At 39.1% G+C, this 57671-nt stretch carries 53 protein-coding genes and 3 pseudogenes (2 of these 56 running past the window's edge); 12 read left to right on the forward strand and 44 right to left on the reverse strand.

Annotation, left to right across the window (positions count from 1 at the left end; translation table 11 throughout):
* The 6 genes in view from ACQ4QH_RS05230 to ACQ4QH_RS05255 are tightly spaced (at most 29 nt apart) and all read right to left on the reverse strand, a layout consistent with a single transcriptional unit that may run on beyond the window.
* On the reverse strand, positions 1 to 326 hold the 5' portion of the coding sequence (locus ACQ4QH_RS05230) for a thioredoxin family protein (protein WP_043941714.1). It extends 82 nt beyond the left edge of the window; the window shows 326 of its 408 coding nt (coding positions 1-326); the start codon lies at positions 324 to 326; its stop codon lies off the left edge, out of view.
* A 9-nt stretch (positions 327 to 335) separates the two neighbouring features.
* Complete coding sequence (locus tag ACQ4QH_RS05235; protein ID WP_439818053.1) at positions 336 to 1565, reverse strand: phage tail tip lysozyme; 1230 nt, start codon at positions 1563 to 1565, stop codon at positions 336 to 338.
* Positions 1566 to 1568: 3 nt separating this feature from the next.
* Positions 1569 to 1787 (reverse strand): hypothetical protein, encoded by a 219-nt coding sequence (locus ACQ4QH_RS05240; RefSeq protein WP_043941716.1) that lies wholly within the window; start codon positions 1785 to 1787, stop codon positions 1569 to 1571.
* Positions 1788 to 3740: a type IV secretion system protein VirB4 gene (locus ACQ4QH_RS05245; RefSeq protein ID WP_439818054.1), complete on the reverse strand. Its 1953-nt coding sequence runs from the start codon at positions 3738 to 3740 to the stop codon at positions 1788 to 1790.
* A 29-nt stretch (positions 3741 to 3769) separates the two neighbouring features.
* A complete protein-coding gene (locus ACQ4QH_RS05250; RefSeq protein ID WP_043941718.1) occupies positions 3770 to 4414 on the reverse strand; it encodes a hypothetical protein in 645 nt (214 codons plus the stop codon).
* On the reverse strand, positions 4415 to 4753 hold the full coding sequence (locus ACQ4QH_RS05255) for a hypothetical protein (protein WP_131473548.1): 339 nt from the start codon (positions 4751 to 4753) through the stop codon (positions 4415 to 4417).
* A 334-nt stretch (positions 4754 to 5087) separates the two neighbouring features.
* On the opposite strand from ACQ4QH_RS05255, the pseudogene ACQ4QH_RS05260 reads away from it, so the two are divergent.
* Both ACQ4QH_RS05260 and ACQ4QH_RS05265 read left to right on the forward strand, forming a co-directional pair.
* A pseudogene (locus tag ACQ4QH_RS05260) lies at positions 5088 to 5876 on the forward strand (ParA family protein).
* A gap of 10 nt (positions 5877 to 5886) precedes the next feature.
* Complete coding sequence (locus tag ACQ4QH_RS05265; RefSeq protein ID WP_043941720.1) at positions 5887 to 6162, forward strand: hypothetical protein; 276 nt, start codon at positions 5887 to 5889, stop codon at positions 6160 to 6162.
* 125 nt (positions 6163 to 6287) lie between these two features.
* Here ACQ4QH_RS05265 and ACQ4QH_RS05270 read toward each other — a convergent pair whose 3' ends face one another.
* From ACQ4QH_RS05270 to ACQ4QH_RS05300, 7 genes are read right to left on the reverse strand one after another with little or no spacing between them, the layout of a single operon-like run.
* Complete coding sequence (locus ACQ4QH_RS05270) at positions 6288 to 6806, reverse strand: hypothetical protein (RefSeq protein ID WP_131473551.1); 519 nt, start codon at positions 6804 to 6806, stop codon at positions 6288 to 6290.
* A 23-nt stretch (positions 6807 to 6829) separates the two neighbouring features.
* On the reverse strand, positions 6830 to 9043 hold the full coding sequence (locus ACQ4QH_RS05275; protein ID WP_439818055.1) for a pLS20_p028 family conjugation system transmembrane protein: 2214 nt from the start codon (positions 9041 to 9043) through the stop codon (positions 6830 to 6832).
* Between the two features lie 18 nt (positions 9044 to 9061).
* Positions 9062 to 12163 carry a type IV secretory system conjugative DNA transfer family protein gene (locus ACQ4QH_RS05280; protein WP_439818056.1) on the reverse strand — a complete coding sequence of 1034 codons (3102 nt, stop codon included), beginning with the start codon at positions 12161 to 12163 and terminating at the stop codon, positions 9062 to 9064.
* Positions 12160 to 14046 carry an AAA family ATPase gene (locus ACQ4QH_RS05285; RefSeq protein WP_439818057.1) on the reverse strand — a complete coding sequence of 629 codons (1887 nt, stop codon included), beginning with the start codon at positions 14044 to 14046 and terminating at the stop codon, positions 12160 to 12162. Before ACQ4QH_RS05285 ends, ACQ4QH_RS05280 begins: the two co-directional genes overlap by 4 nt.
* Positions 14043 to 14642 (reverse strand): hypothetical protein, encoded by a 600-nt coding sequence (locus tag ACQ4QH_RS05290; RefSeq protein ID WP_439818058.1) that lies wholly within the window; start codon positions 14640 to 14642, stop codon positions 14043 to 14045. The genes ACQ4QH_RS05285 and ACQ4QH_RS05290 overlap by 4 nt, the downstream gene beginning before the upstream one ends.
* Positions 14639 to 16873 (reverse strand): toprim domain-containing protein, encoded by a 2235-nt coding sequence (locus tag ACQ4QH_RS05295; RefSeq protein WP_439818059.1) that lies wholly within the window; start codon positions 16871 to 16873, stop codon positions 14639 to 14641. The genes ACQ4QH_RS05290 and ACQ4QH_RS05295 overlap by 4 nt, the downstream gene beginning before the upstream one ends.
* A complete protein-coding gene (locus tag ACQ4QH_RS05300; protein WP_115471613.1) occupies positions 16863 to 17117 on the reverse strand; it encodes a hypothetical protein in 255 nt (84 codons plus the stop codon). The genes ACQ4QH_RS05295 and ACQ4QH_RS05300 overlap by 11 nt, the downstream gene beginning before the upstream one ends.
* A 423-nt stretch (positions 17118 to 17540) precedes the next feature.
* Between ACQ4QH_RS05300 and ACQ4QH_RS05305 the strand changes: the two genes are divergently transcribed.
* The 6 genes from ACQ4QH_RS05305 to ACQ4QH_RS05330 all read left to right on the forward strand — a co-directional run bounded on the left by ACQ4QH_RS05305 (position 17541) and on the right by ACQ4QH_RS05330 (position 19694).
* Entirely contained in the window at positions 17541 to 17795 is a 255-nt protein-coding gene (locus tag ACQ4QH_RS05305; RefSeq protein WP_115471612.1) for a hypothetical protein, read from the forward strand.
* A gap of 2 nt (positions 17796 to 17797) precedes the next feature.
* Complete coding sequence (locus ACQ4QH_RS05310; protein ID WP_249631073.1) at positions 17798 to 18229, forward strand: hypothetical protein; 432 nt, start codon at positions 17798 to 17800, stop codon at positions 18227 to 18229.
* Positions 18229 to 18414 carry a hypothetical protein gene (locus ACQ4QH_RS05315; protein WP_140837745.1) on the forward strand — a complete coding sequence of 62 codons (186 nt, stop codon included), beginning with the start codon at positions 18229 to 18231 and terminating at the stop codon, positions 18412 to 18414. Before ACQ4QH_RS05310 ends, ACQ4QH_RS05315 begins: the two co-directional genes overlap by 1 nt.
* Before the next feature lie 8 nt (positions 18415 to 18422).
* The gene (locus ACQ4QH_RS05320) at positions 18423 to 18623 is read left to right on the forward strand and encodes a DpnD/PcfM family protein (protein ID WP_074426902.1); all 201 of its coding nucleotides are present in this window, start codon (positions 18423 to 18425) and stop codon (positions 18621 to 18623) included.
* A gap of 337 nt (positions 18624 to 18960) precedes the next feature.
* Entirely contained in the window at positions 18961 to 19242 is a 282-nt protein-coding gene (locus ACQ4QH_RS05325; RefSeq protein WP_439818060.1) for a hypothetical protein, read from the forward strand.
* A 209-nt stretch (positions 19243 to 19451) separates the two neighbouring features.
* Entirely contained in the window at positions 19452 to 19694 is a 243-nt protein-coding gene (locus ACQ4QH_RS05330; RefSeq protein ID WP_439818061.1) for a hypothetical protein, read from the forward strand.
* Between the two features lie 413 nt (positions 19695 to 20107).
* On the opposite strand, the gene ACQ4QH_RS05335 is transcribed toward ACQ4QH_RS05330, so the two are convergent.
* From ACQ4QH_RS05335 to pglZ, 4 genes are all read right to left on the reverse strand, one after another.
* Positions 20108 to 20380, reverse strand: a complete 273-nt coding sequence (locus tag ACQ4QH_RS05335) for a putative holin-like toxin (RefSeq protein ID WP_439818062.1) — start codon at positions 20378 to 20380, stop codon at positions 20108 to 20110.
* Complete coding sequence (locus ACQ4QH_RS05340) at positions 20331 to 20546, reverse strand: GIY-YIG nuclease family protein (RefSeq protein WP_439818063.1); 216 nt, start codon at positions 20544 to 20546, stop codon at positions 20331 to 20333. The genes ACQ4QH_RS05335 and ACQ4QH_RS05340 overlap by 50 nt, the downstream gene beginning before the upstream one ends.
* Before the next feature lie 150 nt (positions 20547 to 20696).
* On the reverse strand, positions 20697 to 22769 hold the full coding sequence (brxL, locus tag ACQ4QH_RS05345; protein WP_216814459.1) for a protease Lon-related BREX system protein BrxL: 2073 nt from the start codon (positions 22767 to 22769) through the stop codon (positions 20697 to 20699).
* A 52-nt stretch (positions 22770 to 22821) separates the two neighbouring features.
* On the reverse strand, positions 22822 to 25350 hold the full coding sequence (gene pglZ / locus ACQ4QH_RS05350) for a BREX-1 system phosphatase PglZ type A (protein WP_439818064.1): 2529 nt from the start codon (positions 25348 to 25350) through the stop codon (positions 22822 to 22824).
* 101 nt (positions 25351 to 25451) lie between these two features.
* Here pglZ and pglX (ACQ4QH_RS05355) point away from each other — a divergent pair, with 101 nt between their 5' ends.
* Positions 25452 to 27674: a BREX-1 system adenine-specific DNA-methyltransferase PglX gene (gene pglX, locus ACQ4QH_RS05355; RefSeq protein WP_439818065.1), complete on the forward strand. Its 2223-nt coding sequence runs from the start codon at positions 25452 to 25454 to the stop codon at positions 27672 to 27674.
* Positions 27667 to 28536: an Arm DNA-binding domain-containing protein gene (locus tag ACQ4QH_RS05360; protein WP_439818066.1), complete on the forward strand. Its 870-nt coding sequence runs from the start codon at positions 27667 to 27669 to the stop codon at positions 28534 to 28536. The genes pglX (ACQ4QH_RS05355) and ACQ4QH_RS05360 overlap by 8 nt, the downstream gene beginning before the upstream one ends.
* Positions 28537 to 28558: 22 nt before the next feature.
* Here ACQ4QH_RS05360 and ACQ4QH_RS05365 read toward each other — a convergent pair whose 3' ends face one another.
* On the reverse strand, positions 28559 to 29419 hold the full coding sequence (locus ACQ4QH_RS05365) for an IS3 family transposase (protein WP_002829237.1): 861 nt from the start codon (positions 29417 to 29419) through the stop codon (positions 28559 to 28561).
* An 8-nt stretch (positions 29420 to 29427) separates the two neighbouring features.
* Positions 29428 to 29913, reverse strand: coding sequence for a transposase (locus tag ACQ4QH_RS05370; protein ID WP_096740512.1), 486 nt, complete (start codon positions 29911 to 29913; stop codon positions 29428 to 29430).
* 48 nt (positions 29914 to 29961) lie between these two features.
* Here ACQ4QH_RS05370 and ACQ4QH_RS05375 point away from each other — a divergent pair.
* Positions 29962 to 30186 (forward strand): annotated as a pseudogene (locus tag ACQ4QH_RS05375) (tyrosine-type recombinase/integrase); the annotation flags it as partial.
* 58 nt (positions 30187 to 30244) lie between these two features.
* On the opposite strand, the gene pglX (ACQ4QH_RS05380) reads toward ACQ4QH_RS05375, so the two are convergent.
* The 9 genes from pglX (ACQ4QH_RS05380) to ACQ4QH_RS05420 form a co-directional block, all read right to left on the reverse strand.
* Positions 30245 to 33799, reverse strand: a complete 3555-nt coding sequence (gene pglX / locus ACQ4QH_RS05380; protein WP_439818067.1) for a BREX-1 system adenine-specific DNA-methyltransferase PglX — start codon at positions 33797 to 33799, stop codon at positions 30245 to 30247.
* Positions 33800 to 33860: 61 nt separating this feature from the next.
* Complete coding sequence (gene brxC, locus ACQ4QH_RS05385; RefSeq protein ID WP_439818068.1) at positions 33861 to 37445, reverse strand: BREX system P-loop protein BrxC; 3585 nt, start codon at positions 37443 to 37445, stop codon at positions 33861 to 33863.
* 17 nt (positions 37446 to 37462) lie between these two features.
* Positions 37463 to 38041, reverse strand: coding sequence for a DUF1788 domain-containing protein (locus tag ACQ4QH_RS05390; RefSeq protein WP_439818069.1), 579 nt, complete (start codon positions 38039 to 38041; stop codon positions 37463 to 37465).
* 2 nt (positions 38042 to 38043) lie between these two features.
* On the reverse strand, positions 38044 to 38643 hold the full coding sequence (locus ACQ4QH_RS05395) for a BrxA family protein (protein WP_216814456.1): 600 nt from the start codon (positions 38641 to 38643) through the stop codon (positions 38044 to 38046).
* 269 nt (positions 38644 to 38912) lie between these two features.
* Entirely contained in the window at positions 38913 to 39233 is a 321-nt protein-coding gene (locus ACQ4QH_RS05400) for a zinc-binding dehydrogenase (RefSeq protein WP_244968359.1), read from the reverse strand.
* A gap of 299 nt (positions 39234 to 39532) precedes the next feature.
* Positions 39533 to 40816, reverse strand: a complete 1284-nt coding sequence (locus tag ACQ4QH_RS05405; protein WP_131470631.1) for an IS1380 family transposase — start codon at positions 40814 to 40816, stop codon at positions 39533 to 39535.
* A 326-nt stretch (positions 40817 to 41142) separates the two neighbouring features.
* Entirely contained in the window at positions 41143 to 41988 is an 846-nt protein-coding gene (larE, locus tag ACQ4QH_RS05410) for an ATP-dependent sacrificial sulfur transferase LarE (protein WP_439818070.1), read from the reverse strand.
* A gap of 49 nt (positions 41989 to 42037) precedes the next feature.
* Positions 42038 to 43321, reverse strand: coding sequence for a nickel-dependent lactate racemase (larA, locus tag ACQ4QH_RS05415; protein ID WP_436582533.1), 1284 nt, complete (start codon positions 43319 to 43321; stop codon positions 42038 to 42040).
* 32 nt (positions 43322 to 43353) lie between these two features.
* Positions 43354 to 44367: a HoxN/HupN/NixA family nickel/cobalt transporter gene (locus ACQ4QH_RS05420; RefSeq protein WP_439818071.1), complete on the reverse strand. Its 1014-nt coding sequence runs from the start codon at positions 44365 to 44367 to the stop codon at positions 43354 to 43356.
* A 402-nt stretch (positions 44368 to 44769) separates the two neighbouring features.
* On the opposite strand from ACQ4QH_RS05420, the pseudogene ACQ4QH_RS05425 reads away from it, so the two are divergent.
* Positions 44770 to 46053 (forward strand): annotated as a pseudogene (locus ACQ4QH_RS05425) (IS1380 family transposase).
* Positions 46054 to 46929: 876 nt separating this feature from the next.
* On the opposite strand, the gene ACQ4QH_RS05430 reads toward ACQ4QH_RS05425, so the two are convergent.
* The 16 genes from ACQ4QH_RS05430 to ACQ4QH_RS05505 all read right to left on the reverse strand — a co-directional run.
* On the reverse strand, positions 46930 to 47022 hold the full coding sequence (locus ACQ4QH_RS05430; RefSeq protein WP_219843355.1) for a putative holin-like toxin: 93 nt from the start codon (positions 47020 to 47022) through the stop codon (positions 46930 to 46932).
* Between the two features lie 198 nt (positions 47023 to 47220).
* On the reverse strand, positions 47221 to 47391 hold the full coding sequence (locus ACQ4QH_RS05435; protein ID WP_439818072.1) for a hypothetical protein: 171 nt from the start codon (positions 47389 to 47391) through the stop codon (positions 47221 to 47223).
* Positions 47392 to 47489: 98 nt separating this feature from the next.
* Complete coding sequence (gene mobP2, locus ACQ4QH_RS05440; protein WP_439818073.1) at positions 47490 to 48902, reverse strand: MobP2 family relaxase; 1413 nt, start codon at positions 48900 to 48902, stop codon at positions 47490 to 47492.
* The gene (locus tag ACQ4QH_RS05445; protein WP_259705546.1) at positions 48895 to 49242 is read right to left on the reverse strand and encodes a hypothetical protein; all 348 of its coding nucleotides are present in this window, start codon (positions 49240 to 49242) and stop codon (positions 48895 to 48897) included. The genes mobP2 and ACQ4QH_RS05445 overlap by 8 nt, the downstream gene beginning before the upstream one ends.
* Positions 49235 to 49915 (reverse strand): hypothetical protein, encoded by a 681-nt coding sequence (locus ACQ4QH_RS05450; RefSeq protein WP_131473526.1) that lies wholly within the window; start codon positions 49913 to 49915, stop codon positions 49235 to 49237. Before ACQ4QH_RS05450 ends, ACQ4QH_RS05445 begins: the two co-directional genes overlap by 8 nt.
* A gap of 11 nt (positions 49916 to 49926) precedes the next feature.
* Complete coding sequence (locus tag ACQ4QH_RS05455; RefSeq protein ID WP_259705548.1) at positions 49927 to 50703, reverse strand: DNA/RNA non-specific endonuclease; 777 nt, start codon at positions 50701 to 50703, stop codon at positions 49927 to 49929.
* 13 nt (positions 50704 to 50716) lie between these two features.
* Positions 50717 to 51025 carry a hypothetical protein gene (locus ACQ4QH_RS05460; RefSeq protein ID WP_131473524.1) on the reverse strand — a complete coding sequence of 103 codons (309 nt, stop codon included), beginning with the start codon at positions 51023 to 51025 and terminating at the stop codon, positions 50717 to 50719.
* 309 nt (positions 51026 to 51334) lie between these two features.
* Positions 51335 to 52354: a hypothetical protein gene (locus ACQ4QH_RS05465; RefSeq protein WP_439818074.1), complete on the reverse strand. Its 1020-nt coding sequence runs from the start codon at positions 52352 to 52354 to the stop codon at positions 51335 to 51337.
* Positions 52355 to 52363: 9 nt separating this feature from the next.
* Positions 52364 to 52795 (reverse strand): single-stranded DNA-binding protein, encoded by a 432-nt coding sequence (locus ACQ4QH_RS05470; RefSeq protein ID WP_259703704.1) that lies wholly within the window; start codon positions 52793 to 52795, stop codon positions 52364 to 52366.
* Positions 52796 to 52818: 23 nt separating this feature from the next.
* The gene (locus ACQ4QH_RS05475) at positions 52819 to 53145 is read right to left on the reverse strand and encodes a hypothetical protein (RefSeq protein ID WP_115470842.1); all 327 of its coding nucleotides are present in this window, start codon (positions 53143 to 53145) and stop codon (positions 52819 to 52821) included.
* A gap of 20 nt (positions 53146 to 53165) precedes the next feature.
* Complete coding sequence (locus ACQ4QH_RS05480) at positions 53166 to 53393, reverse strand: hypothetical protein (RefSeq protein WP_115470841.1); 228 nt, start codon at positions 53391 to 53393, stop codon at positions 53166 to 53168.
* 5 nt (positions 53394 to 53398) lie between these two features.
* Positions 53399 to 53680 (reverse strand): hypothetical protein, encoded by a 282-nt coding sequence (locus ACQ4QH_RS05485; protein WP_439818075.1) that lies wholly within the window; start codon positions 53678 to 53680, stop codon positions 53399 to 53401.
* Between the two features lie 845 nt (positions 53681 to 54525).
* Entirely contained in the window at positions 54526 to 54774 is a 249-nt protein-coding gene (locus ACQ4QH_RS05490) for a helix-turn-helix domain-containing protein (protein ID WP_140837560.1), read from the reverse strand.
* Positions 54775 to 55055: 281 nt separating this feature from the next.
* The gene (locus ACQ4QH_RS05495) at positions 55056 to 55442 is read right to left on the reverse strand and encodes a VOC family protein (protein ID WP_439818076.1); all 387 of its coding nucleotides are present in this window, start codon (positions 55440 to 55442) and stop codon (positions 55056 to 55058) included.
* Between the two features lie 362 nt (positions 55443 to 55804).
* Positions 55805 to 56788, reverse strand: a complete 984-nt coding sequence (locus tag ACQ4QH_RS05500) for a S66 family peptidase (protein WP_439818077.1) — start codon at positions 56786 to 56788, stop codon at positions 55805 to 55807.
* A 158-nt stretch (positions 56789 to 56946) separates the two neighbouring features.
* On the reverse strand, positions 56947 to 57671 hold the 3' end of the coding sequence (locus ACQ4QH_RS05505; RefSeq protein ID WP_439818078.1) for an ABC transporter permease/substrate binding protein. It continues 1006 nt past the right edge of the window; 725 of the gene's 1731 nt are visible here — the last part of the coding sequence; its start codon lies beyond the right edge, outside the window — the gene reads right to left on this strand; its stop codon occupies positions 56947 to 56949.

A 57671-nucleotide genomic window follows, 5' to 3' on the forward strand; every position in this document is an offset into this window, starting at 1 on the left:
TTTAAATGAATGGCTGTGGGTACTTCAATCACATTATATTTTTGATATAAGTTTGAATCTTTGGTATCCACCATCACGTAGTGATCGGCTTGACCTGCTTGCACGGCTTGATTCACCTGCCGGACCACTTGCTGACAATCCGGACAACCTGTTTTATGAAAAATTAACACGACGTCATCCTGTGTTTTCTGTTGTTGCTGTAAGATTTGTTGGGGCTGCTTGGTATCATGGTACGTATAATTACGCCATGTCCAGTAACCGCCAACGGCAATCACAATACTCACTAACAAAGCCAGTATCGTGGTTGCATATTGTTTAACTTTCATGTTTAATACCTACTTTTTATCTTTGTCTTGATCAGTTGAAAATGGTCCGGCAGGTATGGTCTGCCCCTTTTCCGGAACTGCTTTACGGGGCACTTTTGATAGATAATCGCCACCACTTACGAGCCCATCTGATTGAGGTGCGAAAGCGGGCTTCTTCTTATTAACCCCAAAGTGCACATGCACACCCGTTGCGAGACCGGTTTGGCCTTGGTGTGATATATGTTGTCCTTTATGGACGGTATCCCCTTTATTTACAACAATTGATTCTTGTGAAGGGGCATGCCCATAATAGGTATAACTACCATCGTTATTTTTGATAATGACATTGTTACCCCCAGTGGCATCAAAGGCTTTGGCATAGACTTTACCGTCGGCAACAGCATAAACATTGCTGGCATCACCATTTTCTTTGGCGCCCACCGTTTGAAAGTCCACGCCGTAATGCGGACTACCCCCGGCACCTTGGTAGTTCGGATAACCCCCGGTAATGTTGTACTGGCCTTTAACGGGTAGTCCAGAACTCGTTCCAGTTGCTGGTGGACAATTATTAGGGTTCAATGTGGCACCACCTTGAGCCGTGGTGGCATCACCGCCGGTGAGGTCCGTTAAGCTCCCGGAAAAGTCTAACTTAAACACCTGCTTAACCCTTTGCGCTGTCGCTAAGGTTTGTGTTGACTTACGCTGTGGGTCCGAGGCGGCGACACCTTCAAAATGCACGTCCCATGCTTCTAACGAATGCGTTAAATCGGCATTACGCATATGCGTTAAGGTGGCTGCATGACTAGACTTTAATTCTTTAATTGCTAAATTAACTTGGCTATCAACATTGTCTTGCGTGTCTTTATATCGATTACCATTTACACCACCAGCACCCCATTGCCAAATCCCTTTCACTTGTCCACTCGGATTTTCAGCTTTGGGATTAAATTGACTTTCACGTAACCCAATCGCTAATGCTGCAGCAATGTTATCGCCGCTCATATGTAACTCATTTTTAAATTTATCAGCTGCTGCTTGCATCGCTTTGTGGGTATTGGATTTACTATCTTTCCAATCACCACCAATGCCGGCACCAGCAGAAGTGTCGTTATTACTGGGGTAGCAAACTTGACTATCATCACTACTGCCACCGGCAAACAGATTAATCACCACCAGAAAGAAGAATAATAAACCAATTAACACAAGCAGTATCGGCACCAAGATTTTAACCCAAAACCAAATTGTGATGGCTTTTTTCATCGGCTAACCCCCAATCGCTTGCAGCAACAAAATAATACCCAACACTAAGAAAATCACGACGGTGATTAATAATAAGCGCAGTGTGCGTTTCACCACTGCCGGGTCCTTTTTGGACCATTCACCTGTTGCTTTATAATGTTCATAATCCCGTTGTGCATCCGCCCAAATGGTACTGGGTTTATAAGGATTTAAACGGCTTTTATTATGTTCTTTTTGACTCATTTAGATACCTCCACCATACATCCGTAATTGGGCATCGGTTGGCCGATAAGCTGTAATAAAAATTGATTGGTAACCCCGCAGAATTAATAAGAATTGTCCCACTTGTAACATCGGTAACGTATCTAATTGATCCGGCGTGGCATCTGAACGACTCGTCACGCTGGCATAACGATTTTTGTCATCTTCTGGTAACCGGCCAATATGATGATTTTGGAAACGATTGAAAAAGTCGGTCATCGCACGGGTTTCTTCTGAATCTTGTTGTTGTCCAGTCGGTAATACGTTCTTTAAACCAGGGAAAATCATAAATAACCCAAAGTAATTCTTACGCTGTTGTTGCATCATCTTATCGGCAAACGAAACGCCTAACGGGTTCGTATAGTTAATGACGTCATCAGCCTCATCCTGGATCCACCAGAAGTATTTCGGTGCTGCCGTTCCATTGGCAACCGTTTGCTTGGTAAATTCACCACGTTGTTCTCGGGCTAACTGTTGGTATCCATTCATGACGACATAAGCATTCATTAACGACATAATACTAAAATATTGCGCAGCGTAAACTTTTGGTTCCCATTCGGCCATACCTGACGTATCAAACATGATCAATTGTTCGTCTGACAAATCAGGCACATCCGTATGACCATTCACTTTTGAGCCATATTGATTTAAAAGATTATTTAATACCATGACAATATTATCTAAGCGGTCTCGGTTATTACCGGTAAAGTCACGCGCATTTAGTTGTCGGGCCTGTAGATAACTAATAAACGTTTCCAAAGTTGGATAGGCATTTGCATCTAATCCAATAATCCGTAATTCTTCCGGGTGATCTTCAGGTGAATATGACCACATCCCTTGATCTTCAATATAAAAGCGTCGTAATTCATCCATGAATAGATTCAATTCACCCACACCGGCTTCTGGATTTAAGGTGGCATAATACGTTTTAACCTTTTCTAAGTGTTGTAAAAAGGAATTAATGACATCAATTTGACCATGTTCATCTAGCACTGTGCCAAAAACATGCAAGATATTTACCCGGTTTTGGGAACCATCCATGGTTAGAATTAGGCCCCCTAACTGTTGAATGTGGGGAAAGTACCGGCGGGTACGATCGAATAACCAAATCGTGTCGCCACGAGCAAATAACGGATCCAATTGCTGGTGCATCCAGGTTGATTTACCTGAACCAGAATCACCAATAATTAAGTTATAGGCCGTGGTACGATGTTTACCATCCGAATGACTGGGGTCAAAGGTGACCTCACCCCCTTGAAAAGTCGTGGCCAAATTGGCACCTCGTGGATCAGCCAAAAATGTTTGGTTAAAGGCATAAGTGCCGGCCAATGAATAAGATTTCATGGGAAAGCCTTTATCTTTGAGCGCAATATCTTGTACCTTCATCGCTGGAATAAAGAATTGGCGCATATGATTAGCCATTTCGCCAGCATAGACCATTGATTTATAATTACTCAAACGTTGTCGAAAATCATCTAGCTTCATGCGCAATTTTTCAATCGTTCGTTCTGTAAATAATACGCGCACGTACAAGCGTTTATAGATTTCTTGCCCATTTAAGGCATCATTCAAATCGGCCATGTTTTGTTGGTACTCATTACCCGCCAACAACTTGCGTTGATCGTTTTGCCACTTATCCCCTAAAATCGCATTATTGGCATTCGCTGCATCTTGTAAGGCTTTTTCCACTTTGGCCCGTGATTCAGTTCCAACCTTCAAAATCGTAATCGTATTATCAGTATCTAACAAATTACGGAACCACATTTGTTGTTGGGTTTCTTTTGGATAATCATAGATGGTGACAATCGTACCGACCCCATTACCGAAATGAATATAATCAGAATGATAAATCGTAGGACTCGGATTTTGGACCTGCCAGATTAAATCTAAATCATAACCTTGATTGCGTAGTTTTGCTGCCACACTTTTTTTCATGTTTACGCCTCCTTTAATTTATTGCTTGTTTATTGATTTAATTGTTGTGTCGGATCTTGTAAGATCTGCAACATCGTTTGTTTTTGCTTTAATGACATCGGTTGGGCTGTGATGGCACGACCACCGGAACTGATAAAGATTTCTCTGGCAGTCCGGGTTTCTGCTGCTGATTCACCATAAATAAAAGCCGTATAGCTTTGGTGCTTCACGTTTTCGGCCACGTGGCGTAAACTGGCAATTTGATCCGTGACTAATTGATGGCGGAGTTGTAATTGCCGATAACGTCGTGCATCTGTGGTTTGCGCCATTTCTGCATCAATTGCTTGCCGATTAGCCAACCAAGCCCGTTGTTGGATGGTAGTTTCAGCGGCCATTCGTGTGATGATAATATCAAAATCACTGGTAAACGTATTGAGTAACAAATGGTAGTCGCGAATAATATTTGAGGCTCCTTCGGAACCGACACCATAGACGAAATCTAAGTCTTTACCATAAATCGTCAACATATCCATGTAACCCGCATCTTGTTTATCATTACCGGCTAACACTAATAAATTATCCTCTCCTTCGAAACGTTTAAACGGTAATAAATCCAACAGGTCAACTTTTGGTCGCCTTAATTCAGCAACTTGTTTCAATGATAATTGGTGCTTTTTTTGTTGTTTAAACCCCATTTAATCCTCCTTTTCCAACGGCATGCATTTCATTGAGCCGTGCAGACTTTGTGAACTGACCGTTTTAGGACCGCGTACAAAGACTTCATCAATCACCAAACTATTCGGATTGCTGGGTGCTGGTAAGATGGCGTAAATTGCTGTAACCACCATGACCACCAGAAAAAAGCCTTTTGAAAACGTCAATTGATATGAAAACGCTTTGGATAGCATGATATAGGTAAACATGAAAAAGCCTCCTAATACCGCTAGTCGTTCAAAATTTAAAAATAAAAGTCGTGGTTGCTTTTTCCAGATGTTGTTACCTGGTGAAAACTCACGATAGTTATAACCTTGCATAAAAATGCCACCTTTCAATAATTTATTTCTTTGATTAACTACCGTTATCGTAACGAATTTTTTAAGGCCTATGTAAAAGTGTCCCAAAGAAAAAATCAAGCATGTAACGTTATACTTAACCGTATACGCTTTGTTATACGGTTAAGTATATTTATAAATGTAATTTTACGTATACTTATACGTATAATATTAAGTATGTTTAAAGATATACGTAACGTATACACTTAATAAAAGCCTGGTGTTATACTGTTTACAGCGTTAAATTATTTCTTTGATTAACTAACCAAACTTTCATTTTGACAAATAAACAAGCGAGGAAATAATGATGCAAATTATGACATTTACTGGATCAAAAGGTGGCGTTGGTAAAACCACGCTGGTCTTTAATTACGCTGCCTGGCTGGCACAACACAATTATCACGTCCTATTAATCGATGGTGATTTTCAGGCTAACTTAAGTGCCACATATGATTTAATTACCAACGAAAATACGTTATTAGATGTGTTTATTGGTGGTGAACCCGTCATCCGACCAGTTGCCCAAAATATTGATTTATTGCCAGCTTCGCCCAATTTGGATCGCGTTGAAGGCTTAATTCAAACGAAAATGTATCGTGAATATTTATTGATGCAGTAGATGCGTCTACACGTCAATACTATCCAGTCTTACGACTACATTTTGATTGATACCCATCCAGAATTTGGTTTACTCACGAAAAATATGATTGCAGTTAGTGATGCCGTCATCGTGCCGTTGGAACCCAGTGAGTATGGTTTTAAACAGCTCAAAACCCAATTTGAACTCCGCATGACCGAATACCAACAAGACAGTATTGACCCCCGGACGGGCGTCAGTGATATTGATGCCCAAGTTTATTATGTTGGTAATAAAATCCAACATAATACTATTGAAAGTCGCCAGTTTCGTGAAGCATTAGCAACGATGCCAAATGTCATTGCCCAAATTGACGCCCGTGAAATCATGCGCAAATCAACTGCTCAAAAACAAGCCGTCGTTGAGATGCCCGCTAGTATCTTGAGACAGTACCCCGGTTTTAAAGAGCAGTTAATAACCCAATTCACACGCATGACGCAAACTTTGCAAGATAATCAACACAGTTAGGAGTATATTTATGTCATTTAATTCAAAACAATCTACTAGTGACCAACAGATGAAAGAGGCCTTTGCTCAAAACCCCGTTCGCCAACACAATGCTGCTGATTTAGTAGCTAGTCTTAATATCAATACCAAACCCACGAGTGAACGTAAGCAATCCGTATCAATTACAATGACCCCTACGATGAAAGAGGAATTAACAGCTCTTGCGAAGCAAAACGGTTATACCGGTTTATCAAGTTTTGCCGTTGAAATTTTTCAAGCCATCTTAGATCAACAATCAAAAGATTAATTAAGTGCATAATAAAAGGCGTTCAACACAGAATTCATGTTGGACGCCTTTTTCATACGTAATAGTATAACACTACGTATACTTATAGTTATACTTAAACGTATACTTTTAAGTATATTGTATCATTAACGAATCAAATCATTGACGTACTCTTTAACATCAGGATCTTTTTGTGCTTGTTCGGGACTATTAAAGTACCAATTATAAGCTGAATCGGAATAGTATGTCATATCTGAATTAAACTTACTATTACCATATAATTCTTGATAAATCTGCCCAATCTCACCATATCCCTGTTGTTCATCCATCAGTCGATTATTATTAAATAAGTGATTTGTTCCTAATTTTGTTTTTTCATTACTAGTACCGTCAGGTCTGTTTTTAACCCCTACATTATACTTTTTAAAAAAGTAATGTCTGATGTGGTCTGGTGACCAAGTTGTTCGGTATAAATTGGGATCATTCTTCCGTAAATGCACATAATGACCTGCTGGCGCTTTTTCAAATTGTTCATCAATTTCCAACTTACTAAAAGCTTCATCTGATAAGGGTTGATTATGTTTATAGATACCATATGACACACCACCCGTCGCCACCACTAGTACTGCAATGATGCCAATAAACCATTTCATTTTGTTACTCATTTTCATCCTCCATCATGCCCTGACTATGATCGTTGCGGATTATCTTTTTTCGGATAAGCCTGACGCAAATCATTTTGTACTTCCTTTTCAAGTCTATCATATACAGCATTTGATGATTTCCGGGTAGCTGACGTCTGTCTAGTTGGTTGACCACTCGTTTGTCGACCCGTGCTATTTTGTACTGTCTGACCCGCATTATTGGCATGTTGATTAGGTGCCGGTTGACTCGTCATCGGTTGATTAGTTGGTTGTGTTAGTCTCGTCGTTGGCTGCGGTCCTGCACTCACTGATCGTCCTGGCATTGCTGATTGAGGTGTGTTTGTTGGTGCTGTTGTATTTGATGTACCACCCGTCACGCTTGTTGCTGATTGTTGGCTACCACTACTTTGACTAACACTACTTGCTGGCATTGGTTTAGGTGGTGTCATGGCCGGCTTGGCTGTACTTTGAAGGTTACCATTAGTTGTACTAGTTGTTTGTCCGGTCGTTTGACTTAACTGACTCGTGGTTGCTGATTGACTGCTGCCACTACTACTGCCACTACTACTGCTTAATGAGCTAATAGGTTGTGTGCCAGGGTTATGCGCTTGGGCGGGTGTACGCAAGCCATTAGAACCAGCCGTTTGACCCGCCTTTCGAGTAGCTGTACCAGGCGCTTGTTGTCCGTTATCCTCACCTTTGTTCATAGTCTCATGAGAACCACCACCAGTTGCTGGTGATTGACTGGCAGCTGCATTAACGGGCAAACCATTCAACCCATTTGCTGAGCGCGTCGTCGCACTATTTTTTTGCTTTCCTGAACTTGTGCCATCACTACCAAATTTTGCATTGGCACCTGCTTGTATCGCTTGTTGCGTCGCTTGATTATTCTTACCTGCTTGGGCAATCTTGGCTTTCATCGACTGGGCACTACCCACAGCTTTTTTACCGCTTTTTGCGGCACCACGCGTAACACCACCAATCATATGTGCTGCTGTACCCGTGACACCCTTGGTGGCTCGACCCACGGTTGCCCCGGTGACTGCTGCCCCAATCAAACCACTGGCAGTATTGCCATGACCCGTTGGCATACCGGTCCAATCATCAATCAAAGCAAACCCGGATAATAAGCCTTTACCAGCTGCTAATAGTAACGCCACACTGATAATCGTGTAAGGTCCCCATGATAGATTTTGGTCACTAATGGCCGTCATACCCCATTGGACGAAAGCAAAGAACAAAATAAGGTTCAGCGGCAACAATGCCATTCCTAAAATACTACCTTCCATCACATGTAAAATTTGCATCGCTTTTTTACCTTCCATATCACGAAAGGCTAAAGCTAGTAGGGTTAGTGAATAGTAAGCCAGTCGGAAGAAACGCACGATTAATTCAATAATCGCCAAAAATCCGATAATGGCAAAGACAATTTCGGCAGCGATAATCCCAATCCAATTTACTTTGACTCGAGGGTAAACTTCTTCGGTTCCTTTTAACCAACCACCTTTATCAACCTTTTCAGTTGTACTTTCACCTTGTTTATTGGCAAAAACTGCTTTAGCTTTATCATTTTTAATACCTTTTTGTGCCTTGTCGTCCATCGTATCTGTAAAAATTGACGATTTAACAATCGCATTCGACGACGTTTTTTTAATTGGACTGTAATCGTGAATATTACCTTCTTTGACCTTAAAGTCGGCTTGCGCCAACTTTTTGAGATCAACTGAATTATTTCGCCAAATATCAGTTAAAATACTGTGCCCACCTTTTTGTGCCGACGAGGTATTTGTTCCTAACATGGCCTGATTCATACTTTTTGAAACTTTAGTACCTCCTGAAATTAACATAGGTACTAAAGCAATGATAATAATGGCTGTGACGATGCCGGACGGCCATTCTTTACCTCTTCGCCCTGACGTTAAATTAAATTGAATTAATTGCACGGCCATCATCACGGCTAAAATAATAATCCCAATCATGAAAAATGTGCCAATATACTGGGTTAAGCTATACCCTGAAATATCTTGACCCGTGCCATCGGATTCAGTAAAAATTGTACTAAACTGGGCTAGTTTCCAAGCAGCATTCCACGCTGTCAAAACCGCATTGGCCAAGTCATAACATAAATCGGCAATCCCTTGACACATCATTTGTAAGACCGACAAAAACATCCGGGATTTTGGTTGTAAATAATCGGCCCATGACTCATAAAACGCATTGGTGGGCCCATTTGCTGGCAGTGGTACCAATCCTATCATGTGCATTTCCTCGCTTTCTTAATTTTCTACTTCTTGTGCGTCACGTAATTCCGCAATGGTCATCAACAAATTAAAGCAACGGTCATCATCGACCATAAAATCACGCATTGCTGCTTGTTGGTTTAATTGTTCATGGCGCTTAAAGAATTTATGTGCCAAGGCATCTGCTTGCACTGCTACCTTATCAGTATCAGCCGTTATGGCTGGCGTATCTAAAGCGTCGGCAATGGCATCTTCTACTTGTTGAACAAACGCCCAATTTGACATCTCCATCTTTGATATCAAAGGTTCGTCGGCATGTGCCGAAAATTCACGTTGCCAGATCGTAAAATCGTCGACTTCATCGTCATCAGCAGCATTAGATTCATTTTCATTAGTTGCAGTTTCCTGGCTTTCAGCCACCTCGTTAGTTTCACCAATTTTATCGTTGCTTGTGGTATCAGCTAACGTTTGATTTTGTGGTTCAGGCATGATCGTTTGTGTTTGCTCTGTTAACTTATCGTCTTCGTCCGTCACAATTTTTTCCGGATTAACTTGCGCAGCTAATTGTTGATAATAACCACTGTAATCTTGGAAAATATCTTGATAACTCAAGTGCTTGGTATTGTTTTTAATCCGTAAGTCGGTAGTGTAATAATCCAAACGATAAGTTTGACCAATGAGATCACGGGCATTGGGCATCAACGTTTTCCCAGTATCAAAGATTGGCAGTGGTCGGATACGGCGCCACTTTTTATCGTTACGCTTAGCCGTTCGCATAATCACCATTTCCCCATCGTTCAACTCCTCTAACTCTTTGGCTGACAGTAATGGCATCTTATCAATAGAAACTTGACGATTTCCTTTATCTTGTTGCTGTTCACCCATCTGTGAGTTCACAATTTCCTTTTGCACCTCAATCTCACCTAGACGATCTGAAACGGCTTGGTTGGTATCCCGGTCCTTGGTTTGAATATGGAATTGCGTCAACATATTGTTCATGATTTCTTTAGCTTCTGACTCTGAATAATGTTTAGCGACTTGGACGTCATCTTGCACATACATATCAACGATATGACCGTAGGTTAGACCACGGGTTAAGAAATTATCAAACCCCGGAATCCGGGGGAACATAGAAAACTCATTTAACTTGTAGATAATCTGTCGGTCCATTTTTCTTCTTGTGATTTCCGAGGCAATTTGTGTATTCACGGAGAAAACTTGTCCTAGGAACAAGGACGCAATTGCAGCATAGTTATCATTACTTTGTGGCGTGACGATAAACACGGCTTTAGGTTTTTCTGAATACCGTAAGCTAAAGGTAGCTGGTATCTCATCATTGATTAAATGTTGTTGCAACGGATAACTGACGACTTGCTTAACCGGCCGTTGACTCTGTGGATCCACTTTAATTTGGTGATTCAACTGGCGTTTAATTCGCTTTTCACCACTAATTTGCAACCATGATTTTTGTAGATGCTTGGGATTACCTTTATCCGCAAAATGAATCTTGATTAACCAGTCATCCGGAAAGACATGCTGGAACGGATATTGAATAACCCCCGCTCGACTAACCTTCACGGCATCTTGTTCTAGGTAATGTCCTTGCGCTTGATCATCTTGTCGTTTGTAAAGTTCCACCATGGCGGTTGCCCCAGCATAATCTGTTGGCACATTAACCTTTAACATGCGGGGAAAACCGTAATCTGAAATTTGGATGGTTGAACGTGACGTTAAACGCGCCACCGTTTCTGACGCAAACAAACTTGATCGACTTTGTAAGGTAAACATGACGGATGATTTGGTATCACCTGTTGCGCCTAAGTAAGACCCGGCCTTTAGGATAGCTTCATTAATAATCGGTGGCATCGGATCTAGTTTGCGTAGCATATTGAAATACTGCGTCAAGCCATCCAAATTTTTATCCTTTGGATCATTAAATTGATTAACTGAATTAATAAATTGTGGCACGCCGGCTGGCGTGGCTAACGTTTGATCATCCTGCTCCATCGCTAACCATAAGAGAATCAAAATAATCGCTAGTTGCGTATCCTCAGCGGTTTTATCCCAAATATCATTCCCACCTTCAGATGAACTCGATGAGCCAATAATTTGTACAATCACCATTGCCTCGTCTCGGGCCTTATCTAATTCACCCGCCATTGCATAATTCAAAGCAACTTGAAACGGGTTCCACGATTCAGACCAATCCGTGTCGGCAATGTTGAGTAATTGCACTTCATACCCGGCTTTTTGTAGCGGAATAAATGACATCTTGGCATCTTCATTTTTTGCATCGGTATCAATGATATTGGGTTGAATTTCGGCTCGACGCATAATATCAATAAAAATATAGCCTCGCCGTTGGTCCTTACCAGAACGGGTTGCCCCGGTGGTAATCGCGTGTGTCGGTTTTGGATCAATCCAGTAAAAGCCTTGAAAACCACCTTCAACCGTGCGTTGGGCATCAAAATACTTGTTTAATAGTGGTAGTTGCATCAACCGTGGTCGCACTTGTTGGTACCATTTGGGAAAGCTTTCGCGATTTAAGCCCAGTGGGGCTTTGACCACTTGTTTTAGCCAAAGGAGCGGGTGTAATTTGAAAAAAGCAAACGCATATCCCGAAATATGACTAATTGGTTGACCTGCTTGCCCCTTGTAAAACTTGTTCCGATCGGGAATTAAAACATAAGTGCGTTCAATTTCATTTAGTGTCGCCCAACGGTTTTGATTAGTGGTGCGATCACCAAATTTTTGCACCCAGTCATACCAATTTTTAACCCCTAACCGACAGAAAATGGCAAACACTAGCAACATAATCGCCCAAATGATGTAAGAATGTTCATGTAAAACTCCACCAGATAAGGAAAACATCACGTATTGTTGTAAGTAATCCCAGCTAAAAGCCGGTTTAAAATAAACATTGAATAGATTTAAGGCCATATTACCGAGACCTGATCGAATGATATACCAAAGCGCCCCGGCTAATGTGCCAACGAGTAGCGCCATCACGATTCCTACTGCACAATAACCAATAAAGATTATGAGTTGAAACCAAAATTGCCCGCGCAAACGAATTTGGCTTTGTTTTTCATACGACCGGGATTTCTCATAACGATTCCCAAACCATTCTCTACTCATGCACCAACCTCCTCTTGTGTGATGGGTAATTCTGCTTGTGTGACGACGGCTTGCCAACTACCACGTGGATGCGTCGCATCCGGTGGATTCCCCCAGGCACGAAAGACAAAGGAATGTCCGTTCACTTGGCCGGTTCGTCGTTCATGTAAGATCGCCGTTGCCATTTGTGATTCGACAAATTCCATGATGGCATCATCTAATGGCCGTACACCTAGGCTTTTGCGATACCCCTTATCCACTAAGAAATCAATTAATGGATGCGTTTCAACCACCCGATCATTGACAAATTCTTGCCCACTGGCAAAACTTGGAATTAATTGACTGACATCTTGTGGCCGATAAACCAATTGATAGCCTTGTCGTTGCGCTTGACGATTAAGTTTGGTTAATTTCAAGTCAATAATTCGCTTCACGTCTGGCACTTCTAACGGTTCAAAAATAATGGTCGCCCCAATACGACTGATAAATTCTTGTCTTAAATCGGCACCTAACAAGGCATTTTCAAAGTTTTTACTGAAGGTCACTTGATGTTGTGGATTATGGCGGTAACTATCGCTTTTGGCAGCTCGTTCGATAATTAATTGATGACCAATATTGGTGGTCATGACGATAATTAAATCTTTAAAGTTAATCGTTTGGCCGCGTTCGTTAGTTAAGCGCCCATCATCAAGAATTTGTAGCAATAAGTCCAACACCATCGGGTCTGCTTTTTCAATCTCATCCAGTAGCAAAACTGAATAGGGATTAAACTTAACAGCTTCAGCGGCTCGTTCAGCAAACCGCACCATTGATTGCTTGGCAAATTTAAATTCCGACATATCAAAGCGAATTAATTGCCGTTCGTCTCCAAAATAATGCACGGCTAAGGCTTTAGCCGTTTCCGTTTTTCCCACACCGGGTGTACCGGCCAGCAGAAATGATAATGGCTTACTCATATCACCTAATCCAGCCGCACGCACGCGAATACTCGTGACAATTTTCTTTAAAGCGGCATTTTGCCCCATCACTTGCCCTTGCATCCGTTCATATAACTGGAATAACCGGTCATTATCTTGTTCAGTTAAAACAGACATTGGCACCCGGTAACGTTCATTGATGATACTGGCCACATCTTGGGTTGTTAAGACCGAACGGTCATTCATTTTTGCCTCAACTAAAGCATTATCTAGTAAGGTAATGGCCTTTTCCGGAAAGAAATGCGTGGTAATGTAGCGATCAGAAAACTGAATGATTGTCTTAATTACCTCATCCGGTACGGTCAGATGATCTGGATTAACCGCAATAATGCGTTGTAAAGTCGTCCGGGTTTGTGCTGGTGTAAATTCATCCAGCATGACTTTGTCAAATCGACGTTCCATGGCATTATCCGCTTCAATATATTGTTTAAATTCATGATTAGTGGTTGCCCCAATGACTTGGATCTCACCACGACCGATGGCAGGCTTTAAAATATTGGCTGCATCCATACCGGAACTACCTTCTGCACCCGTCCCAATGAGTTCGTGCATCTCATCAATGAATAATAAGATCTGCGGATTGGCTTTGACTTCCGCCAGCAAATGATGCAAATTAGCTGCAAAATTATTGCCCGTAGTATTTGACATTAAACTGGCTAACTCTAATGAATGCACCTCGCGATTAACTAATGTGCCATGTAAGCTGGCATCATTGGTTAAAATCCGTTTAACCAGTTCTTCAACTAGCGCCGTTTTACCAACACCCGCTTCACCTAATACAGCGGCACTATTTTTCTTATGTTGATTTAAAATTCGGACCAAACGACCCAGTTCAACATCACGGCCAAAGGCACCGTATTCAGTTGGATCTGCCGCAATTACTTGGTTTAAATTCGTAGTAAAGACGTCTAAATAACTGGTTGTCATGCGTCATCATCTCCTCCCAAGGGTAAATCACCATCCTGACCCGCAACGCGGGTTTGTTCTGACAGTGAAACGGTTTTGGTTGGTTGTTGTTGTTGCTTTTGTTGCAGCTGCGCTAATTCTTCAGCCGTAAAGAGTTGTTCAATCCCTTGTCCTTGTTGGCGGGCTTTAATATTAGCTAAGCGCTGTTGCGCTTCTTGATCCAGTTCGGTTTGAATATCTTGCATCAATGAGTCATCTTGTCGAATAGCATCTAAGCGTTTTTCTAACGCTGCACTAGCTTTCTGTGTATCCATAAAATGCTCTCCTTGTAATTCCATGTTTTGGGTTGCTGTTAAAGTCGGGACTAAATCTGCTGGAATGACTTCTGCATCAACAGGGAAAACATTAACTAATGTCATTTGTTGATCAGCAGGTTGTATCGTAAATTCATAGATTTCATTTAAAACGGGATCACCGGCTGGAAATAACACATGATAATGTTCAGCCGTGACGGGTAATTCTAGTAATCCGTCCGCTGCTTGTTCAGTATCCACGCTTAACATATACAGTCCGTTGCCTTGGGCAATTTGGACTAACTTACCTTGTATTGTGGTCATCTTGCTTGTCCTCGTGTTTTCGTTTCATTGGCTTGATCTTGGGTAACCTGGTTTGTGGCCATTTGTACAGCGGTTGGCTGGATGTTAGGCACCGCTCGCCGGGCATACGTTATTTGTTGGCCATTTGTGAGGCGATCTGATAAATAATTTGTGATTGACGTACTCGCTCTGGTCACATCGGTTATTAGATTAGGTGATTTCTCTTTTAGGTCGGAAAATTCCTTTAAGTGATTAGTCCAATCACTCATATATTTTTCACTAATATCACCAGGTTCCACGCCGACATTTTTTAAGACCACATAACTGGTCATTTCAGCTTGTAACTCTTGCACCCCGTTAGGGATCTTGTCATCACTTTGTTGATGTAACGCCGTATGGCCCATTTCATGTGCTAACGTAGCAATCCGATCCGTCACGGGTAAATCTGGGCGTAAAATAATTGTTGGTTCATCCGGTTTTTGCCGATTAATCACTGTCGCCCCCTTGGCTACTCCGTGACTCGTCATCGGCTTATGATCCGCTAAGAATTTAATCGCCCCTTGGTCTTGGTCAACCACCCGGGCATGCTGTTCATCTTGCGCATACTTTTTAAGTGTTTGATAAACGGTTCCCAGGTGTTCCGATGATTGATCAGTGGCTAAATTAACCGGCCGGTTGGGTAACAACTTCGGTAAGTCATCCAATTTCGCATTGGTTTGTTTGACATCAAACACCGTTTCAATTGGATAGTGCTTGACCGTGCGCGTTTCTAAATCACCGGCTTTGGCTTGTTGGCGTTGTTCAGCAGTGGCATCACGCCAGTACACACGATCACCTTCGGGAGTCACAATACTTTGCAAATTTTTAGGGGCGCCATAAATCTTCATTCCCTTTTCGCCCTTATTCACTTGAATGCCCCGTTCAGCAAATTGTTTATAACCCATCACAATCGTGGCATCTTGCCGTTGCCCATAAATTAGTAATGTATTTCGGGGTGAATAGTTTTGGCCCTGGGCCACAAAATCCAAATAGTTTTGCACTTCTTTGGGATCATTCTGATAATTTTGTACACGCGTCAACGCATCTTTAATAATTTCTTCATTCCGCTCACGACTCTTACCCTTACGGACTTCCCGCCGTTGCTGGCGCGCCACACGTTGCGGTTGGGCAACTTGCTTTTCATCAGTCGTTGCTTTTGCCACTGCTGGCTTGGCCTGTTGTGTAAACGTCTCTAGTGCGGCTAATTGTTGTTGGTTTTCATCCATTGTGAGTGTTTTAATAGCGGGGTCATGTGCCTTTAATTGATCGTTCCAATCTTTACCTTGTGTTGGGATTTGCCTAATATTTGTCATACCCTCAAATTGCAACATATCAAAGGGTGCTGCTGCTTTAAATCCGGCTAAATCATTATCCGTTGCTAAAACGAGTTGCTTGGGTAAATGGCCGTTTAATTGCTTCATGCGATCTAGTTGAGACAATACCTTTTGGTGATCCGTCCCCGATAGTGATAAGAAAGTTGTATTTTTATTTTGAGGTTCCGTAAAATGCATCTGTGCATATGAGAGTGCATCAATCGGTGATTCAAAAACAATCAACTGATCAGCCCCATTTCCAGTGCGAAAGTTATACCCGTAACGGGTATCGGATCCAGCGCCGACCTTCTTTTGCGTCCCACGCTTGCCATATTTTTCAAAATTAATTTCAGTCCCTTGTTGATCTAAACCGACGACTTGGTCATTTTCATCGTACCATGGAAATAAAATGGCTGGTTTTTGCCATTCTTTTGTCTGTCGGTCCTGTCTTGGCTTGCCTTGTTTGATAAAATCAGCGTTTGCCAGACGTTGCACAAATGTGGCATCAAAGCCTCGTTCATTTACCAAATAATTTTCTGAATTATTCGTCGTTTGCGCGGTACGCCATCTTTGCCAATTAAATTGATAATTGTCTGTTGTTGCAGGTGTTTCGTACTTCGCTTTATTAGCTGCATCTTGCCCATTGTAATGGCGCCCATACTCTGACCAACGGACCCATGCTTCTTTAGGGGTTACCTCCTCATAAGCGGTAATAAAATCTCCTAAATCACCAGATAATTGCTTTGAGTTCCAAAAAAAGACGTTTTTATCAGTATTAATAACACAACTATCATGATCAACTAGCCGCACACGATTGTGTTCGGTGGTGTAATCAATCCCTTTGTAATCTAAATAGCCTTGAATCGGTAAGGCTTTCATGGCGGCACGATTAATGGTCATCTAATTCACCTCCATCCGCTGTTGTCGACGTTGTAGTATCAGTCGGTGCGACTTGGGCAATAAACTGCTCAATCGTTCCTAAATCATCAGTGTGTAGATTATCTTGTAACTTTTTAACTAATTCTAGTTGGACTTGTTGCTTTAATTCGGCCACTTCGCCTTTTAAGACCTTAACTTTGGCCTCGGCATTGGCTAATTCAGTTTGTTTCTTGTCTAAACGCATTGCTAATTTCTTTGATACCATGTGCAATCTCCCTTAAAAATTTTTTTAATTTCTTGATTCTAGGGTTATCGTAACGAATTTTTTAAGGCCTATGTAAAAGTGTCCCAAAGAAATTTTTAACAGTTATACAAAGAAGATTTATTAATAACACCAGGCCCCGCAAGCGGGGGTCCAAGCAGGCTTACGCCTGCCACCACCTGATGTCACTGGGCCTGCCTTATGTGCCTATCATTTATAGCATGACAGCAGTTAGTCCTAAGTCGCTAGCGACTAAGGACTAACTAGGACCAAACACAAGGGTAAATAGCACGGCTACGCCGCCCTTGTGCTTGGTCCCGCTATCTGCTAAAAATTTCCCGTCACAACGACAAACCCAGCAACAACAGGTGGTTGCTGGCAGAAAAAATTTTTGTCACACCTAGTCAACATTAAAGGAGTTTTACTATGTCTCAAAATTTAACCGATTTTTCATTAACGTTTTTAGCATGGCGTGGTTTTCGACCCACACCGCTACCTTTTGCAAATGATAATTTTGCTGATATTGATTTATCAACTGCAGAAATTGATAACTTAATAACCGCTTTACAATTAGCAAAAGCGCATCATGAACAAGTAACCATTCGTTTAAGTAATGCCGACTATGAAAAGGATGTCGAAAGTTTAAAAACATTGCTTAAATACGCTGAACAAGGAGAATAACCATGACCAAAACTTATTATGATGATTTTACAAAACTACCCATTGCTAAAATGGCACAAGCTATGGCAGATATAACCTACGGTTATCAAGAAACTAAAGTGCCTAAAGAACACTACAAAAAAGCTTTAGGCACTGGTTATGAAGAAATGGTATCGGCAAATGTCAGTGTGAAACTGGTTGAAACGATTTACAACATGTTAATTGGCTTACAAAAAGAAAGCCCCCGGTTATTCTTTCAAGCCTTAGTTTTAATTGATGCCGGCGTTAAACCCAGTACTATGTCAGCTAGTCAGTATCAAGCGTTATCCGTTGCCACTAATGAATTTGAGCAAACAAAAAAGGCGCATATGTTAAATGAACAAACACATACAACCTTTAATGAAGTATTAGAAAACGGCACATTGTATCACTTTAAAAATGAAGGAGACGACTAATGAAAGTCCGTATTTTATTTGAAGAATATCGTCAAAAAGAAGTGACCCTTGAATTAACCCCTGAAATGAACATTGATGATTTAAGTCAACAAGCCATGCACATGTACGACAACGGCGAGATTATTCTAACCCCAGATGATACCCAAACGGTTCATCTACATGTTAAAAACGATTTTGAAAGGTAAGTGAAACCATGAAAAAAGAAATTTATGTCACATTTGAAGAAACCCTAACCCGTACCGTTGCTCTTACGGTCGATAGTGAAAATGACCTTGACCAACAAGTAAGACAAGCCTATCAGAATGAACAAGTCGTGTTATCTGCTACCGACTTAACAGATGCCCAATATCTCATCAATACGCCAACCACTGACAATGGTTGGGTTGAAATCTAAATCACTGGGGCGCACTGCGCCCTTCTCTACGTGCCCCAGTCCCCGCAAGCGGGGCTCCCTTGTACCCCCGACCCCACCGGGGACAAACGGTTTCGCTCGGCGCAACCGTCTTAGATTACTGCACCTTTCTTTTTGCCATCCAAACTCTAATATAGACAGTGATTGCTAAGGGCTAATGCCCTAAGCAACACTACGACCAATGACAAGGGTAAATAGCACAGCTCCGCTGCCCTTGTCATTGGCCAGTGTCTATATCACACTTCTCCTGTCAAAATGAAAGCTTGGTTAGTTAATCAAAGCCAATTGACCAACAGAAAATTTTTAGGGAGGCAACTACATGATAAAGACAACCATTACAACCCCAGCAAACACCTATCAATTATGTGTCCAGCAACACTACAATCAAGTTTCGGTGGCTATTGACGCCAACACCCCTAATTTAGCAACGGCAACCTTTCGGTTAACGGTCAGTGATACCGCTATCGCCCACTATTTTGTAAATTATTTAGGTGGTATCCTAGCGATGGCATTTCAAGCCACCATGTCTGATGCCCATTTTCTATCAAATTTACAGCAAATCATTAATCAAGAACTGCCTAATTGGCAACGCAGCTATTAAAACCTAACAACTACTGCAAAAACTGAATCATGTTATATTAAACCTAGGAACGTGGCTGCCTTAAAAGATCGCTCTGGCAAAAAAATGCTCCTTTAATGCATGACAATTAACTTGAAAACAAATTGTTGACACCTGTGTGCCAGAACCCCTAACTCATGGTTGAGTTGGGATACATATGTCATTAAGAACCGACAGAAAGGAGGCCCCTGATGCCCTACTTCATTTTAATTATCTTCTTTGCCATTTTTTGGGTGTTGCTTGGCTGGACGGCCAAACTCGTTGCCTATATTTTTAGCATTATTTTAGGCATTGCTAAGTTAATATTAGGACTATTAGGCAAGTTATTCATGATTTTATTAACGTGGTTACTCTGTGGCATCGCATTTTGTCTTGGTTGGTCATGGCGTTACATGCACAATAAATGGCAACAATATCGCTTGAATCAACCCTAAATTTAATGAATGGTCTAGATTGTGAAATTTCGCAAAATTTTTGCTTGTGAACTTGGCTGCCAACTAAAAAATGAGTTTGTGAATTGACGTGACTGCACAAACCATTGACAAGCCCGTCAAATCAACAACTAACTATAACCATTGTTATGTTAACTACCTTTGGTATAGGTCAAAAAGAGTGCTCCTGTTGAGTGTTCCCCACGACTAGATTATACTTATATTTCCTACTAATACTCATGGTGACTTATCCAGCACCATGTAGACGATCAGTTGCCCGTTCTGCGACTGGTCGTTTTTTAATTTCTGCTTACCGTGCTATATTAAACACATAAACAAAAACCCCGTGCGTGAACACGGGGCCAGGCTGTCTCGACGATGGCTTGAATTTAATTTACACTAAACCGCCGCACCATTCAAAGTTTTGGTGGTTTTTTGTGCCCGTACTTCTTGTCGTTGTGATTGTCGATATACGTCAACAAAGCCAACAAGAAGCCACCAAACGCTAACATCAAAGATAGCGCATCGTGAACATACATTATCAGCTGGTCCTGCTTATCTAAAGTCATCGACTTTTGAAACTCACTATCACCAATCACATACAGATAACCGTCTTTAATCTGTTGCAGAACATCATCCTTATCCTTTAAAATGCTGCAAGGTTCTCTTTTGAATGTTGTTCGTTTCACCTACATAGACCTTATATTGTTTACCCGATTGTTCATTAACAATATAAACAGTATTACGATCTAAAATCACCTGCCGGTCGGCAGTTGATATGCGTTCTAAACTTTTTATTCCTTTTTCATAATAAGGAATATTTTGAATTACAAGCTTATCTGATTCCACTGTCATTTTCATTGTCCGCCCTATTAATAGATACTGTTATTATATAGCATAAAACCAGTTAAATTTTAGTTTTTAATAGATAAAATACAGATAATAAAAAGGGGCGATTCACACGAATCAACCCAATACTTGTATTTAAATCACGATATGTTGTAACTATTCAACACCCAAAGCCTTAAAGGCAGCTTCTTCAATCGTATTATAGAAAATAATTGTAAATGATCCTAGCAAATCACTAGGGACAGTACCTAAATCAGCAGCTGAGGTCATTGGTAGTAGCACTTTCTTTGCACCGCTATCCCGTGCAACCTGTAGCGTATCAGCAAGATTTTCAGGCTTAACTACTGATCCGCCGATTGTTAAATCTCCTAGAACAACAAGGCTATCAACAGTTGGCTTTGCGAGACTAATTGAAATCAAAGCAAGGTACGTCGCCAATGACAAACGGTCTGTCATCAAGCCATTATTTAAGTTGGTAGCGTTCAATACAAAGTCATGTTGTGACAACGAGATAGTACCACTAACCTGGCCTGCATTTGCTTTCAGATACTTATAGGCTGTATCCATGCTTTCCTTCGCGCCACGGTGACCACCAATACCAGTAGTCGCAAACTTGCCGTTACCCGCGGTCATTTGAGTCTCAATCTTAAACAAACTCAGTCGGTTTCCAGCATCATAACCAACTGAGTAAACATGCCCCGGCTTCTCAGTTCCAACAGGAATTAATGTTGAAGATCCTTGTTCAGGAACTGCGACAAACTTCTCTTCAAACGTTTCATTATCAATGTAACTTAAGTTCACGTCGAAAAACTCCATGCCACCAATTTTCTTAAGTTGTTCCTTAACACGGCGTCGCATTTCAATGGCGAATCGGAGTACTTCTTCAACGTCTTCCTTGCTAAACTCTCCATGAGGATAGATAAGCTTGATCATTCCAGACACTGTCTTACGAACAGCGATTGTGTCACGTTGATTCAATTGATTTCCTAGTTTGAAGTACGCTTCGAAAGCATCACCATATGAAATTTTACGCAACTCACGCATCACTTCCGCAAAATAATCAGTGATGAAGCCATATCCCTTTGTAAAAAATGAAGGCTTATACTTTGGAATCTCCCAGCCAGGCAAGTAATTATGAATTCGGTCCAAAAATGCCGAATCGTTGGCCATTACATCAGGGAATGGATCAAACAAATGTGACGTCCGCATAACGACATCTACACTTTGGTTGATGTTTCCAACGAACACCATTGACGCACTTGCTTGAATTTCATCCTTGCCTCGTGCGAATGATCCCGATGCCATGTAGTCTTTCATAATTTGAACGCCGTCTTTATCTTTAAATGTAATACCCGCCACTTCGTCGAAAGCGACAGTATCCCACATTCCAACCAGCCCAACTTGGTGGCGGCTCATGTTATAAAACAAGTTTGCAACAGTCGTTTGACCACCTGAAACCAAAATGGAATTTGGTGATAATTCTTTATACACGTGTGACTTTCCGGTTCCACGAGGACCCAGTTCCACGAAGTTGTAGTTGTTTTCCACCATTGGAATTAGACGTGAAATGAATAACCACTTTTGTCGCTTTTCAAATTGAGTTGGTTCCATCCCAATCGTTCGAAGCAACAAATCGATCCACTCGTCCGTAGTAAATTTTTCTCTTCCCTGTCGAACTTCAGACATGTCCAGTCCGGCAACTTGAATTGGAGTAAGCTTTTCTACATTGAATGGCGCTGTGCTATCACTTTCCATATCATCGTGATAATAACTTAGTCGCACAATCGCCCAGATACCCCCGCCTAGCAAACGCTCATAATCCTGAGGATAACGTGAATCCACTGGCACTCCCGTAATGCCTAAATTACTGAATGCCGCCTCATACCGATCTAATCGCGTGTTCAAAGTAACAGTCAATTTATCAATTACGGTATAAGCACCGTTCTCTCGAATTTTTGACTTAATTTTCTCCGCCTCGTCTGGACGAACATAATTGTTTGCTAGTGTTTTCTTGACGTTTTCTACACCTTGCTCGATAGTTGCTGGATCCGATGAGTTTGCATACATACCAAGCAGATACTCCAACACATAAGACGGCACGTTTGCGCCTTCTTTGATTCGCTGCGTCAAATCCTTACGAACAAAACGACCAGGAAAGTTAATTTCTAACTTGTCCAGCAAGTCGAAATTACTATCACTTCCAGAGGCTAAAACTTCAGTGGCAGTAATATCTACGTCGTCATTTGAACTCTCTAAGTCATCGTGTAAGTTGTTGTCATCATTAACTAAAGTCAAAATCGAAACCTCCAGTGATTGCAAGATCCATCGTAAATTCTTCTCGAATTATTTCTTGCTTATTTTCAACATTTTCGACAATCAAGAAGTAACTTTGCGTTTGATCATACACTTGGTCCTCGATTACAAAGCGTTTCTTAATAATTCGCTTACTTGGATTTTGGTCATCACTAAACGCATTAATAACTTCCGTAGAAGAAATGACGTCACCCGCTTGGTCCACAAACTTCGCTTCAAACGTAGCGCCATTCACATCGGAACTAATTGGTTGCAATTGGTTAAAGCTGACAATAATAGTTCGAGAAGTAATGCGGTGTGGGACTGGACTCAGTTGAACTTCCACAGTTTCAGATGTATCTGCCCCACGCTTTGAGTGAACAGCAATCACCGGCACAATCATTTCTTGTGGCGAAACACCGCCGTGAACGTAATTTTTACCAGCCCCTTGCGACATAAAGATATTTGCGGAAGTTGGATAGTACACTATTTCCTCTTGGTCATTGTCCAAAACATCACTAATCGCCACTGAATCAACGCCCGTCTGTTCAAATTTTTCTTTCGAAACGGCGTATCTTGGTGCTTTTTTCATAAAGTTAGCTGGCTTAAGATCAATCTTATCTGTGGTGTCCAGTTCGGAATCACGATAAATAAATCCATGATCCGCAGTCACAATAAAGTTTGTGCGATTTGCGCTTCTTAACCGCTTGATAATTGATTGAATTTCGCTGACAGTCTGAGCAGTCGCTTCGAACGTTTTACGTTCGGTTTTTGCATTGTCGCTAATTGCATCAATGCCGTTGTGATATACGTAAATAACATCTTTGCCCACGAATTCAGACTTTAAGTCTTCCGTTTTGGTACTCATCACCTTATCTGCAGCAATCGTCATTGATTTAGCATTGCGTTTTTGCAAAACCAACTCTCTTGAAGCCAAATCTGTTCCTTTAACACCATCCACCAAAACCGTAGGCACCGACGCATCATACGTCAGCTCTTCATGTGGAAGTAATGACGGCATACCGAAGTATGTCACCGACGGCACGCCGGTAATCATATAATCAACTTCAGCAGATAGTTGATTTTCTCTATTAATAAACTTCGCTAAATCTTGTCCTGCCTCAAACCTCAATGCATCAGAAACAATTACGACAACTGGATTTTTGCTTGAAGCAACCTTGTTTCGATAGAAATTTCTCTGCAATTTTTGTGATTCAATGAACTTAATATCATACACATCAGACCAGCGCTTAATCAACGGGTTCAAAAAGCCATTTAAATAGCTTTGTTCTACACGTTGTGCAAGCGTATCAAACGAGTCAAACAATTCAGAATCTAACGTCCAACGATAGTCAACAAACTTACGATATGATGTATCGATATTAGCGAGCCCGTTTTTTGTATCCACATACGCTTCTGCAAATTTTTCTACGTTTTCGTAATCACCAAACGCTTTACCAGCCAATACTGGTATCGCCTTTCGAATCATCTTGTACGCCGATTCGTACTCATTCGCATACATCGTATCCTGTCGTGTATGAGTCAAGGAACGTAAATCAACCCCATTAGGCTGAAGTTCTGAGTTCACTAAACTAGTAGCAGCCCAATCCATGATTTTTAAATCAAAATTTCTAAAGACATCAGATTTAATCAAATCATTCATCTCAACGTTTTTAAAGACTGATTCTCCGTTAACAAATTGCCAAACTTCATCGGCAATTTGTTTCATACGCGACGTGAAATTAGCCATGTTCATCAATTGCGAAACTGCAGCAATAACGTTAGCCTTCGCGAACGTTTGATAGACATTTACTTGGGAAGGAAGATCCAACTCCATTTGATCGAATGCCGTGATAACAAGCATGCCACTCAACAGTTCTTTCAACTTCGGCTCTGAAGAAAAATAACCGAATTGGCTACTCATTCCTTGCCAGAAGTAATCATAAACATTGAATTTTTTAAACTCATTCAACGCTTGATTCTCTTCTAAGTCCGTTTGAATAACTGACTTAAGAATGTCTAGAGATGAAATACCGTTTGACTTGGCAAGAACGGCCAAAATAGCAATAATTGGATTGTTAATTCTTCTACCATTAGCCAAAGCCTTAAATTTATTAATGCGCTCCTTATTTCCGAAGAACTTCATGTTGTCCACAACAAACTGTTGATGTTTCTCTTCCAGTCCTAATTCTTCACGAAGCATTACAGTCGCGTCCGCTGTAAATTCAACCGAGTAGCGTTCTACATCGGCCATTAAATTTTGTGATAAGTCAGGCTTTTTTGCAGGCGAATATATTAATGCAGCTTCCCCATTCTTCTCAAGACTCAAAACTTCTAACTTAGTCTTAAATTGTTCACCCGGAAGCATTTCAATTGTTGTTTGAGTCAATTGCGCAGTGATTTCTCCGATATTATCTGCGAAATCCGCATTTGCGTCATACCAAAAAACAAACTGTTTTCCTTGCGCGAATAATGTACGAATCCGTTCAGCAATCTCCCCTGTATTTAATTCAACCATGTACTAATACTCATTTCTTTTATACGTTGTCCCGTCATAAACGGTCTTTAAGCTCATTATATCAAAATTAGTTAGCATCGCCTATTATCACAATAAAATTATTGTTCACCCCCAGCTATCACGATGGGGTCATTAAGGACTTGATTGATGTCATTCCAGAGAATGACTTTGATGTTCAAATTGAAGGTCAGGTTGAAATTATTGGCTGGCTGTACCAGTACTATAATGAAGAGCCAAAAGACTTGGCATTTAAAAAGAAGTCATACAAGAAAGAAGATATTCCAGCAGTTACCCAGCTTTTTACCCCGGATTGGGTAGTACGCTACATGGTTGAAAATTCGATAGGTCGTTATTGGATACGCGGCCTATTAAAAAAAGGGGACCCTCGAAGCGAAAAGGAAATTGCGCAATCTTTCGGTTGGGAATACTACCTTCCAGAATCAGCTGATAACCAAGAACTACTAGTTTCAAGTTCCACACCAGAACAATTTGCTACACCTGAAGATATAACCGTCATTGATCCTGCCATGGGCTCTGGTCATATTTTGGTTTATGCTTATGATGTTTTGCAACAAATTTACGAATCCGAAGGTTTTTCAAAGAAGGACTCGGCAGAATTAATATTGCAAAAAAACTTGTTTGGCTTGGATATCGATAACAGAGCTTTCCAGTTATCTTACTTTGCAATAATGATGAAAGCTAGACAAGACAATCGTAAGGTGTTGTCGCAAGGAATTCGGCCAAATGTGTTTGATGTGCCAAACATATCTGATTCAGTTGACTTCGCAGATCTCCTTATCAAGAAGGCGGATGTCGTTGATACGAATGGAATAAAAAATTCTCTGCGTCAATTACTTTCTGTTTTTTCACATGGAGATTCACTTGGGTCAATTATTGAAATTAATCCAGCAATAGATTTTAAGGAACTACAAAAACTAACAAAATCAAATTTGCTTATTAACGAAGACGGATTTGATGCGATTGAAGCTGGTAAAATGCAGCAGACGCTTCGAAACATGTTGCCAGTGGCCAAGATTTTGAGTAGTCGCTTTACTATAGCTATAACTAACCCACCATATATGCAAGCTAGCAAAATGCCAAAAGATTTAAAGGCCTATGTGACATCAAATTATGTTGACTCAAAGTCTGATTTATTTGCCGTGTTCATTGAACGACTTGCAAAGTTTGTTGGTTCAAATGGTTTGTATGCTATGATTACTCAGCATCAGTGGATGTTTTTATCTAGTTTTGAACGCTTAAGAAATAAAATTAATAAGCAATCTATTATTAATATGGCTCACCTCGGAACTAAAGCTTTCGAAGAAATAGGCGGAGAGGTTGTCCAAACAACGGCATTTGTAATGCAAAATACACAAATGTCCGATTACGTTGGGGCTTTTGTTCGTTTGGTAAACTACGACTCACAAAAAAAGAAGCAAGTTGCATATCTTAATGCTGTAAATTCGACGGAATCAAAGAACGTTTATCGAACTAACCAATCGAATTTTGGTAAAATTCCGGGTAGTCCTATCGCGTATTGGACTTCAGATAATTTGTTACGAGATTTTGAGATTGGTCAACAAATGGATACGTTAGTTGACCCTAGAGTTGGACTGCAAACAGGTGATAATTCGTTATTTTTACGTCAATGGTTTGAAGTTAGTTACGGTAAAATTAAGTTCGATGCCAAGGATATTCCAGAATCGGTCTCATCAAACAAAAAATGGTTCCCTTACAACAAAGGGGGGGCATATCGGAAGTGGTACGGAAACTATGACTATGTAGTTAATTGGGAGAATGATGGCCAAGACATTAAGAATTTTAAATTTCCAAACGGCAAGCAACGTTCCGTTGTTCGAAACCCTAATTATTACTTCCGTGAAACTATTTCTTGGTCACTAATTACTTCAGGAGGTTTTTCTATTAGATATCGAGAACCTTCTAGCCTACCAGACATAGCAGCTCCTTTTATAAGTTCAAATAATCATAACCGTCTAATTTCTTTACTTGGACTGTTAAATTCCCCCGTTGGGAACAGTATTTTCAAAATATTAAACCCAACAATTAACTTATCTAATGGAGTAGTAGGCAATTTTCCAGTTTTAACAACTAATAGTGATAAACACTTGCCAATAGTTAATAAACTAATTAATCTTTCGAAGATAGATTGGAATTCGTTTGAAATAGCATGGGATTTTAAAACACATCCACTTATTCAATATATCGATGAACATAATCAAAATCAAGGAGCTATTTCTTTACTTAAGCATAATAATGTGCCAAGTTTGAGCCAAAAAATTTTTTTGGAGGTTAATTATGGTTAGTTATCGTAAACGAGGATCAGTATGGCAATACGAAATTTCATATAAAGATATAGCAGGTAAATATAAAAAGATACGAAAATCTGGTTTTCAAAGAAAATCCGACGCTATTTCCGCAGCTGCACAGGTTCAATCAAACCATCCAAATTTAAATTCTGCACAATCTGGAAAGCAACTATTCTCGGACTATTTTGAACACTGGATTTATCTATATAAAAAGCCGTCCGTTTCAGACATAACATTTATTAAATATCAGAATACTCTGCAGCATACTAAACGTCTTTTTAAAGGAATTCGCCTTTGTGACCTTTCTCGTACAATCTACCAACAAAGAATTAATAAGTTTTCAGAAACACACAGCATTCGAACAGTTCACACATTTCATAAACAGCTAAAGGCTGCCCTGCTTGATGCATTAGATGATAAAGTTATCTCGACTGATCCTACAAGAAAAATTGTAATCAATGGTACATTACCTCGTAAACAACGTATGGCACTGGACTACAAAGAAACAAAACTACTCATTGAACATCTTGATTTATCTGAATTAGAAGACATCATAATATATATTGCAATCGTGACGGGAATGAGATTTGCCGAAATATTAGGTTTAACTCCTACTGACATTGATGACCATAATAATTTAATTTCAATAACTAAAACTTGGGATTATAAATTTAATAGTGGATTTAAACCAACTAAAACAAAGTCATCTCAAAGAAACATTCTTGTAGACTCTCAAACAATCGCTGAAATCAAGGAATTTATCAATAAACATCATATTCTCGATGAAATCCCAATTTTTGTATACGACAATCACAGCATCGTAAGTGCCGAAATAAATAAAAAGCTGTCTTTGAACTGAACCCCAAAAATTGGAGTGACGTTTAAGCGGCTAACTGGTCGGAAAGATTTCGGTATTGAACCGGAGTTCTTCCGGCCAGTTTTGTTTTTATCCGCTTATTGTTGTAGTAATAGACATAGTTAGTTATGCCGGACTTTAATTCGTCATAACTTTGATAATGGTTGTTATGTACCGTTCCTACCTTCAAGATGTGGAAGATACTCTCAGCCATTGCGTTATCTAGGCATGTCGCTTTGCGACTCATGCTCTGGAACACACGGTTAGTCTTTAGCCGTGATACATACTCATAATTTTGATATTGGAAACCTTGGTCAGAGTGAATTGTCATTCGATAATTCAATTCTGGCCTATTTTGTAGAAGCTCATCTAATGGCTTTGTGACGAACTCGACAGTTGGATGAAGATCGATATTCCAAGTGAGAATCTCACCACTATAAACATCAATATAGGCGGTGAAATAAGCACGTTCAGCCATCGTGCCTGATCCCCAACGGACTTCAGTGACGTCGGTGAGAACCTTCTGATATGGTCGATCCGTTGTGAACCGACGGTTTACACGATTCGGTGAGATATGTCCGACAGTGCCGGCGTAAGAATTGTACTTCCGTGTCAGACGGTTGAAAGCAGTACAGAGAAGCCCGTTCATCTTCATAATTTTCAGCACAACCTTATGGTTGGTGTTGAAGCCACGATTACGAAGCTCTTGTGTGACACGACGGTAACCGTAGTCCGGGTTGTCATCACGAATTGATATAATCGCATCAATTAACTCACGTGGATACTCCTTGTACGCACGCTTGCACGCGTCATGATAACTACTGCTAGACATCTCGGCTACTTGAAGAAGCAGCTTCAACTTGCACTTCAACTCTTGCCTTAGCACAGTGATTACTACCGCTTTGTCTTGGTTTGTAATTTCTTCTTTTCCTGAGCTAAGGCCTCGAGTTTTTCCAAGTAGGCTACCTTAATTCGAAGTAGTTCATTCTCTTCTTCGAGCTTCTTGATCTTGTCGTGTTCTTGCTTATTCATAGTTCGTTTCCGCCTTCGTTTATCAGGTTTTAGCCGACCAGACTCTAGCGCACGTTCCCAATGCCAAATTAAAGATGGACTTGTTATCCTAAACTTTCTAGCCGTTATGGGATACGACGCGTTGTGATTCAGTCGCCAATTAATTACCTTGATTTTAAAGGAATACGGATAACTTGTCTTGTTTCTGTGGGAATCTTTGATTCCATAAATACCATCCTGTTTGATTGATTTCACCCAGATTTCAAGAGTCGAATGAGCTTTGATTCCGAATTTTCTCCGTATTTCAACGGGCGGAACACCTTTGAGATACATCGATACTGCTTCAATTTGAATTTCTTTCGAGAACATAAGAAAACCCCATGAGTTAGATTTACTCCAACTCATGGGGTTCAGTTCACTTCAATAATGAGTAGTCTAAATATCCCAAGAATTCCATTCCACGGGCTTCGACACACTCATGCCTCTATAATGTTGTACAGTGGTGTTAATCTCTTATCTGTTTCAAAAAGGCTAGGTCACAGCAATGTAACAACAACACAACAGACGTATTTGCATATCATTAAGGAAATGGAAGAACAGGATGACACTAAGATTTTAACCTTACTTCGTTCCATAAAATAATTGGCACAATATTTGGCACAAAAAAAGGAGATTCCACCTTGGAATCTCCTTTTAACTACTATTTAATCTTTGTTAATAACTTTTGTCCGGCTTGAATCTTCTCATGATTCTTAACCACACCATCATCTAAATCTATTTCGATTCTTAACGTTGCCAAGTGCTGCAGAACCTGATCAAACAATTTAATTTCATCAATTTGATTCGTTAAACGAGTCACTTTCTTTGCGTAAATCTTACGAGTCTTTGCCACTGTCTCATTTTCTACAAGAGATTCAAAATTTACTAATGCATTTTCGTAAGCTTCCTGAAGCGGTAGTAAGTAATCCATACGTATCGTTCCTGTTGTATCTGCATCATATCGATGAACATACATCAACGCACGGAATCCTTCTTTCTTACCAGAATTATATTCCCAGTATATTGGCCGCTTTGAATAAACAGAAACATGATCTTTATAAAAATCTTTAATAAAGTACTGACGAATTCTTTCTTCTGCAGTATCTCCATTCTTTCCGACAACTTGAGCAATATATTCTAGATTTTCTTGGACATTATCATCACCAAATGCAATCATTAAAAACTCTTTCAAACGACTAATAATATCTCTAGAATCATTAAAATAATTATCGTCAGATAAAACCAAGACATTATCCTTATTTGGCTGGAAAGAGTTATACTTGCTATCATCCCAATCTCTACCGGCATAAGCCAATCCTGGAACATCTAACGAATACCGCCCAAATACAAGACCCACAAAATATGATAAGAATGACTTTACATCACGTACTTCATCAGCAATGCACACAGAAACGTCTTTGTCCGCCACATCCGGCGTCAATTCATCTTGAAGACCATATAAATCAATAAATATACGATTTAACTCCTCTTCATTGGATTTCAATTGATTGAATCTATCTTGTGCTTCTTTAGCCCAAACTTCAAAAGCGTCTTTAAGTGTCCAATTTCGATTATGTTCATCGATATGACGTATCAATGGGTGCAATTTGAATTCATGACTATTTTCGAAGTTATTCCAATCATTTTTTGCTATTTCTATCAAATGACTCGCCATTTGTATGACACGATTTTCATCTTCGAAACTGGTATTCAACACTGATAAGTTTCCAAAGTCACCAATTTGAGCATTTATTGTTGGGTTCAAAGTGTCCATCATGTACTCAGTTACTTTAGTTCCCAGCAAGCCCAAAATGTACAATAATGACTTATGATTGTTAGTAAACGCCTCATTTCCGGCCGTATCATGAATTGATCCTGGCTCTCTGTAACGAGCATTAAATTTTCCAGAAGTTATCTTCGGCCATGTTATTGCTTCACGGAAGTAATAATCAGTATTTTGAGGTCGCGAGCGGAGTTTCCCTTTAGAATCTTTGAAATTTCTAATTTCACGGCCATCATTCTCCCAATTAACTACATAATCATAGTTTCCGTACCACTTTCGATATGAACCGCCCTTGTTGTAAGGGAACCATTTTTTGTTTGATGAGACCGATTCAGAGATATCCTTGGCATCGAACTTAATTTTATCGTAACTAACTTCGAACCATTGACGCAAAAATCGATTATTGTCTGCTGTAGCTAACCCTTGACGTGGATCGACTAACTCATCCATGCGAGTTCCAATCTCAAAGTCTCGTAACAAATTATCTGAAGCCCAATACGCGATAGGGCTGCCTGGAATTTTATTAAAATTCGATTGGTTAGTTCGATAAAAAAAATCAACATTTGGCTGTTCAATAGCTTCCAGTACCTTTGTTTTTTGAATATCCATTCCACCTTTAAAATCAGATAATTTAATATAGACACCATCTTCTGATTCAGTTGTATTTTTTAACACAAAGGTATTGATTGGTACTGTAGCTTCTTCAAATGCGGAATATTCCATTTGAATTAAGCTAGAAATTAACTTGCTGTTCAAAATTGATATACGTAATTTTTCGTAACTTTTAATGAACATCCATACGAAAGGCGTCATATAAGCTGCGTATCCGTTCGCTACTGTCATGTTAATATTGTGCCAAATAAAAACGGAAAACAAATCACTTGAATAATCTTTATAATGCGTTTTCACATATTCTTTCAGGACCTTGTTCATTTTGTTTAGATATGGCGGGTTCGTGATGACTGCTTCGTACTTATTTTGCATTGTTTCAACTATGTCTAACAGACGCAATAGTTGATAAGTAATTTCACGAGTGTTGTTTAAGTCTAGCGAAGTGTCCTGTGGAATGTTAGTTAGAACTGTTCGCAAATTACCTGTTTTCACAGGTTTATCGATTTGAATGATTGATCCTAGCGTACGTGAATCATGGAAAAGAGACACAATGTATTTCAAATCTTGAATGTTAGATTCAGACACAGGTAGACTTTCGAAATAGTTGTCATTGATGTTTGAAGTGTCCTCAAAAACATAAACCTTTGGTGAAATATTCGAAGTTAAAGCTCGACGATTATACTCGCGAGCTTTCATCATAAGTGCAAAGTAAGCCAGTTGATAAGCGCGTTTATCTATTTCCAATCCAAATAAATTGTTTTCAAGAATTAGGCTTGATGCTTCGCGAGACGAATATCCTTGCTCAGCATACATCTTTATCAAAACATCAAATGCGTACACGAGAATGTGTCCTGAACCCATTGCGTTATCAATTACTTTAATTTGGGTAACGTCTAAATCATCAGAAACCATCTCCAAGCTATCAGGAAGTAAAAATTCTAGATGAGTTCCTAACTCTGAATGAGCATTACGTTCAAGATAATATTTTCCCAATGAGTTATCAACCATATATCGAACAACCCAGTCAGTAGTAAATAGTTGTGTGGCTGCAGGTATGTCATTAGTTTTGACAGTACCTCCATTTATATTTACTACTGCATTATGAGGTTCTTCATTATAGTACTGGTAGAGCCAGCCAATAATTTCAACTTGACCTTCAAGCTGCACATCAAAGTCACTCTCTGGAATACCATCAATCAAGTCCTTAATGACCCCATCGTGATAGCTGGGGGTGAACAATAATTGCATGTAATCACTGGTACGCTCAAACAGATATGGCAAATTGTCATTCAATGCATTAGCTTGCTTAATGAATAGCATTGTATACGCCTTATCCAAGTCTTCTGGAATTTCAGTATCAAGTGCTTTAGCTAACAAAGCACGCTGATTGCTGTTAAATCCGTGCAAATCGTCTTCAATATCAAACGCTTCTGTCAAAATATCAGGCTCTGTACGCCCATTTTCAGATGATAGAACTCGTGTTTTAGATGGTAAATAGTCATTAACTTCCATAAATCGAATCGCAATAATTCGATTGAACCAGGTATATGCTACCTCTTCAATAAAGTCCTGAAGCACCGTATTCCAATCATCAGCTACACGTGACTTTAATTGGCTCACTAGTTCTCGGCGTAACCTGATATCATCACCACTAATCTCGTAAGCTAACTCACCATAATACTCGATTTCAGCCGTTGATTCCGCACGTTTTTCTTGAATGCCAGCTTCATCAATACCAAGTAGCCCCAACTTATTCGTAATGTCACGAATTAAGTCACGACGTGCTTTAACGGCAAAATTATTTATTGCCCGTTTGTCCATTTTTATTTCTCGCCTTCATTAGGTTATGTACAGTCCAAGAATAGACTCTTGGACTAATTTTTTAGATGTTCAAATCAATAAATGACGTTTTCCCATCGTTTAGTTGTGCCAAAACTCGTTGCTTCAATTCCGCTAGTTGCTCATCCAAGTCTGACTCAGAAGTAATGTGCCAGCTCGTTGTACCGGTGTAGTCACGTAAACTTTCGAAGCGTGGAATCTTGACTGGTTCAGCAGGTCGACTTATTCCTTCACCCTCATCCTGATTAGTAACGGGAAGCACTTGCTGCTTCGCCACTTCCGACTGCACTTTAGCCATCAATTGATTAAGTTTTGAACTAGCCAATGGTAGCTTACCATTCAAAGTTTCTAAATCAACAGCCTTCGTAGCCTGCGATCGGATGTTTTCCATTTCAGAAATATAATCTGAAGTTAGCAATAACTTTGTAGAATCGCTCAAATCAGTCTCAGAAATCAGCGTTTCTCCACGTTCTTGGTAACCCTGTACCCTCAAGATTACTCTTTGTTGCTCATCATCCAGAACCGAGTTAAACAGGTTTGAAAACTCTTCATTCTTGGCTTTAACTTCTTGCACTTTCTTAGCCGTGCCTGATTTGATTAACGATTCCAAGTTGTCTACAAATTCATTTAGCTCAACATTCGTGATAAAGCCTTCGGAACGATGATAAATATCAACATTTTTTATTCCCTGCTCCCAGATTGCCTGAGAGGATTTATTACCATAAAAGTCCTTAACATCTTTGTCTTCCATATCTTCATGCCAATCAAGCAATTCCTCCTCCATAGACGACATTTGCGCATAAAATTCGGCCGTATCTTTCACACCCAGCAATCGCTTGAGCAACTGAATTCCCTTTTGCAATTCAACGTGCCCAGGGAATTTTGAATTGCGCCCCTCGTAATCTGACAATCGGTCATATTCATACTTGATTGTTGCATCGCGCAATTCAAGCACCATACCATCGTCTGTCTCATCCTGAAAGGCGCGCTTACCAAAGACCTCTTTAGCCAAATTTTTCAACGCCTTACGTTGCTTCATCGGAATGTCTTGCTTAATCGTCAATGCGAGTCTCTTTTGATTCTTTAAGAATAAATCGGCTTTTTGCTTTTTAGAATAATGTTCATCCTTAACAAGGATTTTTTCACCATCACTCTCAATGTCGATTTTACCGTCAACAAACAGCTTAGCAACTAGCCATTGCGTATCAATTGGTGAGAATCCATATGGAATAGCTTGAAATTGCGAAATAATGGTTTCCAATGACACTTTAGGATTCTTTGTCAGTTCTTTAGCTATCTTGTTTTTTACATCTTCCAATGCATTTTGATTTACATCGGCCGCATCCAATACCATGCCGTCATCAGATGCGAAAAGTGAAACGATATCACGGTCTGTATGTGTCTGAACCAAATCATTTAACTTTCGGAATGTGTTTCCAACAACATTTTTCATTCCTGATTCCAGACGCGTCTTTATGACGCTACCCTCAATTTGATTTCCATTAACGAATACACGTGCCTCTGAAAGTGCATCAAGTGCGTGTTTCTTAGCAGAATCCATCAAGCTTTTTCGTTCTTCTGATTGCACGCTAATCAATTGGCTAGCTTTAGAATCAAGCGAGGATGATCGGCTGAGGTACTGCGCAATTCGAATAGCCTGACGTAATTCATCAATATACTCAGCATTATTTGGTAAATCAATGACTAGAGTGTGAACTTCTGTGCTCTCCATCTCAAGCTTCACATCAACATTATTCATGTCATTCAGTGGCGTGATGACCTTCATATTTAGTGCGTTTCGATTTGAACCTTGAAGATACTCATCCACAAATGTGTTGAACTTAAAGTTATAGTTTTTTCCCATTCCATCTGGTGTGAATGTAGTAGGCATTTCAGCAAACAAGAAATCACCCAAACTTTTATCAACATCACTGTCATTAACCATTTGCTTGTCAATTTGTCGTTTAATATCTTGTTCTGTGTTAGTAAGGAATTCATATCCCTTTGTCGTTTTTTCAACAAAACCTTGCTTAATCAGCACATTCAGTGCGTCTTCAACACGCTTACGCAATTCAATAACATCTTCATCATTGCTTGAAATCAACAAGGTTGTAATTCCATCGATATTTTTTTCGAAAGAATCAACGTGCTTCACCATGAACAACGTTTGTAGAACACGAAGGGCAAACGGATTTTTCTCTTCATTCGGATTCACCGCTTCATTTTTCTCAGCGTTCGAAATAACAATGCGGTGTTCGTGATCAATAAATCCCTCAAGCCCATCGTAGAATGAACTAAATGGAATGAGCGTACTGGTGTCGTCTTCGCCAACCTTTTCTGCAGACTCTTTGAAAATAGCCAGCATAGAGCGTTCACCTTCTGACAAGTGTTTCCCGTCAGATCCGTGTTCTCGCACTGCTGTCAAAACTGATTGCAACAGTTCGAATTGATAAGGTACGAATGGATACACGTCTGTATAATCCTGAGCAGACTTGTACTTTCGCCACTTACGCTCACTACCAAAGTTAAACTTATTCAAAATGGCTTGCTTATTGTTTTCAAATTCACCCTCCAACAATCCAGCAGCATCATTTGTTTTAGCGAGCAATCGCTTCTTAATTACCTCGGCAACGTCGGCAGAACTCATAGAAATCTTTGTATCAAATCGACCTTGAATCTTTGAAAAATCAGTACCGCTTAGGTTAGTGGTAACCTCATCGATTGCTTGCTGAGAAGTAACAATTACCCAAGCTTTTCCGCCAGTGGCAACACCGAGCTCTTCGACAATTGTTTGAAGATTCAACATGCGCTTAATATCATCACCAATAAATTGACCAACCTCGTCCACTAGGAACACAACGTGGTGATTGTCGCCCCTAGCATTGATATAGGCAGCAACACGCTCTGCAAAATCTTTGATATTCAGTTCGTAATCTGCAGAGAAATTAGGCATATCATATTGATATCCGACTTGCTTCAAAGCTGGTTCGATTGCAATTTTCGCCTCAAATGCATAACGATCGCGGCCCTTCTCCCAATCATCATGCTTAGGATTCAATCCCTTATAAGCGGCCTTAAAGTCATCATACAACCCGTCTGCAACTAGCATCTGTTCCATGTCAGCTAGCCAAAAGTTTTTGTCCGTAAAGCCTTGCATCTTATTAAAGACTTGCAAAAACACGTTACGAATGGCATTTTCAGAAGACTTATTACCTGATTTTGATTCAGAGTCAATGTTAAACAATATAACATCTGAAGGAACACTAGCGGCCAAATACATATTAGCAATTGTCATTGGGTCAGCAACCTTATTTTGCTGTTTGAAAAATTCAACAGCGCTCATGCCATCAACCCGAACTTGTGAATTCAAAAGGTATGACAAGATTTTAAGGAAGTGAGACTTACCAGATCCAAAGAAACCAGAAATCCAAACACCCATCTTGTCTGTCGTACCATTGATTCCCTTTTGATATGCATCAAAAAAATCAGCGAAATAACGTTGCAACTCAGACGTCACAACATACTCATCTAAATCCTGTTTAATGGTTTGAACATCATCCTGTCCCACTTTGATAACCCCTTGAATATCACGGGTAATATCCTTTTCAAAAATATCTTGAATTTTCATTTTTTTACTCTCTAAAATTAATTAATTTGTGTTGCTCGATAGTAATTATCGTCGTTCAACTCACCAAACATGCTTAGTTTAATGTTGTCGAACTTACCAGGATAAAACAACACAACTGGCATGTAATCAATCACTTGTGTCATTGTATTTAAAATTTTGTGTGTACGGACAAGCGGGAAAATTTGTCCAATCCCCTCAATAAAGATAATATCCTCATCCGGATTAACCCGACTCTTAATGTATTCGACAAATCGATTATTTTCTTCGTTTGTAGCCATTAAATTGTTAATTTGCTCAATAACAAAGTCCATCCCTTGTTCTTTTTCGAATTGATAAATGATTTCCGTATACCCAAATTCATTCAGAGTATCCATCATAATATCGAACAAGTTGAACAGCTTGATATTCATTTGACGCTCACCATATGGTCCGCCATTAACAATTTGATTAATCTCATCACGTACATACAACTCATCTTGAGGACGATAATCAAGGATAAAGTATGGCACCTCACCTGAAAGTCCGTGATGGGCTGCTAGGCCATCCACTTTTAGCCTGTGCCTCAAATTTTCAAATTTCTCAGTCAGTTCACTCATTCCTACACCCCTGTAAATGCGGTTATGTAAATTCCTAGATTTTCTTTTTCCAATTCATTTAAAACTCGTGAATCTAGCAAATGTCGCTGAATAATATCCACGCCTTGTTCGTCAACCACACTTAGGCCAGACGAACGTACGAAAGTTTTTAACAGCACTAGCATTCGTCGCTTCGTTTCATCCGTCCAGTTATCGACAATTTCGCTTTCGCCTTCTTTGCGTCGCATAAAAGCTTTCCACTCATAATCTTCTATTTTAGAATCGCCCAACATAATTTCATTTCGAAAATCTTCAACAATAAAGTCTTCAAGCAATTGATTAAGTTTCATTATCGCTGTTAAGTTTATAAGCTTTTGATTTTGTGAATCAACATCATTATATAAATCAAGCAGACTATCAGGAATGACCGACAATCGTTGATTCATAGCTTGCGCAACTCGAATACGACTTCCCTTAGATGCCTGAAGATAAATATTTTCATTCAAGCTCATCTCACGCATTTCAATAGGAGACTTTCCCGCCAAGAATAGATTAACACCTATACCAAATTCTTTCTGCCAGAAAGATTGCGACACTTGTCCTGCTGCGTATTTTTTCTTCATACTGCCTCCGATTACACCGTCCCAGATGCTATTTATTCATCGACTTCGTCAGTTCTGTTATGAAAATTTATTTACTGATTGGTGTAGAAATCATTCTACATGCATACCTATTCATTATACACTTAACCACACTGAAATAATAAAACAAAAATTAAAAAGACTGAAAGATTATCTACACCCTTTCAGTCTTAAAACCAATTTTTAAGCAATCCGCCTGAACGTAACTACTATTCAACCGTCAAAATCAACTTACCGCGCATGCCACCCTGTTACAGACGCGCATAATCCAACCGTACATTGTCAGCGCTTAATGGCAATTCGCTATCAATCACGCTAACAAAGCGATCGCTGCTCAAGCCATCCAATAACGTCTGAACCGTGTCACCACTCGCTTGATTAAAGAAGTAGACAAAACATGGATCGCGATGTGAACGCGCCACGATCGACAAGACATGTCCATTTGGTTTGGTAACCTTAAAGGAAGCCGTCAACACCCGATCTGAGCCAACCGTATCGTAAACTGCATCATACACCGCCCCATCAGCAGCGACATCATCCGTCTTATAATCAAAAACCACCACGGCTACCATTCCCAATCTTAATATCGAAGCGAAACTTTAGAAAAAATTTGCCGGAAAGTTATTTTATCAATTGCTATCCCTTTTCTCATTTTATTATGTCATCATAACTAATATAAATTTTACCCGGATTATTCATGCACTAAATTTTTAACCACAGCTAAATCAGTAAAATACGATAAATCACCTTGAAACTGCCGGTACCCTGGCACAGTTTCAGGGTGTTTTTTTGATTGAGCGTTTTTTGAGAAAAATGGGCATACTAAAACCAGCCAGATTTTGCTATTTTTTTGAAAATATAATTCGTTGTTTTATTGCCACAAAGCATTTAGTCGTTCCCAAGCTCGCCAGAACAGACCATCGAATTGTTCTTGGTTGCGGCTATCTAACGTCAAGATCACCTTGCGGGCGTGCTTAGTGACACGTCCACCGATTTTTAACAAACGGTCTCGAAAGGTGTTGATTGTCCACGATTGTTGCTGGTCGTCCAACGCAATACTCTTCATCAACCGCATCAAGTTTGATGCAATCACTGAGATCCACATGCGCGCTTTGTTGGCGAAAAATGAACTGCTATCAGTTTTGCCGAAGGCAAATCCACCTTTAAGCTCGCGAATAATATCTTCAATCGCCGCACGCTTGCGGTAAACACGGACGATGTCTTTTTGTGGAAGACTTAGGTTAGTGACGATGAACTGTGTACCGCCATGTTCATCATTTAAAACGATAACACGACGTGCTTTGTCCCATGAGGCGGCTTGATACTCAAATTCATCGGTCGTCAACTGACCTTCAATCATCAAAAGATTGTCGAAATTAACATATCGTCCATCAAGTGCCATACGCTTCAATCGAGGATTTGACTTCAATCGGATGGTATAAAAAATATTGTTGCCTTCTAATGTTTCCATCAAGTCTGGCGTGGCGAAGCCACTGTCACCACGCAAAATAATTGTCTGATGTTGAGCGGATAGACTAGTTGACAGATACCCTTGCACAAATTCAGTTGCACCATTACCGGTATAGGTATTGCCACTTCGCAACGATACCTGACGCACGGTTCCAGTTAAAGCATCGGTCATGATAAGCGGATGGTAACCGACGTTCAAGTAGTGATAATTAAAACCAATTTTTTCTTGATGACCAAAGGTCTCAAAGTAGGTTGAATCCAAATCTAGCACCAGTTCAGTGTTGGCTGATCTTTCATCAATTAAAGAGACAATACGACGATTTAATTCTTGTAGCTCATCAATGTCTTCGTTCGTGAGATGTGATAGAAATCTGGAAATAGTTGGTTGAGATGCCATGTTTTGCGCATAAACAAGTCGATGTTCGATATCTTGGGTCAAGTAATCTGCAACGTCGTCGTTGCGATAACCTTCGATAACTTGAATGAGCATTTGCAATAATAATTCTACCTTAGCATAGCGTGGACTTTTCCGATTATCGTTGAATTCAACGTTATTAAAGAGCCTGGAAACTACAGGTGAATTCAGAAACATACTAAGCAGCACGTTGCCACCATCCGAGGTAATTGGTGCCCCATTGTCTGAAACTGCAACTAAAGGGTTGCTAGGTAATACTTTTTGAGTCATAATTTTAGACGCTCCAATTTTTGAGTATTTGGTTTGTTTTTCACTAACAAAATATCATAAAAAAGAGCTCCTATGGTTTTCACCCAACGGGTGAAAGCGCAAAACCCGTTGAAACGGTATTAACTTGCTGTTTCAGCGGGTCTTTGTTTGTCTTGATGAATAATCCGGGTCTATTTTTGCTGAACCAATATCTACAAACTTCAAGCCATTATCCTCTTTTCAAATGTTTCTTTATAAAACAAAAAAGTCGTTCAACTCATCGTAGCATTACTGTCTTGCCTAAAAAATGCAATACCATAACTTTGAGAAGAACAACTTCTATTATTTTATCCGTTATTGGCTGCTAATTCTTCTTCTGATAAAGTAGAATTCATACGTCCGCTTTGGAATCCAGCTAAATCAACAGCAACGAAATTAAAGCCAAATGATTTCAATTTATCATCAATGGCATCTTGATTATCAATAATCAATTGAATATCATCCTTTGGCACTTCAATCCGAGCAACATCCCCGTGGAAACGAACACGAGCATTTGTGAAACCTAAACCACGTAGATATTTTTCTGAATTCATAACTTGCTCAATACTTTGTGTACTGATCTTCGTATTATATGGGAACCGAGATGATACTGAACAGCTTGGTTCCTTGTTCCAGTTACTTAGGCCAAGTTTTTTGGCTAACGAACGGACATCCGTTTTATACAAGTTAGCAGTCTGCAATGGGCTGACCACTCCAGCTTCCTTCTTTGCAACCAACCCTGGTCGATAATCATCATTATCATCCATGATCGTACCATCTAAGACAATATCGAAGCCTTTCTCTTGACGAATTTTTTCTAAACGAGTGAAAAACATTTGCTTTTGATAGAACCATGTTTGGGCAGTATTATTAGCAATTTCTTCATTCGTTAAATAATTTAATTGCGTACCTGCTACATTTGCGTCCAATTCATTAGCTAAATTAATAGCCTTATCAAATTCATCGTCAGTAAATAACTCTGAATTTGCTACAACAGCTAACACGTTCTCCTTACCTAACACATTCAAGGCTTCTTTAAGTACTAAAGTACTATCAATACCACCAGAGAATGCAACAATGACACGATCGTATGCTGCTAAAGTGTCTTGTAAGACAACTTCTTTTTCATCTGTTACCATTTTTGAGCTAATCATTACTTTACCTCCTAGTTAATACCTTTTATAATCTATTAAACAACCCAATCTACGCCTTGATGATGGTTGATACACCATCTGGCAATACCGCAATCGACGCATCAGCACCAACTAATTTATCAGCAATTGCTAAAGCAGATGGAATTGAATTGGCATACGTCATCTTCATATCTTCAACAATTTGTTTATTAGCAGGTTCTGTAACAACAATAACATGATGTTTCATCATAACACGTGCCAATATTTGTGCTTGCCATTGATCTTGCGGGGTCTCTTTAGCTGGTGTCTTTACAGCATTATCATAAATATCTGAAACTTTATCAGTATCTTTAAATTGATGATACAATTCATCACCACCGGTACCATCAGCTAAACCACTAGCAATAATAATGACACCATTTTCATTGTTTGTTGCTTCAGCACCAGTCATTCCTTTTACCATTTGGTAAATATTTTGATCAAGTGGGTACCCACCATTACTGGTAATCGTGATATCAGTAAAAATGGGTTTTGCTTCCATAATACTATCAACAAATTTAGTTCCCTCAAGGTGCGCAGTGACTGAATCACCAGCAAAAGATCCAACAATACGCTTATCATGATCTATGACCACATTCACGATAAATTGTAGTTTAGCTAAACGTGCAGCCTCAACCATATCTTTATGGATGGGATTATGCATCAACATACCAGTTCTTGAGTGCTTTGAGTCAATGAATTGACCATTATGATTACCAACCACTGATTTTCTTGAAGCAATTCCTGGAAAGACAGCCTTACGTCCACCTGAATATCCAGCAAAAAAATGCGGCTCAATAAATCCTTCCGCAATTAATAGGTCAGCTTCTGCAGCAACTCGATTAATTTCACAATCAGCTCCTGAAGGTAGCGTACCAACATTAATCATATTTTCTTTGTCATCACTATCGTGGACAACAATATTGATGTTTTTAACAATTTCTGCACCATATTTATCAACCAATTCATCATGAGTTGTTAGACGATGCGTTCCTGTTGCTACTAGAATTGTAATTTCTGCCTCTGGATTGCCTTTTTTAATTTCCGCAATGATTTTAGGCATGATTTTCTTAGATGGAACTGGTCGTGTATGGTCTGAACTAATAACGACCACATGATCTTTACCAACCACTAATTCAGATAAACGTGGTGAATCAATCGGATGCAGTAATGAATTTTCAACAATTTCTGCTTCTGAAAATTGATAACTTTTTGCTAAAACTGCTTCTGCATCCGCCTGAATAATGCCTTTTGCACGATTAGATGGTATCTCTCCAACTAGTTTTCCTTTCCCGTATGGTAGAGAAAATTCCATATTACATTGCCTCCTTTAAATACTAAACAATATTAAATATTAGCGTTATTTTCTTTTTTAAGGATAATTTTTGATTCGATATATGTCATCAACCAAATAACCAAAAAGACAACGATTAATCCATAACCAACCCAATTAAAGTCTAATCCTTGTACCCAACCTATAAATCCAGTCTTCATTACAAGACCACTAGTTGAGACCTGTAATAATTCAACAATACCAATAATAAATGCCGCAATAATCGAAATTGTTGTAACTGTTAGGTTGTAATAAATCTTACGAATTGGTGCATCAAAAGCCCACCGATAAGCACCTGACATCATCACTGAATCAGTTGTGTCCATAACGTTCATACCGGCGGCGAATAAAATTGGTAAAGCAAATATACCCCAAATTGAAGCTCCTTGGCTGGCCGTTCCTGCTGATAAAGCAATTAATGTAATTTCCGAAGCTGTATCAAAACCAAGTCCAAATAGAAAACCAATTGGATACATCTGCCAAGACTGCTTAATAAACCTAAAAATAGGGCCTAAAAACTTTGCTAAAAATCCTCGTGACATTAATAATTCATCAAACTTCTTTTGGTCAAAGTTACCAGATTTTACGTGCCTTAGTTGAGACAGTAAATTGAATAATACAAAACAATTAGCAATAGCAATCACGATTAAAAAAACACCCGAGACAGTAGCCCCAATTTTCCCGCCCATTTCTTGTAAAAATGGTAATTTTGCTTTTGCAAATTGCACTGATAATCCAACAACCAACGCCATAAGAAAGACAACAGTCGAATGACCCAAAGAAAAGAAAAAACCAACCCCAGCTGAACTCTTCTTTTCTTGAACCAGTTTACGGACAGTATTGTCAATTGCTGTAATATGATCTGCATCAAATGCATGACGCAGACCTAGTGTATAAGCCAATAAGCCAATTCCCCAAAAAGATGCATCTTGCACTGCAGCGATAACTAACAGGGCGAAACCAATAACATGAATTAAAGAACTAGTCACGTAAAATGGCAACGCCTCATAAAAAATTTTTTCCCTCACAAACTACCTCCATACCTATTAATTCCACTTCCAACTGTCTTTACCTACTCTTTGAAAGCGCTACACAATTTATAGTATACACTTTTCGCTGAGAGTGAATCACATTTTTTGTTATTTTTGTGAAATTTGTTTGAAAATTTCATATACAAAGTAGGTAGTTAATACGGTTTTATGCATCATATATAAATAAGATGGTTACTTACTGTCTTAATTGTTCAAAATGAATTATTTACCCCGGATTATTCATCAAGACAGACAAAAACCCGCTGAAACAGCAAGTTAATACCGTTTCAGCGGGTTTTGCGCTTTCACCCGTTGGGTGAAAACCATAGGAGCTCTTTTTTATGATATTTTGTTAGTGAAAAACAAACCAAATACTCAAAAATTGGAGCGTCTAAAATTATGACTCAAAAAGTATTACCTAGCAACCCTTTAGTTGCAGTTTCAGACAATGGGGCACCAATTACCTCAGATGGTGGCAACGTGCTGCTTAGTATGTTTCTGAATTCACCTGTAGTTTCCAGGCTCTTTAATAACGTTGAATTCAACGATAATCGCAAAAGTCCACGCTATGCTAAGGTAGAATTATTATTGCAAATGCTCATTCAAGTTATCGAAGGTTATCGCAACGACGACGTTGCAGATTACTTGACCCAAGATATCGAACATCGACTTGTTTATGCGCAAAACATGGCATCTCAACCAACTATTTCCAGATTTCTATCACATCTCACGAACGAAGACATTGATGAGCTACAAGAATTAAATCGTCGTATTGTCTCTTTAATTGATGAAAGATCAGCCAACACTGAACTGGTGCTAGATTTGGATTCAACCTACTTTGAGACCTTTGGTCATCAAGAAAAAATTGGTTTTAATTATCACTACTTGAACGTCGGTTACCATCCGCTTATCATGACCGATGCTTTAACTGGAACCGTGCGTCAGGTATCGTTGCGAAGTGGCAATACCTATACCGGTAATGGTGCAACTGAATTTGTGCAAGGGTATCTGTCAACTAGTCTATCCGCTCAACATCAGACAATTATTTTGCGTGGTGACAGTGGCTTCGCCACGCCAGACTTGATGGAAACATTATAAGGCAACAATATTTTTTATACCATCCGATTGAAGTCAAATCCTCGATTGAAGCGTATGGCACTTGATGGACGATATGTTAATTTCGACAATCTTTTGATGATTGAAGGTCAGTTGACGACCGATGAATTTGAGTATCAAGCCGCCTCATGGGACAAAGCACGTCGTGTTATCGTTTTAAAAGATGAACATGGCGGTACACAGTTCATCGTCACTAACCTAAGTCTTCCACAAAAAGACATCGTCCGTGTTTACCGCAAGCGTGCGGCGATTGAAGATATTATTCGCGAGCTTAAAGGTGGATTTGCCTTCGGCAAAACTGATAGCAGTTCATTTTTCGCCAACAAAGCGCGCATGTGGATCTCAGTGATTGCATCAAACTTGATGCGGTTGATGAAGAGTATTGCGTTGGACGACCAGCAACAATCGTGGACAATCAACACCTTTCGAGATCGTTTGTTAAAAATCGGTGGACGTATCACTAAGCACGCCCGCAAGGTGATCTTGACGTTAGATAGCCGCAACCAAGAACAATTCGATGGTCTGTTCTGGCGAGCTTGGGAACGACTAAATGCTTTGTGGCAATAAAACAACGAATTATATTTTCAAAAAAATAGCAAAATCTGGCTGGTTTTAGTGTGCCCATTTTTCTCAAAAAACGCTCAATCAAAAAAACACCCTGAAACTGTGTCAAGGTACTGGCAGTTTCAAGGTAATTTATTGTATTTTACTGATTTAGCTGTGGTTAAAAATTTAGTGCATGAATAATCCGGGTTTATAAGTATTGTAGACCAATATGTTCTGCAATACTTATAGGGACGTTCAAATAATAGCACGTGTCATATCACTCTTTTTATTGACTAAATCACTTTTTATTTTTTTAGTTTTTCACCCACTTATGATATTTCACGACATAAGCCTTAGGCGCAACTTATATGCCACAATAAGTGCTCATCTCATCGGTCTTATGATTTTCTTCAACACAGTCCCAGACTTTTCTCTCTGTACCTGCGCTTGATTGATGGCTTGTAATCATATAAAATTAGGTTATTGGAAATAACTTTAAATTTTGATTCTTATAATAACGTTGTCGAAGGCATTATTTTATCAATCAAGAGTATATTTAGTTTTCAATGTACAAATCGACTAGCCATTAGCTGGTCTTTTTTTGTGCTTTTTTGTATTTTTTAGGTTTTCTTAATAAATCAAGCCTTTTTCACAAAATAATAAGCACAAGGTATGTTACAGAGGTATTTCAACTCCCATATCAAACCTTATGCTTATTATTCTACAGACTCCGGACACCTTAAAATTTGGGAATTTTTCATAGCTATGGTATAATTTATTTGTAAACAAAAAGCCCCGTGCTACCAACACGAGGCCCAGGTTACCTTGACGGTAGCTGCTTTAAATAATTTTAAAACCGCCTTGCCAGTCAAAGCATAGGGCGGTTTTTAGTTTGTCCTACTTCTTGTTGTGGTTGTCGATATACGTCAACAACGCCAACAAGAAAGTCGCGAACAATATCACTAAGGACATTGCATCGTGAACAGACATTTCTGGCTGATCCTCCTTTCGTTATATTCTGGTGTCCATGAATTGCATTCATAGGCATCACCTTCTTCCTACTAGAAAGTCAGCCACCGCCTTTAACCTGTGCAACTATTATAACATAAAAGAATACCACAAGCACTAATATAACAGTGTTTGTGGCACTTTTTGTATTGATTAATAATTTAATCTTATTTTTTAAAATTACCAATTATCATCTTTATTTAGCCATGCAGCTACTTCTTCAGGTGTTCTTAGTTCAACAGTTGGTACAAATTGTGAATAAAATTGAATATCTTTTATGGCTTGTTCTGCTTGTCTTCGTTCTTTTGCTTTTCTTAATTTTCTTTGTTCTCGTGACTCCTTCTTACTCATATAACCTCTGTCCTGAAAGCAATCTGTTATCTGATTATATCCGTAAATTAATCATACATCTTTGTCGATGACTAAGCTGGTGTTAACTCCGTAAAACTTTATAGATGCCGTGTAAGTGATTCATCACTGACATACTGGCTTTGTTCTGCCATCGTCTCTTGCAACATTCGTTCCACTTGTTGCATTTCTTGCCGACTTTGTTTCGTCATCCGTTTAGCAATCTTATTTAATTTACCTAAGGGTGCCGCTTTATGTTGCTTAAGTTGTGGCTTTTCTGCTGGTTGCTGTTTTTGCTTCGCTTTTTCAAAATTACCATTAGCTTCTTTATGGAATTTATCATCATTTTCATGACTGCCTGGTTTAAACTGTTCGTTAAACTGCCGATAAATCCCATTTGCCAACTCTTTACGTAATCGTTGGTCTTGCATCTCTGACCATTTCGCTTGGTCTTGATGTTGTTGCCCGTGTGTTTCAGTCATCATGGTATCCATCTTTTGGGCTGTCTCTTTAAAGGCTTGGTAGTCGTCTTTTAATTCATGCGTCAATAATTTATCAATTAACGTGTTCATCTGATGATTAGCTGGTGCCATTCGGCTTTTGTCATCCGTCACTAACGTATCAGTGTTACCGACTTTCCAACGTCCTCGTAAATCTTGCGGTAAAACGTCATAAATTTTCTGCAGGTCCGCCGTGTATTTATGGGCTTGATCCAGCTGCGTGAGTGAATCTTGCTTAATTTGGCCCCGGTAATTACCCACGGCTTCATACACATTTGCCCGTTGCATTTTAGTTGCTTCTGACTCTAATTCATAACGGAATTTACTTTCAGCTTGATGCTTGGCTTTGAAATCAATGACCCCCTTAGGTTCACCATTTTTGTGCAACATACTAGGCCGGCTTTCAGGTGAAATCTTGGCATACCAAATGTGCATATTTAAGTGATCAGTGTCTTGATGTACTGCGCCAAACCAAACCACATCATCGGGTCCTTCGCCTAAGGGTTGTAGGCCACCTTTTTCGAACAAATCTTTCACGATATGTTGTTCAGCCCGTTTCAATTTATCTTGATCTAACTGTTTCGTTTCAGGATTATACAAACCGTTTTCAACTAACCAATCACCCCGCATCGAGAATGCCATTTCATGCAATATATTCCCATTGGCTTGTGCTAAATTTAGTTTCTCTTCTAGGTTATCCATCTGCTCATCGGTCATATTTAACGTGTGACTATCAAATAACGGGTGTTCATCACCAGTAGCGGAAAAGCGGGAACTATAACCAAAACTATTACTCGACTCTTGGACTTGTTCAGCATCAGTTATATCGACCAAAGCTTGGTTATTTTCATCCATTACTTTGGAACTTTTTGCCGCATAAGTGCGCACTAGATTACCAAATTGTTTACCGGCTTTAGTTGCTTGTGCTGCTGTCGTAAAATGTGTTGGTAATAACACGGCACCTGTTTTCTTTTCCCCCGTTGCAAAATTCGCAAAGCCCCCTGTTTTAGCCATCTGTTTTCACTCCTTGTTGTCGTGCATAAGCTGCTAAACTTTCCTGAACGTCCTTTAAAGTTGCAAAATCTGATTCCGGATAACGGGCAACAGCTCGCGTAATATTTTTATGACTTGTTTGGTGCAAAATTCTAGCACATGCATGACTACTTTGTTGATACTGGTTCATTAATAAATGGGAAAATTGCGCAAGCCAATAATTTTTTTGCCGATAGTTCTTCTCCGTTTCAACTTCTTGAACCGTCATCTTATCTTGAAAGGCAGATTGATCAGGATGCAACCAATCTTCTTCATGTAGTTTTTCTAAAGCTGCTTGTAAATCAAAATTTTGATTAGTCATGTTTAAATTCCATTCCTTCACCACGACGGCGCTGACGTTTGTTTGCAAGATCATTTTTACGACGCTTCTGGTAGGCATCATAGTCTTTCGCATACTGACTACTCTCGTCAATTTCTGAACGAATATCCGTTTGAATTATTTCATCAATTTGTCGCGTTGGACCAAAGACTTGCATATTTTCTAAGTAATCCATGGCTGCAATAAATGAGGTCATTTCTTTTAAATCGTTCATCTGTAAATTGATTTGATTTAACATTGGATCTGGGTCATTGATTTCATCCATGCCCTTTAATAAATCAGCATATGACAGACTATTATTTTTGGGATTTAAAACCACTTGATTAACGAAAAAAGTTAAGGCAAAGCGATACATGCCACCATTATTATCACCACTAACCCCGACTTCAGGATGTTGACCTAACCAATCTTTCAATGCGTCACGATACCAAGCTTCTTGTTGACTAGTTTTAATCGTAAGTGAGCGTCGTCGGCTATTTTCTTCGGTTGGTTCGTGGTCCAAAATTTCAGTGACATTAATTAATCCTCTTAATTCATCAGCAACTTTTTCATCCAAATCCTCATCAGCATAATTTTTAAATTTTGTCCGTAAATACTTAATACGATTCTGATTTTTCCGCTTTAATTTTTGACGAAATTCACTTAATGTTTGCATGATTATTTCTCCTAATTTTGTTGTAAAGCTGTGCCTGTGTAATAATTAATTTGCCAACCTGGTTGACTGTTAAAAATATAAACATGGAACTTAATCACATCATCACCAATCGATTGGCCAGCCAGTTCAATACCTCGTGGTACGCGTTCGACGTTTCGATATAATGGCGTCACTTGATAACGAACATAATGCTTTGATGATTGCCGTAAATAAGTTGCAATTTGATTCTCATAAGTTTCCATCGAAACTTGATTATCTTGTTCATGAATGGCATTCATGGCACGCGTACCTGTTACTAAATTGCGTGCATCATTATTCAAGCCAGTCAGCTGATACCCAATTAAATGTGACCGATTGTATAAATAAACTTGTTGATTATTTTGCTTAAATTGATAGACATGATACCCCGGTGTTTTCACCGTTAATGCTTTGCGTTCCATGGTTGGCATTTGCTTTTTGTTCAACAACGCATTGGCTTGTCTAGGTCGTCCTAACCAATCACGATGAGATAATTTTTGCCAGGATCCTGCAGTCGTTTTTAAATCATTCGTTGTAAAGTTAGGTTGATTATCATTAACTGCAATCACTTGTTGATTTGTAAAATCTTGTGCGGCTAATTTTTTCTGTGGGTCCTCTTTTTGTGGTGTCTTAAGTGCAGCTGTTGACTGACTAAATTGGTTAAAAAGATGATCTAAAATAGCATCTCGTTTAACAAAAATTAAGACTGCTACCACTGTCATTACTATCACCATTAATCGACGCAACCATCGTCGTTGGTAACCATACATTTTTATCCTCCTTCTATTCAAATGTATCGTCGTACATGTACTTAATGAGTTGTCGAATGCTGTTGGTTAGTGCGGTTAAATCATGTGAAATAGCTGCTTGTGATTCGGTTGTTGCATGCGTTAATGTATTCAATTGTTTCGTCACATCTTGCAAAGGTTCCAACAAAATTTCATTTGCATTGGCTTGTTCTAAATTATTCGCAAAGTTCTCAATCACAATTTGTAATAAAGCATTTCGTGAGATATTATTTCGTGCAGCTTCTGCATCAATAATCTTTAAAGTATGGTCAGATAAGTTGCGCATTATAAATTGATTTGCCATTAAATTAAACCTCCATCGTTAAGTCAAAATTCAAATTCTTTATTGCACCCAAATTAAAGTTCAAATACATCAATAATAAATAACAGGTTAAGGGGGAATGATACCACGCTGTGATATAACCCCGCTGTGCGGGCATTCTTGGTGATACTACCATTTTTCTAAAGACAGCCCTTGGACAGCCCACTGGACAGCCCTTGGACGTATCGTTGGACAGCCCTTGGACATACCACCAGACACCCCTTGGACAGCCCACGTATTTGGTTAAAAATATTGCGGAATTACTGTTTTTTTGCAGCAATTCCGCAAAAATTATTGCGCTAATTTAGGGACATTTAGTTGCCCATTTTGTTGCTTGGTTTTTTGTTTTTCTAAGTGTTTAATTTTGTCTTTTTCACTCTGAATATCCGTCTTGGCATCACTAATATTTTTCTTGAGATCGGTCATTTTTGATTCATAAGACGCAATTGTTTCGTTAGCTTGTGACCGTTCTTTATCAGTCATATCTTGCATTTGTTGACGCGTTGCCCGCACGTTTTCCGTTTGTTCTTTAATGGCCGCTTGCCACTCTTTAATCGCAGCACGATTCTCTTTAATATTGTGTTCATGTTCTTGAATATTTGTTCTCGTTTGGGCCACAACTAACTGCTTTTTGCTTAATACTTTACGCTGTTGATTAGTGGGCAATTTATCATCATTGTTTATGATAATTGTCGCTAATTGATCGCTTGTTTTGGCTTGTTTATTGGTGGTACTTTCGTCATCATTAGCGGCCGTTTTGACACTTTCTGTATCAATTGTTTTGTCTGCAAAACTAACACGTACGTCTTGAAAATTAGTCTTTAATTTCTCAAATTGGACGACCATCGTATTAGGTGAAGTGGCCACAATATGATACTCGGATTGCCCATTTTGAATGTACCGATCACCAGCAAATGACAACTTATACCGTTTCATATTAATGCCTGTCGTAATCGAATCATCAACGTTCCCGGTAAACTTAAAATGTAATTCTAATAGTCCCGTTTCATCATTAAAAATTTTCTTTGTTAAGGCAACATTAGTGCCTTGATTACCAAACGCCATCTCTTGATTTAATTTGGTTGAAACGGTACTTGACGGCCGTGGCATTACCATAGAATAAATCAAAATAGTCGCAGCTAATCCGAGTAAACTTAGGAAACGTAACGTGACGGTTCTGCGTTGCTGATCGTAGTGATTATATTGCCGATTATCATGCTTAACACGTCTGCGATACCACCAACGACTGAACCAACCAGTACCTTCTTTTAGATGCGGTTTTTCACTATATTTAACTTTGACATGCTGCATGAAAACCTCCTATCTAATTTCTAAATCATCTGCAACTAGGCCGGCTAATCCTTGTAAAACATCTGCCTCTGTTTCGTCATTTGCAGCTGACAGTTCATCATCTGTCACACCAGATTTATCTTGATTATTAGTTGACCAGGGCATGAATGATGTGATCACATTAGTGGTTTGATATTTACGCTGACCGTCGGTCGTTTCATAGCGATGACTTTGAATATTAAAATGAACTTCAAGTGGTAGTCCTTGCTTATTGGCATACTGATATAACATATCCGCCGTCTTACCAAACGCCACATAATAAATGAAATCTGTTTGGGATTTCTGACTCAAATACCGTTTAACTGCCAAACCTAAGCGCACCATTTTAATGTCTTTTTTCTCACCCACCATTTGCACATTAAATGTTTTTAACAGACGTCCCACATGAATATTTGTTTGCATAATTCTTTCCTCCTCTTATTCCCTTATTCATCAAATAGTATCCGAATAATTGGGTAACTAGCTTGTAACTTATCACTTAAAAACTGTTCTAGATTTTGTTGCGTTTTAGTAACTTGAATGATGTCTTTTTCTGGAATCATTTGCGTACTAGCAACGGGGTTTTCAATCACAAATAGTTGCTTATCTATTGCAGTCACTATCTGTCCATTTAGTATCTCACTTTCATTAACTGAGCTGACAAATTGTCCCACACTACTCAAACCAGTACCGGTTAATGGTCTGGCAAAATAGACTGTTTTTTGTTTGGTCACAACTAACTGCTGGTCAAATAAATCTAATTGCTCCCACATAACCTACCTCCCACAATTACCTAATGATCAGGTCGTACTAATTGACTAAAAGCGACACCAGTTCGATTAATTTCTTGTACCACTTTGACAAATACTTCTGCCTCAATACGGTATATCCAAACAGCTTGTTGATGAATTAATGCTTGCCCTTTTTCAGATAAGATTAGCCGATTCAAACTCGCCATTGATTCGGCACTTAATAAGATATGACGTCGTTGCCAATCTACTGCAATGTATTGGTAATTCATTTCATTCACCTCCACCCACGCACTGTTTCTAACACAATACAATCCTGCAATCTAACCCCCTTTTGCCAATGCTGCATCACATCATCCCAGGCTGCTTTAGACAATCGTCCTAACCAAAAAATCTCTGCCTTTTGTGCTTGCATTGCCAAGACTTGCTTATGTAAATCGGCTTGCTTATCGGCATAAGCTCTAATAGTTGAAAAGGTCTTATCGAAAGCAACATACACATACGCTGTTGGTTGATGCTCCATGCGTTCAATCGTTTTTAATTTATCAATTTCTAACATATTCTTTCTCCGTTCTGTCCAACTTGCTGGACAACAAAACGACATACTTGATGTAGTTAATCATTAATTAGACTGATACTTAACAACTCATCAACAACGCGTAGCGTTAGTTAGGAGAGTTCGCCCTTGAGCGAGCTATTCCAACAAAACACTAACTGCGATCAGAGTGATCAAAATCACTGTTTTGTCGTCCAATTACAAGAATTGGCACACGTTTAAAGCCAGCACTGCCCAGCTACCATCACAACATCATTTCGAGTTAAACGGTCGAATTATGAACTAAGCACCATGAAGCCATTGTGATTGCCGTGTGACGCCATTTTCAGTACGTCCACCCTGACCTTTTGACGCGTTTGTCTGGTTGTCACCACCAGTGGCTATCAATTACACCACATTACTTTAAACGTTCGCTACAACGTTCTCTGACACCTTTCTGACGACGTGTAGGCGATGCGAACCCCTTAGTTGCTCATACAAGTTACCACGTCGCATACCGTAACTGCTTAGAACCATTTTGGTATAGTCAAAAAACGCTACTATACCCCCTCTGTGGCTCTTAGTAACGTCTTGTAACACTAGTTATAATCCTAAGTTGTGAATTCACTTCATTCATGACTTCACAAGGCATAATATATTATGCTATAATGAATTCACATTAGGTTTGGTGCTAAAAAATGGCACACTGAAACCAGCTCATTTTCATCATTTTTTGAAAATGATAGACTTACTTTCTGTTTTAAAAAGTATGCCAGTACTAATCGCAACAGAGGGTAATGTATTAAATTGTGCAAGATCAATAGCTGTTGATAACATCGTTCATTTACTGTGTTAGATGTTATCTTCAGTTATTGATCTTTTTGTTTGTCATCATCGTCAGTAAACCAACGTGCAATGACTTCATCCGTTGACATATCAAGTGCCTTAGCAATTAAAGCTAAGTTTTTAATCCGTGGATTGCCTTGATCATATTCAATGCGTTGAAAGCTTGCATATGGGATTTTTGCTACTTTAGCTGCGTCACCCATGCGATAATGATGATCTTCACGCCAAGCTTTAACTGCTTGCCCCAATGTTTCTTTTTCTTTATAATCCATTAATTCTCACCTCCTTACTCTTTAATATCGATAATGGAAGTTCTTACCAAAAAATTAACCGAACTAAGTCCGGTGACTAGCTATATACTTGATTAAAAATCAGTCTGTCATTATTTTGTAATCAATGTAATAAAAAAACTATACACGTCTCTAAACGCCTTTATATCAACGTTTAGAGTACTGTGTATAGTTAAGAATAAAGTTCATACAACTAAAAATAAGAAAAATTGGGGTATTTAATTGAATTTCAATTACTCAAGTCTAAATTTTGAATTGACTGACTATTTTTTGCTAACTACTTCAACTTTTATACGATCAGGATCCTCAAAATATAAGGCATAACTTTCAGTACCTCCAGCATGAGGATATTGTTCAGCGTACAACTCTTTATACTTAAACTTAAGCAGTTGTGAACGTATTTTATTAGTTGGTACAGTGAACGCCAAGTGATTTAGTCCTACTCTGGTGCGATTATATTCAAGCACAATTTTTTTAGCTTGAACAAAAACGATATAGGTTTCATTAAGGATAAAACTAATACCATTTCCCCATTGTTGGTAAATTTTATAGCCTAAGTTTTGAATAAGTAACGTTTCCCAAAATAACCGTGTTTTTTCTAAATTACTAACATAAATTTCGATATGATTTATGATTCCTGTTTCTTTCATTAACGTTCCCTCTTCATTTATCTCAATATTTAGCACTAAAACAAGGGATAATTTTTTATTATGCCAAACAAAAAGCTTCTATCTAATAACTTCATTTCATCTGTAAAAATATAGGCCGTGCCCTTTGACACGACCTATATGAATTATTTTATATTGCAAGTTAGTACTGCGCTAAACAAATTAACGACTCATTGCCGGTTGTTTGACCCACAACTGGGAGATATAAGATCACCGCCTTTCAGTAGAAAATATAAAGCATGCTAACTTTAATCAACTACCTCACCCCCCTTCAGTGATCTACTCTTATTTCGCTTTAAAAATACCGCAATCTTACACAAAAGTAAAGTGTCAGCAATTGGAAATTATTTTTCCACTACTTTTAAAAATAATGGTTCAGTAGAAAATTCAATTTGGCCACCTAAAGGAAAAGTAAAAATGGGTTGTGTGTGTCCAAAATCAACATCATAAATAACTGGAATTTTTTTAAGCTTAGGATATTTATCCAATATATATAGTAATTTTTCTTGCGACATATCACATTCGTTTGGAAATCTACCAATAACTAATCCCTCTAAATCTTGATGAACTTGCAAGAACTGCGCCAATAATCTATCAAAATCAGTATAGTCTCCTTCTTCTGCTTCTTCCAGAAAGGCAATCGGGTGTTGTACCTTGTGAAAAAACTCCGTTCCCAATTGTAGTGTATAAGTCTGAATGTTGCCACCGATTACTGTTCCGTGTGCACGTCCATCATTATATATTTTCCACTCGTTTTTCAAAAAATTTCTAGGGATAGTTGGATCATACCAAGGATCACTGGTATAAAAGTTGTTAGGTAATAATTTGTATTCGTGTGCATCATCCTTGTCACTAACAGCTCGAAGCCACTGCTCTGTTTGATAATCTTGTAATTCATCCATTTTAAATGATGAATATGCTGGAGAGTAATAGGTAACAAGTCCTGTTTTGGTGAAAATAGCTGAATGTACGCTGGTTGTGTCTGAATATCCAAAGAAAAGTTTTGGGTTCTGCGATACAATTTGCCAATCTATATACGGTAATAATTCGTTTGAGTTAAAGCCACCAATTGTTGTCATTACAGCCTTAACATTTTCATCCTGAAATGCTTCATGAAAATCGGATACTCTTGATTGTATCGATGCTGAAGATAATTGATCATTTTCATCAATATGTTTACCAAAGGTTACTTTAAACCCTAATTGCTCTAACCGCTTTTTTGCAACTAGATTAGCATCCATTCCGCCAATCTTTGCCATGCTCGAACTTGGTGAAATAACACGAATTTCATCACCTAGTTTCAATTTTTCTGGATATATTTTTTTCATAACTCCCCCTTGTTTATAAAAATGATCAAATCCACATAATTTTATAAATTATATAAAATTAAACATCTAAATACAATACAACGCACATTTACATATAAAAAAAGATTGCATCATCCATTACTAAATGACACAACCTTCTATCTAACTAAAAATTTGAATTATTTAAACCATGAATCAACTTGTGATTGATGATGCTTAATCCAGATATTTGCTGCTTCCTTCGGTGATTTACCATTAGACATGTCTAACATCACACTTGACATATCATCTTTACTCCAATGGAATTTATCTAGAGCCTTATAAGCATCAGGTTTATCTTTCTTCAAACCTTTACGAGACATTGTATAAATATTTTCTTTACTACCCATTGACTTCTTTGGATCCTTTAAGTATTTCAAATCATACTTTTGGAACATCCAATGTGGTTGCCAACCAGTAACAATAATTGGTTTCTTTTCTTTGATAGCTTTACCCAATGCAACCGTCATCGCCCCAGTCGATGATTCTGAAAGCTTCCAACCTTTTTTATCTAGTCCATAGGCCTTAATTGTATTCTTAGCGAGCTTTGTAATTCCAGCACCTGGCTCAATTCCGGTAATCTTCTTACCTGCCTGATCTTGCAGGTCACTAATACTATTAACATCAGTCATATAAGTAGGTACCGTTAATCCGTTTGTTGCCCCTTTTAGGTTAGGACCCATCATATCAAGCTGACTCTTATATTTTTGATACTGTGCTTTGTGGGTCATTGGCAACCAAGCAGATACAGAAACATCGGCTTGGCCATTAGCAATTGATTGCCACATAATTGAGTTATCTAATGACGTCAATTCAACCTTATAGCCATGTTGTCTCAATGCTTGTGCAAGCACATTACTTGAAG

This window comes from Weissella paramesenteroides, from assembly GCF_051903945.1.
Taxonomy (GTDB): Bacteria; Bacillota; Bacilli; order Lactobacillales; family Lactobacillaceae; genus Weissella; species Weissella paramesenteroides_A.

Bases quoted from the DNA above. Each gene is read 5' to 3' on its own strand.
- ACQ4QH_RS05235 (WP_439818053.1), bottom strand. From the start codon at position 1,565: ATGAAAAAAGCCATCACAATTTGGTTTTGGGTTAAAATCTTGGTGCCG.
- ACQ4QH_RS05240 (WP_043941716.1), bottom strand. From the start codon at position 1,787: ATGAGTCAAAAAGAACATAATAAAAGCCGTTTAAATCCTTATAAACCC.
- ACQ4QH_RS05245 (WP_439818054.1), bottom strand. From the start codon at position 3,740: ATGAAAAAAAGTGTGGCAGCAAAACTACGCAATCAAGGTTATGATTTA.
- ACQ4QH_RS05250 (WP_043941718.1), bottom strand. From the start codon at position 4,414: ATGGGGTTTAAACAACAAAAAAAGCACCAATTATCATTGAAACAAGTT.
- ACQ4QH_RS05255 (WP_131473548.1), bottom strand. From the start codon at position 4,753: ATGCAAGGTTATAACTATCGTGAGTTTTCACCAGGTAACAACATCTGG.
- ACQ4QH_RS05265 (WP_043941720.1), top strand. From the start codon at position 5,887: ATGTCATTTAATTCAAAACAATCTACTAGTGACCAACAGATGAAAGAG.
- ACQ4QH_RS05270 (WP_131473551.1), bottom strand. From the start codon at position 6,806: ATGAGTAACAAAATGAAATGGTTTATTGGCATCATTGCAGTACTAGTG.
- ACQ4QH_RS05275 (WP_439818055.1), bottom strand. From the start codon at position 9,043: ATGATAGGATTGGTACCACTGCCAGCAAATGGGCCCACCAATGCGTTT.
- ACQ4QH_RS05280 (WP_439818056.1), bottom strand. From the start codon at position 12,163: ATGAGTAGAGAATGGTTTGGGAATCGTTATGAGAAATCCCGGTCGTAT.
- ACQ4QH_RS05285 (WP_439818057.1), bottom strand. From the start codon at position 14,046: ATGACAACCAGTTATTTAGACGTCTTTACTACGAATTTAAACCAAGTA.
- ACQ4QH_RS05290 (WP_439818058.1), bottom strand. From the start codon at position 14,642: ATGACCACAATACAAGGTAAGTTAGTCCAAATTGCCCAAGGCAACGGA.
- ACQ4QH_RS05295 (WP_439818059.1), bottom strand. From the start codon at position 16,873: ATGACCATTAATCGTGCCGCCATGAAAGCCTTACCGATTCAAGGCTAT.
- ACQ4QH_RS05300 (WP_115471613.1), bottom strand. From the start codon at position 17,117: ATGGTATCAAAGAAATTAGCAATGCGTTTAGACAAGAAACAAACTGAA.
- ACQ4QH_RS05305 (WP_115471612.1), top strand. From the start codon at position 17,541: ATGTCTCAAAATTTAACCGATTTTTCATTAACGTTTTTAGCATGGCGT.
- ACQ4QH_RS05310 (WP_249631073.1), top strand. From the start codon at position 17,798: ATGACCAAAACTTATTATGATGATTTTACAAAACTACCCATTGCTAAA.
- ACQ4QH_RS05315 (WP_140837745.1), top strand. From the start codon at position 18,229: ATGAAAGTCCGTATTTTATTTGAAGAATATCGTCAAAAAGAAGTGACC.
- ACQ4QH_RS05320 (WP_074426902.1), top strand. From the start codon at position 18,423: ATGAAAAAAGAAATTTATGTCACATTTGAAGAAACCCTAACCCGTACC.
- ACQ4QH_RS05325 (WP_439818060.1), top strand. From the start codon at position 18,961: ATGATAAAGACAACCATTACAACCCCAGCAAACACCTATCAATTATGT.
- ACQ4QH_RS05330 (WP_439818061.1), top strand. From the start codon at position 19,452: ATGCCCTACTTCATTTTAATTATCTTCTTTGCCATTTTTTGGGTGTTG.
- ACQ4QH_RS05340 (WP_439818063.1), bottom strand. From the start codon at position 20,546: ATGACAGTGGAATCAGATAAGCTTGTAATTCAAAATATTCCTTATTAT.
- pglZ (WP_439818064.1), bottom strand. From the start codon at position 25,350: ATGGTTGAATTAAATACAGGGGAGATTGCTGAACGGATTCGTACATTA.
- ACQ4QH_RS05360 (WP_439818066.1), top strand. From the start codon at position 27,667: ATGGTTAGTTATCGTAAACGAGGATCAGTATGGCAATACGAAATTTCA.
- ACQ4QH_RS05370 (WP_096740512.1), bottom strand. From the start codon at position 29,913: ATGTTCTCGAAAGAAATTCAAATTGAAGCAGTATCGATGTATCTCAAA.
- pglX (WP_439818067.1), bottom strand. From the start codon at position 33,799: ATGGACAAACGGGCAATAAATAATTTTGCCGTTAAAGCACGTCGTGAC.
- brxC (WP_439818068.1), bottom strand. From the start codon at position 37,445: ATGAAAATTCAAGATATTTTTGAAAAGGATATTACCCGTGATATTCAA.
- ACQ4QH_RS05390 (WP_439818069.1), bottom strand. From the start codon at position 38,041: ATGAGTGAACTGACTGAGAAATTTGAAAATTTGAGGCACAGGCTAAAA.
- ACQ4QH_RS05395 (WP_216814456.1), bottom strand. From the start codon at position 38,643: ATGAAGAAAAAATACGCAGCAGGACAAGTGTCGCAATCTTTCTGGCAG.
- ACQ4QH_RS05400 (WP_244968359.1), bottom strand. From the start codon at position 39,233: ATGGTAGCCGTGGTGGTTTTTGATTATAAGACGGATGATGTCGCTGCT.
- ACQ4QH_RS05405 (WP_131470631.1), bottom strand. From the start codon at position 40,816: ATGACTCAAAAAGTATTACCTAGCAACCCTTTAGTTGCAGTTTCAGAC.
- larE (WP_439818070.1), bottom strand. From the start codon at position 41,988: ATGATTAGCTCAAAAATGGTAACAGATGAAAAAGAAGTTGTCTTACAA.
- larA (WP_436582533.1), bottom strand. From the start codon at position 43,321: ATGGAATTTTCTCTACCATACGGGAAAGGAAAACTAGTTGGAGAGATA.
- ACQ4QH_RS05430 (WP_219843355.1), bottom strand. From the start codon at position 47,022: ATGTCTGTTCACGATGCAATGTCCTTAGTGATATTGTTCGCGACTTTC.
- ACQ4QH_RS05435 (WP_439818072.1), bottom strand. From the start codon at position 47,391: ATGAGTAAGAAGGAGTCACGAGAACAAAGAAAATTAAGAAAAGCAAAA.
- mobP2 (WP_439818073.1), bottom strand. From the start codon at position 48,902: ATGGCTAAAACAGGGGGCTTTGCGAATTTTGCAACGGGGGAAAAGAAA.
- ACQ4QH_RS05445 (WP_259705546.1), bottom strand. From the start codon at position 49,242: ATGACTAATCAAAATTTTGATTTACAAGCAGCTTTAGAAAAACTACAT.
- ACQ4QH_RS05450 (WP_131473526.1), bottom strand. From the start codon at position 49,915: ATGCAAACATTAAGTGAATTTCGTCAAAAATTAAAGCGGAAAAATCAG.
- ACQ4QH_RS05455 (WP_259705548.1), bottom strand. From the start codon at position 50,703: ATGTATGGTTACCAACGACGATGGTTGCGTCGATTAATGGTGATAGTA.
- ACQ4QH_RS05460 (WP_131473524.1), bottom strand. From the start codon at position 51,025: ATGGCAAATCAATTTATAATGCGCAACTTATCTGACCATACTTTAAAG.
- ACQ4QH_RS05465 (WP_439818074.1), bottom strand. From the start codon at position 52,354: ATGCAGCATGTCAAAGTTAAATATAGTGAAAAACCGCATCTAAAAGAA.
- ACQ4QH_RS05470 (WP_259703704.1), bottom strand. From the start codon at position 52,795: ATGCAAACAAATATTCATGTGGGACGTCTGTTAAAAACATTTAATGTG.
- ACQ4QH_RS05475 (WP_115470842.1), bottom strand. From the start codon at position 53,145: ATGTGGGAGCAATTAGATTTATTTGACCAGCAGTTAGTTGTGACCAAA.
- ACQ4QH_RS05480 (WP_115470841.1), bottom strand. From the start codon at position 53,393: ATGAATTACCAATACATTGCAGTAGATTGGCAACGACGTCATATCTTA.
- ACQ4QH_RS05485 (WP_439818075.1), bottom strand. From the start codon at position 53,680: ATGTTAGAAATTGATAAATTAAAAACGATTGAACGCATGGAGCATCAA.
- ACQ4QH_RS05490 (WP_140837560.1), bottom strand. From the start codon at position 54,774: ATGGATTATAAAGAAAAAGAAACATTGGGGCAAGCAGTTAAAGCTTGG.
- ACQ4QH_RS05495 (WP_439818076.1), bottom strand. From the start codon at position 55,442: ATGAAAGAAACAGGAATCATAAATCATATCGAAATTTATGTTAGTAAT.
- ACQ4QH_RS05500 (WP_439818077.1), bottom strand. From the start codon at position 56,788: ATGAAAAAAATATATCCAGAAAAATTGAAACTAGGTGATGAAATTCGT.